Raw genomic sequence first — 54,340 nt, 5'->3', positions numbered from 1 at the left:
CTTCGGGACATCTAGCCAAGACTCGGTGAAGGGGGAATCTCCCGCTATACGAGAAGCGTTAGCGGGATGAGCGTCAAGGTTGTTTACACCAGAGTCATCATCATCACGCGGCTCTTGTCTCGGATCTTCTGGAACCCTTTCGGGCACCGATAGTTGATTCCCTCGTGCTTTGGTTAGTCAACCGAGGAATGGTTAGTCAATCGAGGAATTATCCAGCCCCGTGAGGACTTTTCGTTTGAAGCAGGGGGATGCTTTCTCAATGAAACAGGACGGCAGCGTTTTTTAGAAAGCTGGATTCATCGCATGGGTCAAGGACAGGAAACAGAACCTTTTTGGCGTTGCCTGACACAGCAAGTGCGTTCTTTTTGTGAGTGGTTGCGATCGCCCCAACATTTTTGCTGCTACCGCATTCAGTAATTTTATACTTTTTTACGTGATTGCTTACGATATTCCCGACGACAAGCGGCGCCGCAAAATTGCCGAATTACTAGAAGGTTATGGTCGGCGAGTGCAATTTAGTGTCTTTGAGGCATGCCTAGAAACCTCTCAGGTTGAGGAATTGTGCGATCGCCTGCAACGGCGCATTCAGCCTAGGGAAGATCACATTCGCATTTATCCCCTCAGTCGTCACACTCAAGCCACGGTTCTTGTCCTTGGCAGTGGTCAAATCCCGCTTGAGCCACCCTTAAGTACCGTTGTTTAATTGCGCACACCAAAGGGAACATGTACTGAGGGAATGGATCCTGCAGCTGACTCCAGATGGGTCAGTTGATCATCAAAGAAAATGTGGGGTTTGAGTTGCTTGAGCACCCGTACTTTCTCCATTCCACCAAGGAAAAAGGTTTCGTCAGGCATCACCCCCCAGCTATTTAAGGTGGTCACCACCCGTTCACTGACTAAGATATTGCGTGCCGTCACAATCGCAATCCGTAACAGCCGCTGATAGCCGGCATCCTGCTGCTCTTTTGCCATTTCCAACTGTTGAAAGGCGGCCAGTTTCTTAAACAGATCACTTAATGGCCCCGGATTGTGGGGGATGTTGGCCTTTTGCAGTTCATGGGCTTGAAATTGCTCCAGATCCCCTTGGTGAAAGACCGCTTCGGCCTCGTCATCCGCTAGCACGCCGTCAAAGTCAAAGGCAATCCGCAACTCGGCATCGTCTTCGTGATCGGTAATGGGCGAAGGAATCACCATGCCCGCCGGATAGCCGGCTTTTATGGCCTGCTGCACATCGGTGGCATTGGCCGAAAGAAATAGCGACACATTAAAGGCTGGAATGTAGGGATGGGGGGATTTGCCACCCAAAAATGCGGCGCGGGTAATGTTCAGCCCGTAGTGTTGAATCGAGTAAAAGACCCGCTGACCTGTATCGGGATCGTTTCTGGAAAGGAGCACTACCTCCACGGGTTCCTGTTCTGGATAGGCGCGATTGAGATTCAGGAAGCGGCGAATGAAGGGAAAGGCCACCCCCTTGGGCAAGATATCGTATTTTCTTTCCCGCTGAAACTGGCGGTACTTTTCGGTTCCCTCATGGCGAAAAATTTCATCTGCCTCCCCCAAGTCAAAAAGGGCACTGGAGGCCACCGCAATCACCAATTTATCTTGAATGGGATAGGCCATCGCTGATCCTTGGATAGTAGGCCTGAAGTGCGGTGCGCAGTTGGGCGATCGCCCCCTGCCAATCGCCGCGTCGCGGCTGACGAATTAACTGTGCCGAAGGATACCAAGGCGATCGCGCCCGTTGCCAATGCCACCGCCAATCCGCCACAAAGGGCAGAAGAATCCACAGGGGCTTGCCTAGGGCACCCGCCAAGTGGGCCACCGCCGTATCAATCGTAACGACCGCATCCAACTGCCGGATCAACAGCGCCGTATCCAGAAAATCCCCCATATAGGGTTGGCAGTCAATCACCCCCACCTCTTGGAGTTGTTCTGCCTCTTGGGGCGATCGCGCCTTTTGCAGGCTATACCATTGCACCTCAAATTCCCGCAACAACGGTAGGAGATACGCCAGCGGACAAGACCGCTGCGCCGTAGTGCGCGTTTGACTATGGCTGGCCCAAACCAGACCGATCCGCGGTTTAGAGACATCAAAGATGCGGTGCGGCGGGCGGGCGGGCAAGGGGAAATAGGGTTTAAACTTGGGAAAGCGGTCTTGATCAATGCCCAAATAGCGGGGCAGACTCAGCAGGGGCGTATGGTAATCAAAGGGGGGAGGGGGTTCCTCGCTGCTGATCACCTCAATCCCCGGCAGCGTTTGGCACAGACGCACCAAAGGCGGGTAGGCAGCAAAAATGACCCGTTGGGCATGCCGCGCCATCAAAGGCAGTAGGCGCACAAACTGAATGCAATCCCCTAGCCCCTGCTCGCTATAGACAAAGAGGGTTTTCCCCTCTAGAGATTGACCTTGCCAGCGGGGTTGCGGATAGGAGCGCAAGCCGCCTGTGGGTTGCTGCCAGCGCCATTCGTATTCTTGCCATCCCTCTTGGAAATGCCCCAGCAATAGCAGCACTAGGGCAAGGTTGAGGTGCCCGTCTGCATCTTGGGGATTGAGGGCAACCGCTTGGCGAAAGTGGTCGAGGGCAGCTTGGGGATCCCCTGTTTCCAGCAGCGCGGTGGCCAATCCGGCTTGGGCAGTGGCATTGAGAGGATCCAGACTAAGGCAGCGTTGGTAGTAGCCGATCGCGCCGCTAAAGTCGCCTTCAGTAAGGCAAATTTGACCCAGTTGCAGCAGCGCCTGTTGATGTTTATTGTCCCGCAGTAGGACTTCCTGATAGCGATCGCGCGCTGCCGCAAGGTTCCCCTGTAAATGCAAGGCGTACGCCAGATTGTAAAGAGCTGCCAACAGTTCGGGATTGGCATTCAAGGCCGCCTGAAACTGGCGAATCGCTGCCCCATAGTTTTTCAGCTCCAGATACACACTGCCCAGATTATTGTGGACATCGGCTTGAGCGGGGTCAAGGTACAGCGACTGTTCATAGCAGGCACCGGCTTCGGTGAGTTTGCCTTGGGTGTGGAAACACAGTCCTAGGTTATAGAGCGTGGTGGGCAGATCGGGATTTAAGGAGAGGGCTTTTTGGTAGCAGGCGATCGCCTGCTCTGGCTCCCCCAAATCCAAGTAGGCATTTCCTAGGTTGCTGTGGGCTTCCACCCACTTCGGCTTGACTGCAAGGGCGCGTTGGTAGTGGGGCAGAGCCGCCGCCGGTTGCCCCAGCAGATCGTGGAGCACAACGGCTAACCGATAGTGGGCAGGGGCATGCCACGGATCAAGGGCGATCGCCCGCTCGTAGGCGCTCTGTGCCTCAAGGGGGTGTCCCTGCTGTTCGGCAATCAACCCCAGCAGGTAGTAGGCCTCCGCCTGGGGGGTTTCCTGAACACTCTGGCGGGCCCACTGCTGTGCTCCATTCCAGTCCTGCTGCTGATAGAGTTGCCACGCCTTTTGCAGCGGCAGGGCGGTGCGCCGTCCAAAAAGACCCATGGTGATCCCTACCTGAAAAGTGCCGCAGTGCTGGTGAAGCGGCAGACGACCGGCGGGAGGAAGCTTAAGGATGATGACATTACAAGCGACTAAATGTTATCATATAATCATGATAACCAGTCCTGCGAAATAGATTTGAAAAGCGCTGTCGGGCGGCCAGTGCTGAAAACGCCCCTAGAGAGGTTCTGGCGGGGGTGTCCTTTGGGACATCTAGCCAAGACTCCGTGAAGGGGGAATCTCCCACTATACGCGAAGCGTTAGCGGGATGAGCGTCAAGAATGGTTATTCAAATAATAGGCAACGGCAGTGGCGATCGCAGAATTCCCGTTCCCATCCAAGGGGGTGGGGTCTTGGGGCGGTTGCGGTGGCGATCGCAAAAACTGCCAATTGCCGCCAAAAAATTCTTCATGACTCAGGATTTGATGGTAGTGGTGAGCCTGTAATCCCGCCACCAAGACGGGGCCTTCGGCAAAATCATCCCGCCGAATCGTCGCCACGGGTACCCCCAAGCGACAGGCCTCTGCGTAGGTGCCATAGCCGGGCTTCGACACCACCCGACCACAGAGGGGCATCACATCCACCGGGCGCAGTTGGCGGCCACAGAGCTTGATGAGGTTTGGCAGATCCGCCGGTGCCGTGCCATCAAAGGTGAGAAACTGCCAGTCGGGAAAGTCCCGGAGTGCTTCATAGGGAATCGCCTGCAGACTCAAGCCCCCAAAGGTCAACAGAACCGTGCGATCGCGGGGGGCAGTAAGGCCAAGGCACTGCCGCAGCTCCGTCGGGTCAAAACGCGGTTCGGCGCCCGTGAGTCCCACAGGTTCTTTGCAAGGAAAGGCCGCCAAAGGTTCAGCAAAGGGCAGTTGAAACAGGCGATCGCAGCCGCCGTAAAGACCACTCAGCCAATCGGCAATCTCGATAAAGTCCTCTCCAAAAGAGCGATAGATAAAATCCCAGCCAAAATTGCTGGCCATCCAGCAGGGCACATCGGCCGCATGGGCGATCGCCACCGCCAACGGCGGAACATCCGCCAAGACCAATTGCGCTTGGTGTTGCCGAATAAACTCGGCCTCGGCACGGATCAACTCCGGGGCTGCTGCCCGCAGTTCCAGCAGCTTGGCACGGGTTGCCGCCAAATCCATGTGCAGACTATCCGCCTGCACCACCCCCAGATCAAGGGCACGGGGACGATGGATAAACTCCCCCTCAAGGTTCGCTTGCAACAACCAGTAGGGAGCAGCCGTCACAATCAGGGGCAACAAATCCGGTACTTGGCGGCGAATCGCATTCACGAGCGCCGTTGTCCGCGCCACATGACCAAAGCCATGGTTTGTGATGGCCACGTAGAGAGTCGGTCGAGCCATGGCAGTGTGGTTGCTCAAACAGAAGCAATCTTAACATTTGTAACAACTGCCTCTTTGTGTTCTAGACACCTTTTTATTCGAGGGGCAGCGGAATCGCAAAGCCACTTTTTGCCTCTAGAAGAGTTGTCATAAGTATTTATTTCTATCTATTCTGGTGACTCATAAAATAGATTTATTGGCAGTATTTATAAAGTTGTGTTGTATTTTATGAAGTTATGTAACATAATGTTGACTAGGAGGCAGAGATAAGCGTAGTAACGCACCAACGATTTAACATCTCTGAAGCTGTATGACCTATACCACCGATACTCGTTTCATGCCCTCAACACTGGCCACAGCCGTTCAAGAGGTCACCACGCTTTTCAATTGCCTGAGCGTGGATGACAAGCTAGCGCTTCTGTGGTTCATCTACACCGAAACGGGTCGTTCGATTACAGCCGCCGCCCCCGGCACGGCTCGCCTACAACTGGCGGAGGGGCTGCTCAATCAGGTCAAAGCCCTCAGTTTTGATGATCAACTTCAATTCATGCGTGACTTGGTAGCCAATGTGGACACCCCTCTCACCCGTGCCTACGGTGTCTTTAGCCCCAACACCAAGCTGGCCTTCTGGTACCAACTGGCCGAACTGATGACACAGGGGTTTGTGGTGCCCGTGCCCCCTGGTTATACCCTCAGCCGCGATGCCGATCGCGTGTTTGAAGCCATTAAAGCCCTTGACTTTGGGCAGCAGATCACCGTCCTGCGGAACGCGGTAGTTGCCATGGGTGTGGATCCGCTGGCCGTCTAATTGAGATGCCATGGGTTACGCAAGGGGGCAAGGCGCTCCCTTTTTTTGTCTCGATGCAAACCCCTCAGGAAATCAAAACATGATCCATCTTGTGCAAGGGAATCCCATTCTCGGTATTGATGAGCCGACGCTCACCGCCTATTTTGCTGCCCTTAATGCTGAACGCTACGAGGAGGTGGCCGCCCTCTTTGCCGAGACGGGGATCCTCTATCCACCCTTTGAGGAGCCAGTGATTGGCCGAGCGGCGATCGCCCGCTATCTCCACCTTGAAGCTGTGGGTCTGCAGGCAGAACCCCTCAAGGGAGAACTGTTGGCACCGCCGGATGGGGAACGGCGCTACCGCATTGTCGGCAAAGCCAAACTGCCACTTTTTAGTGTGAACGTGGCTTGGCAATTTGGTCTCAATCCTGAGGATCAAATTACGTTTGTGAAGGTTGATTTACTGGCCACCTTGGAGGAACTCCTCAGCTATCAGCCTCTGCGTCAGCAGGGTTAGGGGAATGGGCAAAGACCTCGGCCTCTAAGGCCTCGACGCGATCGCGCAAATTGTGGAGAATGCCGGAATGGCTCAGGCGTACCGCTGCCAACTGTTCCCGCAGGCGATCATAGTCTTCGGGCAGTTGTTGACGCAGATGAATCACTTCACGGCTGAGGGCATTGACCCGTCGCTCTAGATCCGCCACTCGTTCAGGCAAATGATCCGTTTGAGCATAAAACTTACAAACAATGTCAACAATTGCCGCTTCAAGACTAGTAAATTGATGCTCCCGCTGATAGGCATACAGCCAACTGAGAACATTTAGCGGTAAATGCTCAGTAATCCCTGGCTCAGAATCCATCTTCCCGTCCTGTGGCAGTCTGTATCTCTATTTTGGCGTTTTGGGAGGTTCAGCATGAGAGGCGCAGAGAACTAGCATAGGCGGATAGAGTCAGGCAAGGCCACTGCTGTTGAGCAAAAACTTGGGAGGCGTCAGCCAAAAGAGTTGGCTATTACCAAGGGGGTCGGTTGCTGGCACCTTTAGGCCAATGATGCCCGCCTTCTTGAGTTGGATATGCCCCAAGGCTTTGCCACAGATCAGCAGTTCTGCCCAGTGACTTAGATTGGGTTCATGACCTACCGCAATAAGGGCACCCTCATGATCTTGGTACCATTCATTCAGCCAATGGAGCCATTCTTGCAGGCTACCACTCGGCGTCAGCAGGTCAGACATCATCAGGTCAGGGGCAACCCCCACTTCAAGGAGAATTTCCGCCGTTTGGCGGGCGCGCACCAGTGGTGAGGAGAGGATCAGTTCTGCCTCAATACCCAGATCGAGTAACCGCCGCGCAATCTGCTGGGTTTTCTTTTCCCCCTTAGCAGTGAGGGGGCGATCGCTATCCCTGCCTTCAAAGACCTCCGCTTCAACGGCAATCCCGTGGCGGAAAAAAAAGACTGTTAGCTCCCTCATAAAGACCTAAAACTTGATTACTGCGAACAGTGCCTTACTCCGTACCGTGGAGGACATTGTTTTTGGGATTGACCAGGTGGAGGAGCTTCTGCTTAATCTGCGTATCGTAAACGCTCCACTTGAGTTTAGCGTATTCTGGATTCTCATTCAGCCCCGACAAGAAGCCCACGGGAATCTCAAAGCCCCCCGCTTGGGAACGCCCGCCACCAAAGAATCGCCCCTGACTATCCTTGCCAAAGGCTTCCTTGATAAATTCATCGGGGTCGAGGGTAATTTTTGTCGTGCGCAGGGAGCCGATGATCAGTTCTACCTCTTCATCTTCGTCATGGACAAGGCCATAGACGACGGCAGTGTGGACGTTCTCTTCAGTAACGAGGAAATCTGCTGCTTGGGGAATGGCATCGCGGTCTTCGTAACGGATATAGCCGACCCCAGAAATAGAAAAGTTGTTGTGGATGGAGCGGTTTTTTAGCGATCGCTCAATCACATCCATGACCTGCTTTGAGCGGTGGGACTGCAAAATGGTATTCAGCAGTTGATAGTCAATATAGCGACTCAGGAAAGCGGCGGCCAGAAAGTCCTCTTCTTTGGCCTGTTTAAGGCAGTCTGTGTCGGAGCGCAGGCCATGCATAAGCGCCGTGGCACATTTGACATGAACGGGATTACTGCTGTCGAGGGTGAGCAGCCCCGCTTGCAGGTATTGGGTAAAGATGGTTGCCGTAGCGCGGGTCGTTGGCCGAATATCTGTAAACTCCGCTTGAATGGCCTCCTGCAGACTGTGATGATCAATGACGGCGATCGCTGGCAGGCCGGCTTCCTGCACCAGGGGCAGCAATTGGCTGGTGGTGCCTTGGTTGTCAATCAGGACATAGCCTTGGTAACAGGTACAATCCCGCTGATCTTTATTTTTCGTACCTTGCACCGCCCAGCGCACAAGGGGCATCCCCGTCAGCCGCACTAGGGTAATGTTTTCCTGATGACTCAGGGCACCGGCGTAGGCAATATCGCACTGAATCTCAAATTGCTCGGCAATGAGCTTATACGTCCATGCCGAAGAGAGAGCATCAGGGTCAGGAAAATCTTGGAGAATAATCAACTGGCGCGTACCGCGATGGCGTTCCAACATTTGCCGCAGCGCTTCGGCACGGGGGTCACTCAAGCGAACTTCCGCCTTCACCAAATCTGTCGTGGTCGCCTCCGATTTCACCAGTGAGTTACCATTCAGTTCAGGGTGAGTGGAACTCGGATCATTGGCGATAGGGTCAGTTAACTCTAGTGAATGGGGAGATTGCATAGTTGTTTCAGCGTTGGATTGCAGGGTTAAACCCAATGGGGAACGCGCAAAAGAGAGTGGTCGTCACCATACCGTCAACGACTCTATCTCGATCTTGGCAGATATTTTATCGTTTGGCATCCCCCCTTGGACAGCGGTTACATCAGTGGCGATCGCCCCATTCTTGGCAGCCCCTAGTTTTAACCCTTGCGATCGCCCTCTTGTTGACGGGAACCTACAGTGTGAAAGCGCAGCAGGTCTGGCGGGGCAGTGAATCGGTACCCTTGCAAAAAGCCTACGATCACTGGCAGCAAAAGCACATCCTCTATTTGGGCGAAACCCACGATAGTGTCGCCGATCATCAGGCACAACTGCTTATTTTGCAGGAGTTACAGCGGCGGGGGCGGCCTCTGGCGATCGCCCTCGAAATGATTCAGCAGCCGTTTCAAGCGGCTCTCGATGCCTATATTGGGGGTGAGATCACCGAAGCGGCCTTGCTAGAGCAAACTCAATATGCCCAGCGGTGGGAGTTCCCTTGGTCGCTGTATGCGCCGATTTTTCGCTTTGCCAAAGCGCAGCAAATTCCCCTCATTGCCCTGAATGCGCCCACGGAAGTCACTCGCCAAGTGGCCCGCCAAGGCCTAGAAAGCTTAAGGGAAGACGATTTTCGCTATATTCCCCCCCTGACAGAGATTGATTTGAGCAACACCGCCTATCGCGATCGCCTCAAAGAGATTTTTGTTGCTGCCCATCAAGGGGTGAGTCACAGTCTCAATTTTGACTTTTTTTACCAAGCCCAAGTTCTTTGGGATGAAACGATGGCCAAGGTCATTGCCAAGCATCATCAGCGGCATCCCGATCGCCTGATTGTGGTTTTAACGGGGCGGGGACATGTTTATTTTGGTGAGGGCATTCCCCAGCGAGTACAGCGACGGCTCTCCCCCAACCTCCGCCAAGCAATTATCCTCCTGAATCCCACAGCAACGGAAAAAGCCAAACCCCGCATTGCCGACTGGTTCTGGCAAAACGATCCGTCCTAACTTTTCCTAATCAGCCAAGCCGTGTTCAAGGGCAAAGCGCACCAGTTCGGTGCGACTGCTGGTGCCTGTTTTCACAAAGAGGCGACTCACGTACTTTTCAATGTTGCGGACACTGGTATTCAGTTGGCTGGCAATTTCCTTATTCATCAGACCCTTGACCACCAGTTGCAAAACGCTGGCTTCGCGGGGGGTGAGATCCAGTTGAATCGGGGCAGCCGTGGGCTTGCGTTTGCCCTGTTGCACCAGCATTGACCGCAGTTCGGCAATTTGTTGGGCTAGATTGGCCAGATTGGGTTCTGCCTCATCGCGAGCGGCCGCTTGGCGGCGCAGGAGGTTTTTAATAATTGCCACCAGTTCATCGGGGTCAAAGGGTTTGGCGAGGTAGGCATCACAGCCAGCATCATAGCCTTGGATGCGATCGCGCTTCATGCCGCGCGCCGTGAGGAAGATCACGGGAATATGGTTGAGATGGGGCTGTTGGCGGATCGTTTCCAAAAAGGCATAGCCATCCATTTGCGGCATCATGATGTCTGTGATAATTAGGTCGGGCACATTGGTTTCTAGGTACTCCAGAGCTGCTTGACCATTAGCGACTGCTGTCACTTCAAAGCCACTGTCCTCTAAATAGGCCGTTACCGCCTCGCGCACCCCCGGTTCATCGTCCACCAGCAGTAGTTTTGCGGTCATTGCCTTTCTCCTCCGTCCGTAAAACCCAATCTACCCATGGTTTACTAGTATTTGCAGTCTCTGTTTGGAATGTTTTAATGGCGATTATTGCCCTGCGGGCTTGGTACCTACCGCAGTATGAACCCCTTGAGCAGATCGAGCAGCGCCCCCACGATCTGCGACTAAACAAGAATAGCCTCCTGAAAACGGCACTGCGGGCAGATTTTCTCGATGACCTAGAAATAGTGCGGCGTTCGGAGTGGTTTCAGCGCTATCGCCTAGGGGAAACAGTGGAATTTTACATCGAGGGCAGTGGCAACTACACGATCGCCAACATTGATATCCTCAGTCACGAGATTTACTTCATCAAAAGCGATCGCCTCAGTTACTTGGAACCGACGCTCTTTTTTAGCGGCAGCGATCGCCCCAGCAGTGATGCGATTCGCCATGCCCTGAAAACCTTCATTGACACCACCCCAACCCGCTTGCCGCTGCAACTTGTGGAAAGCCCGCGATCGCCTGTCCCTCGCTTGCAAACCCCCGTCCTAACCCATTTGCGTCGGGCGTTGCTGTTTATTGCCGATGTCACGGCTTGTCCTCACCTAGACGGAGCCGTGGCCCTTGAACTCGGCTATGCCATTGCTAGTAAACGCTGCAACCAAATCCTGCTCATCGAACAACAGTCCCTCGACCGCTCCCCCCTGCCGGTGGCAATTCCTAGCCAGCAGCGCCTCATCTATGGGGAAGCTGCGGAGTTAGCCACCCTGCTTACCTCCCACCTTCAGACCCTGCTGGCGCCGTTTCAGCTGCTCGCCCATGAGCATCAGACCCATTCCCCAGATTAGACAGCAGGCTGGCCGGAACGCCGGCATCTAAAAGTAACTGCGGCAGCACCGGCAACACTTGGCAGCCTTGGCGGATAAAGCGCTCGATCCACCCTTGGAGGGTTTTTTGTTGTTCAGAGGTTAATCGTTGATCCTTGCTTTTAGGGGGGAGTTCAGAGCCGTAAAACTGTTCCACCGAAATTTGAGCCAGCCAACTTTGAGGCGGGCGGGTTGCCAGCCAGTAGTTCCTTACAATCATTTTGCCGAGATAGCAGGCGGCAACCGAGGTGATTTTTTGAAAAATTCGGTAATACTCTCCCAGTGTGGTTGCTTCCTGTGTTGTGGTGGGGCTAGCTGCTTGGCGAGGAGTGGCAAGTCCGTTGAAGAACGTCATCATCTGCGTTAGCGCCCCCTTCGAGAGCGGCAATTCAATGCCCAGTAACTCCAAAATTCGGGTTTCAATTTCCTGAAGTTGGGCGCTTTGTTCGGGTTCGACTTCCTTGAGCTTTTGATGTAACCTGACAAGAACCTCCAGTTCGTTGACCTGTTCAGTACGCAGGCGGCTGCGATTCAGGTAGCTCTCAAGACATTCGTATTCCTCTTGCTGTTCCCGGCATTTGGCCAGTTTAGATTGCAGGGCAGGTTGAGCCTTCAAAAGCTGACGCAGATAGTAACGAGTTAGGGGAGAAATTGAATTACTCATATCCACCTCATTTCTTAAGTCATTCGGGAAACACCAAAGTTCTTGTCTTGAACATCGCCAGTCTGCACTTCAGTTGCTAAGCCGAGTGAAGCCTCAATTTTCTTTTTACCTAGGTTTAATTACATTAAAAACATCGTGAGGATGGTCATTGCCAAAATTATAGGATTTATTTATGTTTTTAGGATTTCTTAAAACATAGAAAAGCAAGTTCACATCAGCTTGCCGCTGTATCAATCTCCTAGAAGCGATCGCCCCCTAAGCTGCGGCATGCCTAGCCCACCAAAGCCCAGAGCAATTGACAAGGGATATTGGCAGCAAGGAGAAGACGCGGCAGACTCGGCAGGATGCGACAACAGTGCTGAATGAAATCACAAATCCACTGTTGGAGGGTTGCCGCTTCCCGTTCGGCCAGAAGCTGATCTGGGGGTTTGAACGTGGGATTATAGAACTGTGCCACTTGAATTTTTGCCAGCCAGCTTTCACGCGGTCGCGTCAATAACCAATAGTTGGTGACAAGCATCTTGTCGAGGTGAGGCGTTGCTACTTCTGTAATTTTCCGAAAGTAGTGATAATACTCAGACAAGGTTGCGGCCTCATGTCTGGAGGGGTCATTTTGGGGTTTGATCAACCAATCACAGGAGGATGGCGAATTTTCGATGGTATTGTAGGAATGAGGGGCAATGGGAAGCTCAATACCGAGGAGGTCAAAAATTTTCTGCTCAAGGCGCTGAAGTTGATGGGTTTGGTGGGGTTCGTTAATTCTTATTTTTTGATGTAATTCAATAATAAATTCTAATTGATTCAGTTGCGGATATGTGAGGTGCTCTAAATGAATGTAGCGCTCTAGGTATTCCTCTTTCATGCCTAAGGGGTGCGTGTCGCGATTGATGTAGGAGCGAATGGCGGGATGCTCTACTAGTAAGCGCCGCACATAGTGGCGGGCAGCTGGAGAAATATCCATGGTGGGAACCCTCACTATCGGAACAATACAGAGCAGCAAAGGGCGGAGAGGCACGGGATAGATCCATGCTTTTGACGTAGTAACAACTTGACAAAGATCGTTAGTTTTTTAATGGGACTTAACTAAAGCTTTTTTCTTAGAAAAGATGGAATCAGTAATTGAATAAAACCTCTTGCCCCTGTTGTAAAATCTGAAATCGAGGATTGTCAAGTATTGGCCGATACCCACAGGGTTAAGTCATTGTTTTGTAACACCGTCACCCTGTGCCTTTCTTTACACTCGTTCATATTGAACCCAAATCAAGTATTCGGGACTACACTTGCCGTGAACAAAACGGCAAAATGATTTACTCTGATTTTATGTTCTGATTAAAAATTTTTATTTTTGATTGTCATTAAGATTTGTATAAATTTACGGCATCGCCATTTTCCTACAGCGGCCGAAAGGTGAGGGGCAGGGGGTGTTGATGAAATCCGCTTCAGAACACGGCGGGGGCGATCGCCGGCCAGGCGCTAATCTGAGGGGGCATGCGCTGTTCCTAAAAATCGGCGATGATGGTTTTACGCATTCCCTTGAGGCTGTGAACCTTTCACCTTCGTCATTGAGTCACCTATGCTTGCCGTCTATCCCGGAAGCTTTGATCCCATTACCCTAGGGCACTTAGACATTATTGAGCGGGGGGCGCGTCTGTTTAGTGAGGTAATTGTGGCGATCGCCCACAACCCCCAGAAAAAACCGCTCTTTAGCGTCAGCCAACGCATTAAACAAGTACAGGCGGCTACCGTCCACTTGAAGAATGTGCGAGTGGATGCTTTTGATGGCTTGACGGTGGAGTACGCGCGATCGCAACAGGCACGAGTACTTCTGCGCGGTCTGCGGGTTCTGTCAGACTTTGAGTACGAGTTGCAGATGTCTCACACCAATAAGAGCCTCTGGCCGGAGATTGAGACGGTCTTCCTCACCACATCCAATGAGTATAGTTTCTTAAGTAGTAGCTTAGTAAAAGAAATTGCACGATTTGGCGGTAATGTTCGTCATCTAGTACCAGCCGCTGTTGCCAAGGATTTAGAAGCATGCTTTACTCAAACACCGATCCCCTCTCAACCAACACTGGAGTAAACGAAGCAGTTGATGTCCCTTCAGTACCGCTGCAACTCCTGCAACAACTGCAAAAGCTGGAAGAACTTCTGATTCTCGAAGGGACAAAGATCCCGTTGACGGGACGCAAACTTATTGACGAGGAGCAGCTCCTTAACCAACTGACTCAAATTGAGCAGGCGATCCCCGAATCAGTGAGGACGGCGCAGCTGATTCTCAATCAGCGGGATGAGATCATTCAACAGGCTCAACGCCGCGCCCAAGAGATTATCCGTGCCGCAGAGCAACGTGCTGCCCAAATTGCCGATGAATTACGGATTCGCCAGCAGGCAGAACTAGAAGCCCAGAAAATTCGCCAGCAGGTACAACAAGAGGTGGAGTTTATGCGCCAGCGCGCCATCGAGGAAATCCATCTGCTGCGACAAAACACGGAAAAAGAACTCGCCCATCTGCGCCAAGTAACCCGCCATGAATGCCAAGAGCGGCAACAGGAAGCCGATGCCTATGCCGATCGCACCCTTGCGGAGATGGAACGCCAACTGAAGGAAATGTTGGCCGTCATCCAAAATGGTCGCCAATATTTGAGGCAACAGCAAGCTTCCCGTTAACCTTAGGAAACTCGCTGGTTCTGTTCAAGGGAGCCATTTAACAACACAACTTAACCTATACTGACAAGCATGCCCCTCTAACCCCTTGAGCAACCGTTGACGGCCTGAGGCTATGCAGCAAACCCGTCTCAATACCTTGCTTGATCGTTTAGGCGCCGGAATTCAGGAGCAGTTAAAAAATCCATGGCGACGGCTGGCAACGCTGAGTATTGCGGTTCTCTTTGGCATGTTTTTGGGGCTGGCAGTCTCCTCCAGTGCGGGTCAACTGGGTTACCTTGATATAGTTGCCTCGACAGTGGTAGCGATCGCTAGCGAAATCATCAGTGCCTTGTTCTATGGCGATCGCTGGAAACTACGGCAAACCCTCTTTGGCGAAATTCTCAATGCCCTGAAGTTTGGTCTCCTCTATAGCTTGTTCCTCATAGCCTTCATTTTGGGAAGTTAGGGGGTGGCCGAAGACAGAATTTTAACCCACCGCCACGGGCTACTGCTACCTCTTTTTGCGCCGCAGGAACCCCCTGCTTTCGTTACCCCATCAAAGGCAGTGGCCTATATTCCCTAGTTTCTCCCGTATTTTAGGAAAAAGGCTGTAATTTGAGTACAATAGTGTGATGCCAACGGCGGCTTGCCCGGTTGGTACGGCGTTTACCCTAGATTGATCACTACCTGCTATGGTTCAAGAGCGTAGTCTGCCCTCTTTGTCCATTCCCCAAACCACGATTACCCGTGCCCAGGGGCTAATGCTCTATGAAGATATGGTACTGGGGCGCACCTTTGAGGATAAGTGTGCCGAAATGTACTACCGAGGGCGGATGTTTGGCTTTGTGCACCTCTATAACGGTCAAGAAGCGGTTTCTACAGGCGTGATCAAGGCGATGCGTCCGGATGATTACGTGTGTAGCACCTATCGGGATCACGTCCATGCCCTCAGTGCCGGTGTTCCGGCGCGGGAAGTGATGGCCGAACTGTTTGGCAAAGCGACGGGGTGTAGCAAAGGGCGAGGCGGCTCAATGCACCTTTTTTCCGCCAAGCATAATCTCTTGGGGGGCTTTGCCTTTGTGGCTGAGGGGATTCCCGTGGCGACAGGAGCGGCATTTCAGACGATGTACCGCCGTCAAGTGCTGGGTGATGCCACAGCCGATCAGGTAACCGCTTGTTTCTTTGGGGATGGTGCCAGCAATAATGGCCAGTTCTTTGAGTGCTTAAATATGGCCGCACTCTGGAAATTACCCATTCTTTTCGTAGTGGAAAATAACAAGTGGGCGATCGGGATGGCCCATGAGCGTGCCAGCTCGGAAACCGAAATCTACAAGAAAGCCAAGGTCTTTGGCATGGTGGGTGAGGAAGTGGATGGCATGGATGTGCTGGCGGTGCGTACCGTAGCCGAGGCGGCGATCGCCCGAGCCCGGGCAGGGGAAGGGCCTACCCTGATTGAAGCCTTGACCTACCGTTTTCGCGGTCACTCTCTTGCCGATCCCGATGAACTCCGCTCTAAAGAAGAGAAAGAATTCTGGCTGAAGCGAGATCCGATCAAAAAGCTCGGTGCCTACCTCGTGGAGCAGGAATTGGCTACCACTGAAGACCTGCGTGCTATTGAACAAAAAGTGCAAGCTGTTGTCGAGGATGCCGTGGCCTTTGCCGAGGAAAGTCCTGAGCCTAAGCCGGAAGAACTCTACGACTATATCTTTGCGGACGAATAGGCTAAGTGCTCCTAACTGAAGTAAACAAGGAACGAACTAGGAGCGTTCTAAGTACTTGACCGTTACTGAGTACATAGTAGCCTGTCAATACATGACTTACCCAGCGGGCATCCAGAACTGCTCCCCATTAAAATCATGCGGGCGATCGCTAGGCCATAGAGTCATCCTTTCACAGTTGGCAGCTCCTTGGAGAGGAGATAGCTCCATAGGAAGTGCAGCAAAAGATTTCCTGCTGTATGCCCACTAGGAAAACTACGACCACTCAAGTGTAAAGCTAGTGGATTTTCAGTCTTCACATCCAAACCTGAGAATTGTGAGGAATATATTTTTGCCAATGAATAAACTATTGCTGGGTCTGTTGACTACGATAGTGACTAGAATGAAAGGAATCTTCCCTAGAACATTGGCATGCTATTGACTCCTCTTTTGTTTGCTTGGCTAGACGGTCTTTGGGATGGAGTATTCTCCACCCAAGGGATCATGATCCTGCTGCTGATGGGCTATGCAGGGGCAATGTGGCTCTTTTTGTCCAGTGCCCCCAAGGTCTACACGATCATGGTCTCAGACCTAGAGCACGCGCGGCAGTTCTACGAGCAGGAGTTACATTTGCCGATCGCCGATGTGCCGCTGCACTACTACTACAACTATGAGCAAACCCTCGGCGTTGCTTCGATGGATCCCCTCTATGTGCCCTCGGCCTTGAGCTACAGCAGTCCTAGGCGCCCCAGCCCCAGTGATGGTCTGTGGTACCAACTCAAGAAAAATACCCAACTGCATGTGATTAGCGGTGCCAGCAGGGGGGAACGCAACCGGCAGCGCCATGTCTGCTTTGATCGGGAGTGCCTAGAACTCCTGTTGCTACGGATTCAGCGACGGCAGTTGCGCTACAAGCTGCGCAGCGATCGCCCCCTCAATTTCTTGGTGAAGGACTACGGCGGCACGGTGATTGAAATGGCAGAAATTTCGGCGCGGCCATGATGGATCTTCCAGAACTCCCCAATCGTGGCCATCTTTTAACCGAGCAGATCAATCCCGCCAGCCAGCATCTGGATCAGCTTACCCCGCTAGAACTGGTTGATCTTTTTAATCGCGAGGATGCCCAGACGCTGCGGGCGATCGCCCAAGCCCGCGAGGCCTTAGCCCAAACGATTACGGCCACCGCCGCTCGCCTTCGCCAAGGGGGACGACTCTTTTATGTCGGTGCAGGCACCAGTGGCCGCTTAGGGGTTTTGGATGCGGCGGAATGTCCCCCCACGTTTTGTACGCCACCCCATTTGGTGCAAGGCATTCTCGCCGGCGGTGACGCTGCCTTGGTGCGCAGTTCCGAAGGCTTGGAGGATCGCTATGAAGATGGCCTTGCCGTGGTGGGCGATCGCCAGATCACGGCTCAAGATGTGGTGATCGGCATTACCGCAGGGGGCACGACTCCCTATGTCCACGGCGCCCTCGATGCCGCCCAAGCAGTAGGCGCACTGACGGTCTTTCTGGCCTGCGTCCCCTCAGATCAGGTGCAGCGGGCTGCCGACATTGACATTCGCCTGCCGGTAGGGCCGGAAGTCTTGGCCGGATCCACCCGTCTGAAGGCCGGTACTGCCACCAAGATGGCTCTGAATATCATCTCCACGGGGGTGATGGTGCAGTTGGGCAAAGTCTACGGCAACCGCATGGTGGATGTGGCCGTTACCAATCGCAAGCTCTTGGATCGTGCCCTGCGGATTCTCGTTGATCTGACGGGGATTGATCGCGCCGCGGCCGCCGATCTCCTTGAACGCAGTGGCTACCAAGTGAAACGCGCCCTGCTCATGCATTGGACAGGACTGGATGCCCTTGCTGCGCAAGCCCTCTTGGAGCAACACAACGGCCACCTGCGCACTGCCCAGCGGGCTGCCCTTGATCTTTAGAGGCCGACTTTGAAGCCAATGCCGCGGCGGCGGGGTTCCTCAAATTGCCGATATACCCGCGGATCCGGGCGAGCAGGTACAGGTGGACTTGTCAACCTCTTTTCAATTTCCCCCTTATCTCGCAACTGTTGTAGGATATTGATCGCTGTTGGAGGCTCTGCTGCCGATTGCAGTGCCGATCGCAAGTCAGGGCTAACCTGAATGGTGCCAATGGCCGTAGAATCTGCCAAGGCCGGCAAACCATTGAGGGTGCCGGCAATGAGCACCAACGTCAAGGGAATTGAGGAGGAGCGCATCGCTAAGAACCCCCAGGTAGGACTTAGGGACGGAGAACCTCCGGCAAGGGTGATTGAAGGGAGGTTTCACTCATTCTAGCGCAGTGACCTCCGCCCTTATCCAATAAACTTAGAACGGAGAGAGAGGGATTCGAACCCTCGGTGAGTTGCCCCACACAGCATTTCCAGTGCTGCGCCTTCGACCACTCGGCCATCTCTCCAAGTTTAGGCAGCTTTATTATCCTACCAGAAGTCCTGTGTCTCTGCTGCATCCGATTGCCCAAGCCAGTTTTGCCATCATCGATCGCGAGATCGGCCCACACCCTTTTGATCCCCCTGGCTATGCAATTTTGCGGCGGATTATCCACAGCACCGCCGACTTTGAGTTTAAGCATCTTCTGCAAATCTCGCCGGGGGCGATCGCCCACATGACCGAGGCGCTCCGCTCCAGAATTCCCATTGTGACCGATGTGGCCATGGTCAGTGTCGGGATTCAAACAATGGTCAGCCGTACCTTTCAAAACCCGATCATTACCGCCCTCGACGATGGCAGCCACACCGCCCCCGGTCAAACCCGCAGTGCCGCAGGGATGATCCGCGCTTGGCAAGCTTGCCCCCAAGCACTGTTTGTCATCGGCAATGCCCCCACAGCCCTCCTTGCCCTGTGCGATCGCCTGCAGGAAACCGCCGTGCCGCCGGCCGGTGTCATCGGTGTGCCGGTGGGCTTTGTGAATGTGCTGGAGTCCAAAGCGGCCCTTGCCCGCCTCCCTGTTCCCCAAATTCGCGTTGCCGGTCGCAAGGGGGGATCGCCGGTGGCAGCGGCAATTGTCAATGCCCTACTGGCGTTGGCCTATAGCGAGGAGCCGCTGTGACCCCGATTCATGTGGTGGGCATGGGTCTCGACGGCCTGGGCGGTTTACCCGCTAAGATGCAAGCCCTGATTCGGTCGGCCACGCTCCTTGTGGGAAGCGATCGCCACCTTCGGTTGATTCCCCAAGACAACACCCCCCGCCTTGTTTTACGGGACTTTCAGGCCACTTTCAAAGCCATTCAAACCCACTTGGAAAGTACCGCCGACCCCCAGGTGGTGATCCTCACCAGTGGGGATCCCCTGTTTTACGGGCTGGGGCGCTGGCTTTTGGAAGTCTTTACCCCCGATCAGTTGACGTTTCATCCCCACCTCAGTGCCGTGCAGTTGGCCTTTAGTCGGCTCAAGCTCCCCTGGCAGGACGCCGTGATCTACAGTGCCCATGGCCGTGATTTGGCGGGACTGGTGCCCCTGTGGCAGCGGGGGGTAGAGAAAATTGCCATTTATACCGACGGCGAGGCCACCATTGCCGCCATTAGCCGCCTCTACCAAGCCTTGCACCTGCCTGTGACCTATCGGGCGTGGGTCTGTCAGGCGCTGGGGAGTGAAGAGGAAGCCATTCTGCCGTGGGACTTAGCCCAACCGGTGAGGGAACTGCCGGCAATCCATCCCGTGAATCTGGTGGTGCTCCTGCGTCAACCCCAACGCCTATCCCCCAGGGAACAGCCCGTTCTTGGCCTAGGGGATGATCAGTTTTTTACGTTTGGCGATCGCCCCGGCTTGATGACGAAGCGGGAAGTGCGGGTGCTGGTCTTGGCGGAACTGACCCTCAGCGGCACGGTGGAAACCGTTTGGGATGTGGGTGCCGGCAGCGGCAGTGTGGCCGTGGAGATTGCCCGCCTTGCTCCCCAAGCCACCGTCTATGCAGTCGAGAAAACCGCCATCGGCTTTCAATTGATTGAGCGCAACCGCAAGGCTTTTGGCTTGGCAAACCTCATCCCGATCCAAGGGGCAGCCCCCCAGCGCCTCAGTGGCTTACCGCAACCGGATCGCGTGTTTATCGGCGGCAGCGGTGCCCAACTCTTGGCCAATCTGGAGTATTGCTGGTCCCACTTGAAACCCGCTGGCCGCCTCGTGCTGGCGATCGCCACCCTTGAACACCAAGGCCAAGTTCTTCACTGGTGTCAGACCCATCAAATTAGCCCGCAGGTGCTCCAGGTGCAACTAAGTCGCTCTGTTCCCCTAGGGCAAGGCCACCGCCTCCACCCCCTCAATCCGGTGACGCTGATTACCCTATCTCAGGGATAGAAATAGCCATCGGGATAGATGGTGGTGCGATCGCACACCGCCACCGAGAGATCAACGCCTGTAGCGCGAAAAAAATTACAGCGCTGTACCTGCGCTGCCGTCAAGTCTGCCCGCTCCAAATTGGCTTGTTGCAGGTTCGCTCCCCGCAGATTAGCCTCGCGCAAATTGGCAGAGCGCAAATCGGCTCCCTGAAGATTCGCCCCTTGCAGGTTTGCCCGTTCCAAATTGGCGGAGCGCAGGTTAGTGCGCACAAGGCTGGCGCCCTCGAGATCTGCTGCTGCAAGGTTGGCTTGATACAACTGAGCATCCCCTAATTCACTATGGCGGAGGTTGGCCGCCGTTGCTCGAATCCGATTGAGCTGGCAATAGGGCAAGTAAGCATTCTCCAAATGACTCTCGCTAAAATCAGCATCGCTGAGGTTGGTATCAAACAGACTCAGCCCCCTCAGATCGCTTCCTCGAAAATCCCGTTCCCCCGCTGCATAGGCTGCCAATAGTTCCTCATTGCTGAATTTGGCCATAATGGTATAGAGAGTGCTGTAGTGTGATTGAGTATTTCTACCTAAACCTTTTTGACTGTAGGGGGATTTATTGAAGAAGTTCATTTTATTTAATGGTTTCTTAACTTGGTGAGGCACCACGATGGGGTTTCAATCGCTTTCCTTAGCACAGCACTACCACGAACGCACCAAGTACGCCCCTGAGACCTTAGCCCAACAGGCTACACCGCTGGATTTTAGTCGTCAGCCCAGTCCCTTCAAAACCTATCCTTTGGGTCAAGTCTTTTCCCTGAAGCCCTTTTTAGAATCTAAGCAGGGGGCAGCTCACCCCCATTGGCAACGACTTTCGCGGCTGTTGTACTGTAGCTATGGCATTACAGGGGTGGTTCCCTATCCGGATCAGCCTTTTTATATGCGGGCAGCACCCTCTGCCGGGGGGCTATATCCAGCGGAGATCTATCTCCTCACTCGCAACGATACCGCCATTCCCGCCGGCATTTACCACTACCAAGTGAAAGACCATGCCCTTGTACAGGTGTGGCAAAGCTACTCTTGGTCGGCGCTCCAGGCTGCTTGTCTTTGGCATCCGGCTCTAGAAAGGACGCACCTTGCCCTGATTGTCACCGCCGTCTTTTATCGTTCCGCTTGGCGCTATGGCGATCGCGCCTATCGCCGCATTTGCCTCGACATTGGACACCTCTTGGGAAATGTGGCACTGGCCGCCAATATCAATGACTTTCGCGCTCACTTCATTGGTGGCTTTGTAGATGCACAAATGAATGAACTCCTCTACCTCGATCCAGAACAGGAGGGTGTGTTGGCGGTAGTTGCCCTCGCCAATTTGCTAGAAGTGGGCGAAAACTTATCCACCTTCCCCTCTGTCCTACCCTCTGCCACCTGCTATGACTATGGGGCGATCGCCAGTGGGGAGTTGCTCAAAGCTTATCATCGTGCCAGTGCTCTGGTAAGCAGTGAGATTATCTACAGCATGGCTAAAGCAGAAACAACCGTTTCCAAAAGCAGTACCGAACCGCCTGCTGAACCCACCTCCAGTAAATATAACTTCCCCTTTGGTCTGCGGGTGAGTCTGAGCAAAACCATCATTCATTGGCAAGATAATTTAGCTGCTCTCCAACAAACCATTCTCCAGCGGCGCTCCACCCGTCAGTACAATGGTCAAGGGATTGAGGTGGATCAACTGGCCGCCCTACTCACCTTTGCCTACCATCCGCAGGACTATCGCGATCAAGGACTAGATGAAACCCCCAGTTTCTTTGACCCAACATTAGTGGAAACCTTTATTGCCGCGACGCGGGTCAGGGATCTCGAGGAAGGCTGCTACTACTATGCCGTGGCCGAGCATGAGCTACGCCAGATTCGCTTCAAGAACTTTCAGGAACAGTTGCATTTTCTCTGCCTCAATCAAGACTTGGGTCGCGATGCCGCAGTGGTGATTTTCCATACCGCCAATCTGGAGCGGGCGATCGCTCGCTATGGGGAACGTGCCTATCGCTACCTGCACATGGATGCCGGTCACCTCGGACAGCGACTCAATTTAGCCGCTACCGCCTTAGGGCTAGGGGTCAGCGGCATCGGCGGTTTCTTTGACGATCAGGTCAACGATCTTTTGGGCATTCCCCCCGAAGAAGCCGTGTTGTACATTACGACGGTGGGCAAAGCAGCGTGACCCTCACGACCCGTGGCCACTACAGTATCAAGGCTCTGCTAGATTTAAGTTTGCTACCCAACTACGGGCCTGCGTCCGTGCGCGCCATTGCCGAGCGGCAAAAGATTCCTGCCCCCTATCTGGAAAAACTCCTGATTGAACTGCGGCGTGCCGGCTTGGTGCGATCGCTGCGGGGTGTTTATGGAGGTTATCAACTGGCGCGCCACCCGAGTGCCATTTCCCTGCGGGACATTCTGACCGCCGTCGGTGAATCGCCAAGTCCCCTGTTTTTACACCCCCCTCGACCGGCAGATGGCACCGCAGATTGGGTGACCTTGAGTCTCTGGCAACGACTGCACCAAAAACTTCTGGATGCCTTGGTCGATATCTCCCTTGAGGATCTCTACTTTGACGCCCGCAGCTGGCAAGCTGCCCAAGGGGATGGAGCAACATTTGTGATCTAGGCGATCTAGGCTGAAGGCATCCCATCCCTAGGGAGGCACCAATGTCAGCAGCAACCTACGCCAAAGCATGGCTGGTCATTCGCGAACGCAGCTTGCCCAAACGAGAGGTCATTCTCAGTCGCGATCGCCAATGGATCATTGGCCGCCAACTCGATTGCAGTATTCTCCTCAGGGATACCTACGTCTCGCGGGTGCATGCCGTCATCAACGCCTTTCTCTTTAGGGGGCAGCCCCTCTATTTCATCAGTGATTACCACAGTCGCAATGGCACGTTCCCCAATGGCTTCCCCATTCAGCACAGCACCCTCCTCCACCACAAAGATGTTATTGGTGTTGGCACCACCCTGATCGTTTTCTATTATCCCAACATGTTTAAGGAAATCTCCCTCGATGAATTCCCTGAACTGAGCAAACATTCGACGGGCAGCCTGCCTTGGGTCGGCTAGGGATTTGACATCCATAGAGTGCCAATTTTATGATGGGAAATTGTTGAGTTTGCGCGGAACAGGTTCTCAAGCGGGTCATTTCCCCACCTGCACGGTAAGGAGTTTTTTAGTTTCTATGGCATACGCAATTATTGAGACCGGTGGCAAACAATTGCGCGTTGAAGCCGGGCGCTTTTATGATGTGGAGCGTCTCCCCGTCGAGCCAGAGGGCACGATTGATCTAGAACAGGTGTTGTTGGTACAAACCGATAGTCAAGTTCATGTGGGTCAACCCTACGTTAGTGGTGCCGTTGTCTCGGGTACGGTGATGGAGCATCGTCGCGGCCCCAAAGTGATTGTCTATAAAATGCGCCCGAAAAAGAAAACCCGCAAGAAACAAGGCCATCGCCAAGAACTCACCCGCATCATGATCAACGAGATTCGTCTCAACGGTGAATCCCTAGGAGGTTAACATGGCACACAAGAAAGGAACAGGTAGTACCCGCAACGGTCGTGACTCCAATGCCCAGCGTCTCGGTGTCAAGCGCTTTGGCGGCGAAGTAGTGAAAGCCGGCCACATTCTGGTGCGGCAGCGAGGGACGAAGTTTCACCCCGGCGTCAATGTCGGTCGCGGCAGTGATGATACTCTTTTTGCGACGATCGCGGGGGTGGTTACCTTTGAACGCTATGGCAAAAATCGCAAGCGGGTGAGCGTCTATCCCCTAGCTGAGGGTTAAAGCCATACCCCGATAAATATTCAAAAATTCTTCAATGGGGTCAATCCACTGGGTTGACCCTTTTTATGTTTTCAGCCCATCACCTTCTGGGGAGACTTGTGCCCTGAGAATGTAAATTTTTGTGAACAGGCTGCTTTAAGGTCGAGAAATTGTTAAATTAGATACAGAAATAAATCGTTCATCTCTCGCAAGACATCAGTAAACGCTTTTCAGACCGAGTTGAGTTGTCAGCGTTGTTCCTTTGCGAGGGACGGAAGTAGGGAAAGAGATCCCGAAGGAACGCACCTCAATCAGTTCACCTTGTAGTCAAAATGGGGCGAAAACTATGACTACTCTCACTTATCGCGGCGTTCAATACAACTACGTTCCTCCAGCGATCAACACCCAAGCAACGGATGTCGTGGCTAAGTATCGCGGTAACACCTACCGTGTGGCTGCTGTGACAAATCCTCCGGAAGACTCCTTAAAAATCATGGCCTATCGCGGGGTCAAGTATCAAAAAGGTAAGCCGCCTGCCGGTGTTCCTGCGGCTCGCTTGGCTGATAGTGTGGCTTCTGTGCCCATGACGGCAACGGTGAACGACATGGCTCGCTCCTTGGCCGTGGCACATCATGTGATGATTAAAAGTCGTGAGCAAACCCTCCTTGCCCGAATGGCGGAAGCGATCGGGATGCCCGTGACGGCAGCCCACTACTGGAACCACATCCAAGGAAAAATTAACCCCCTCTTTGGTGCCACCTACGATCGCTCCTATGTGGCACTGAGCTAGGGCAGTGACAATAGTCCGATTGATTGAGTAGGAAAAGCGAGAGGGAGTCGGATCAGCCTTGGCTCCCTTTTTCTATTGCTCTTATACCAGCTCTCCGTAAGAATGCACCTAATAAGTTAGGTTCCAAAGGAGGATGGAAAGCTGAGTGTTCGATGCCCAACGGTTCCTAGCGTGCAATGAAAGCCACTAATCATTAACAGCAGACGGAAAAGGTCTTGAATTATTTCTTTTCAAGGCGATAACCTGTGTGATATCTTATAGCTCCTGAAAGAATCATGTTGCAGGATCAGAGCACAAGTTTGAGCAAGATAGACCGCATTGATCAAGAGCTATTTGAGCGATTCCAAGGCAAATTTTTTGTCCTGCCATCACTTTCTCGTCTTTTAGTTAGTTTTCAAGCGAACAAAACCAGACCCGTTTATCGTTGGTACAAGTTTAAGGAAGCATTTTCCGCTTCTTTAGTTGAACAATTGTTTCACAAGTACAGCATTACTACTGGCAGAATCTTAGATCCTTTCGCCGGCAGCGGAACGGCTTTATTTGCTGCAAGTGCAATGGGTATACATGCAGAGGGTATTGAACTATTACCCATCGGGCAAGAAATTATTGCCACTAAAAAAACTCTAGAGACGGAGTTCACACCTGAAGATTTCGATAGGTTGCGCCGGTGGTCGGAACAAAGAGTATGGGAGAAATCAGAAAAGCGTATTCCGCTGCCAGAACTCCGAATTACGCAAGGAGCTTATCCTCAAAAAACCAAGAAGGCTATTGAACAATATATGGGTGCTTGCCAAGAAGAAAACAGAAGAGTTAAAGCTGTCTTGCGCTTTGCTTTACTTTGTGTACTAGAGTCTATTAGCTTCACTCGAAAGGATGGTCAATACCTTCGCTGGGACTACCGCTCTGGACGCGCACAAAGTAAGAGAATTTTTAATAAGGGGGAAATTCTAGATTTACAGCAAGCTGTTTGCGGAAAGATAAATGAAATATTAATAGATACATGGATGGTTCATCAAACCAGTTTATCTTTTGTTGAAAAGCTTTATGGACAAATCCATCTGTATGAAGGTTCATGCTTTCAAATACTGCCTAAATTACCGGAGAAGGCCTACGACGCCATCATAACATCTCCACCCTACTGCAATCGCTATGACTACACACGTACATATGCGCTGGAACTCGCATTATTGGGAATAGGTGAGAAAGAACTGTTAAGACTTCGCCAAGAGATGCTAAGCTCCACCGTGGAGAACCGTTCAAAAGACCTATTAAATATCAATCCGCAATGGGCAACGGCACTGGCAGCTGCCGAGAAGCAGAAGCTATTGCAGACTATCCTGAAATACTTGGAAGACCAAAAAAAGCGAAAAGCCTTGAATAACAATGGTATCCCTAGGATGGTCAGGGGCTATTTTTATGAAATGACCTGTGTCATTGCAGAATGCGCACGTGTTCTCAAACCGAATGCCCTCTTGTTCATGGTTAATGATAATGTGCGTTATGCAGGAGTAAGCATTTCGGTAGATATGATCCTCTCTGATATTGCAGAAAAACTAGGTTTTCAAGTTGAGCATATTCTTGTTTTGCCGAACGGTAAAGGAAATAGTAGCCAGCAGATGGAGCAGCATGGACGCTATCCTCTGCGCAAATGTATTTATGTCTGGAGAAAACTGTGATGGGCTTATCTCCCTATCGAAACCATCTTCAGTCTAGTGATGATCTCGTTACAAGTTATGAAGCTACCCGTACAGGCTTTGTTGCTCTTGCGCTTGAAAAGAACCGTCGTTCTACACCTTATGTCGCCGAAGCAAGAGCATTGCAAGAAGCTGCATCAAACGCTAAAACACCTCATGATTTGCGGGGCATCAAAGGTATAGAAGGATATCTTCTCACGGCAGCAGGATTATCTGACAAAGTCTTGCGTCATTTACAGCCAGAAGACAAAGAAGAAGCCATCAATCATCTTATCAAGAACTTCCTTGAGCCGGCCGGAGAAAAATTCGTTGAAGAGCTGGTGTTTAGGTTCCTGCTGACGCGTGGCGAGGCACTCGGTGGGACAATGCGGAACATAGGTGGCATTTTAGCGCAGGGAAAACTTAACCAGGAAATCATTTCAACCCTAAGAGCCGATGGTATTTGTTACAGATGGCAAGGTTCAAACATGAAAGAGTGGGTGGATGACTCTGAAATCGAGTTATTTTTACGTGGGTTAACTTGGAAAAGAAACGGTGAGCCGCGCACTCTGATTTACAATTTGACCGTGCCTTTAGTGAAGAGTAATGTGGACATGTGTTTATTCAATCTCAGTCCTGACGAGTTGCGGGCTACAAGATATAAATTGGCCAAATCTTATATTGCACTCGGCGAACTCAAAGGGGGAATAGACCCTGCCGGCGCAGACGAGCACTGGAAAACTGCGCAAGCAGCTCTTGGCCGTATCCGTGAAGCATTTTCTAAAGCCCAGCATTCCCCGCTTATTTTCTTTCTTTATAGGTGCAGCCATTGAGAAAAAATGGCAGATGAAATATGGACTCAGTTGAACAAAAAGATGCTTGCTAACGCTGCTAATTTAAACGAACCAAATCAAATTGCATCAATATGCAGATGGCTCGTGTCGTTGTGAAAGCTTCCAAGTTGATTCCCCAGCCTTAGGGCGATCTTCAAATTCAAGGGGGATTAGTTCCGCCGATGCCACGGCCCCCAAATGGCAAAGGTCATCCCCGGATGATACAGATTGACAAACAGGGTCTGGCCGTCGGGGGAGAAGCACACCCCCGTGAGTTCTTGATTGTTGAGGGCATTGCGGGCAAAGGTGTACATCTGTCCGGCGGGGGTAATACCGACAAGGCGGTTGATGCCATCATTGCCATCTTCACAGCAAAGGAAATCTCCCCAAGGGGTCATTGTCAAGTTATCGGGATAATCAAGAACCTCCTTGCCCGGCGACTCAAGGAAGAGTTCAATCGTGCCACCCTCGCCCGAGGTGGAAGGGGGACGGTAACGCCAGATTTGCCCCAACCGTTTTTGCCCACCGCTGGTTGCCGTGAAGTAAAACTCGCCCTTGGCGTAGCAGAGGCCTTCACCCCGGACAAATTGAGCTGCGCCCTGCTCATATCCTTGGTAGCGGACGGTATCGGTGGCAGGGTCAGGATCGGGGATGGGCACCCACTCCACTTCAAAGGGTTTGCGCAGGGGAAAACCCTCGGCAGTGTTGAGTTTCGGGGCACCTTTGATCTTGAGGGCCTGTAACTCGCCGCCGGCAGCAAGGTTGCCCGGCTGTTTGGGAATAAAGCGGTAAAAGAGGCTGTCGCCGCGATCCTCCGTTTGGTAGAGGATATTTGTTTTTGGATCGATCGCGATCGCCTCATGTTGGAAGCGCCCCATTGCCTTCAGGGGAAGCGGCGTTACCGGTTCTTTGGCCTGAATAGGCACCTCAAAGTTGTAGCCGTGGCGTCTTTGCACGAGCCCTTGGTTGGCGGGATGTTCGGGCGTGGCAACGGTTTCCTCGCAGCTAATCCAACTCCCCCAGAGGGTTTTGCCGCCCCCACAGTTGCGAGAGGTGCCCGCCAAGGAAACGTAATGCCTGAGGAGCCGCCGATCTTTGCTGATAACCAGCGTGGTGGTGCCGCCGGGGGCAAGGGGGTCATACATCCTCTCCTGGGGAGCCACCACCCCCTGAAAGGCACGGGGAAGGCCGGGATACGTTTCATGGTTGCGGACAAGGATGGTTGTGCCATCGGGGCCGGGGAAGGCGGCCATGCCATCGTGACAGGTGGGCACCGGGGTACCATCACTCAGGCGATCGCCCAACTTTGAGAAGACGCGATACCGAAAACCCGCCGGTAAATCCAGCAGGCCATTGGGGTCTTTGACCAGAGGGCCAAATCCACGGGTGGTGAGCGGTTGACCTTGGGCTGCCCGTTGGTAGAGAAGCTGCAAGCCCTGGGGAAAGAGGGCTGCCCCCATACCGGCGGCGGCAAGGGTGAGGAAGCGACGACGTTGCAAACCCATAAAAAACCTCAGTGAACTGCACAACCAACGGCTAAACACTGCCCCCTATTGTCTTACTGCAAAGTTAGGAAACGATTCAAGGGAGGGGTGGGGTTGAGCGAGGAAAGTTTACTAAAATAAACTCATAACGAGTTTGGATAAGCCGATGCGAGTTTTAGACTTACCCCTCCATGCCATTCGTCGGCCGCTGGTTCGGCAAACGGATCCTGCAAAAGTGGCAGCGCTGATGGCCTCAATTGCGGAAATCGGCCAGCAGGAACCCATTGAGGTTCTTGAAGTGGAAGGCCAATACTACAGCTTTTCCGGGTGTCATCGCTATGAAGCCTGTCAGCGCCTTGGACTGCCCACAATTCGGGCACGAGTCCGCCGCGCGCCCCGTTCGGTCCTGAAGCTGCACCTTGCCTAGGCACCTTGTCAGATTAGCCGCCGTGTGGGACTCTAGGGAATTAGCTCCCTAGGACGACAATTGTGAGCGGTGTACGCCTTGAACAACTGACCAAGGTCTATCGCGATCCCCAGCGCGGGCAGGATGTCACGGTGCTCAAGGACATTAATCTGACGGTTGGGGCGGGGGAGTTTTTGGTGCTGGTGGGGCCTTCGGGGTGTGGCAAGAGTACGCTCCTGCGACTGATTGCCGGCTTGGATGAGCCAACCACAGGCACCATTTGGGTGGGCGATCGCCCGGTCAACGGTTTACCCCCCAAAGCACGGGATATTGCCATGGTCTTTCAAAGCTATGCCCTCTATCCCCATCTCACGGTCTATGACAACTTGGCCTTTGGGTTGCGCCGCACCTGCCAAATGAATGGCCTGTTACCCGCTCCCATTGAAGCCACGCTGACCCGCTGGACGCGATCGCTCCCCAAGGGAATGCAGCTCTCCTTTCCGCGGGAACGCGCCATTCAGCAGCGGGTGATGCAGGTTGCGCAGATGCTGCAAATCGATCACTTGCTCCACCGTTATCCCAAACAACTGTCCGGCGGCCAAAAACAACGGGTTGCCCTCGGACGCGCCATGGCGCGCAATCCCCAAGTCTTTCTCATGGATGAACCCCTTTCTAACCTCGATGCCAAGCTGCGCACCGCAACTCGCACTCAAATTGTCCAACTTCAGCAGCAATTGGGCATCACAACCCTTTATGTGACCCACGATCAAACGGAAGCAATGACGATGGGCGATCGCATTGTCGTTCTCCACCAAGGCCAAATTCAACAAATTGCCAAGCCCCTTGAGCTGTATCAACGCCCCGCCAATCGCTTTGTTGCCGAGTTTATTGGCTCACCGCCGATGAACTTTTTAGCCGTGACCCTCAGGGAAGGGAAGATGCAGTACCACGGCTGGCAGTTCCCCTTGGGTTCTCCTCTGCCCAACGCCTCAGAGGTGTGGTTAGGAATTCGTCCGGAGCATCTTGAGTTAGCCACGGCTGAGGCGGAGACCACACTGCCCGTTGAAGTGGATCTCGTAGAAGCCCTTGGCAATGAAACCGGGCTGATGGTTCACCTGAGTGCGACCGGCGAAACGTTGCGGGTGCGGCTACCGGGTCAGCATGCCATTCGTCGGGGCGATCGCCTCTATTTGCGTCCCGATCCGCAGCATCTCCACTTTTTTGACAAGAAGACAGGGCAGCGCCTAGAGCCATGAGCCAAGATCTGCAAGCTCGCCTTGCCCTGGTCGGCATTACCTGCAAAAGTCAGCTGCGCCGTAAAGGTTTCACGCGACAGCAAGCCAATGCCATTTGGGCCGGGGATGTGCGCCGGCTGCGCCTTGAAACCCTTGAACACCTTGCCCATGTGCTGGGGGTAACTCCCTGGGAATTCTGGCGGTGGTTCTACGGCGAACCCGTCTCTGAAGCGGCGCTCCAACACCAAGCCCTGCAAATTCTTGAACCGTTTCTGCGTTTCTGGCCCACTGCCGCCTATGCTGCTCGCCAAACCCCCACCGCCCCCGCCCAGCGGATTTTGACCCTTGTCAACCCTGTGTTTCAACTCCTAGAACAATGGGGGGTCAAAAAGATTGGTGAGGTGGGAGAATGTGTTCCCTTTGATCCACATCAGCACCAGAGCGATCGCGCCCCCTTAGCGGCAGGAACGCTGGTGCGCATTACCCATGTGGGCTATTGGTGGGGCGATCGCCTGCTGTTTCGGGCGCTGGTGACGCCAGTAGATACTCTCGGACAATCTGACCCGCCAGCACATGCTCCTGAATCACCCGCTCAATAACCGCCGGGGTTGCCGAGTGATACCACACGCCATCGGGATACACGACGAGAATCGGTCCCTGTTGGCATACCCGCAGACAATTGGCCTTGGTGCGAAAAATACAGCCCTCTGGGCGCGGTTGATCCAAGCCCAATTCCTTGAGGCGCTTTTTCAAATACTCCCATGCCTCTAGCCCCACGGCCTTGTCACAGCAGAGGGGTTTTGTTTGATCGGCACAGAGAAACAAGTGCCGCTGAATGCGGTCAATGCCAAGGGCTGCAACCTGCTGGGCCAAGGAAGGAGAGGTCATAGCCGGGTTTTTTACTCCGTAACCAAGGTTTGGGGACAGCACCATCGAGAAGGCAAGGGAGGGCAATTTGGCCACCGCCTCTACCGGCAGAGTCAAGCCCATCGGCCTGCCGTATTTTACCTCGGCAATGGTAGCGATAACCCTCATCCTCTACTTTTGCATGGGTGGGCAAGGCGGCCAGAGGGTGCCAAAATTCTTCCACTACTTTGCCAACAACCAAGGACTATACAGCATATGAGCTGCTAGGAATGCAGGGTACTGGCAATTGACCTGAATCATTCGATAGGGTAGGGGGCGGTGTCACGGTGAGGTTTGCACCCATGTCAGCCATGTTAGAAACCCTTGCCCTGATTCTGCTGCTAGGGTTCTTTGGTGGTCAGTTGGCACGGCGACTGGGGGCACCGCCCTTGATCGGCATGATTCTCGTGGGGATTGTCCTTGGGCCTGCGGGTCTAGACCTCTTGCACGCCGATGTTCTGGGAGCAGCCCCCACCTTCCGCGCCGTGGCAGTGATGGTGATTTTGATGAAGGCGGGCTTGGGCTTGGATCGCCAGAAGTTGGCTCAACAGGGCACGGTGGCTCTGCGCCTTGGGGTGTTGCCCGCGTTGTGCGAAATGGCTGTGGTAGCAGGGATGGCGATGCTCCTGCTGGGATTTAATCTGCGCCAAGGGCTATTGCTGGGGGCGATCGTGGCCCCGGAGTCCCCCGCAGTCATTGTGCCGGGGATGCTGCGGCTAAAAAGTTTGGGCTGGGGCGTGGACAAGGGCATCAGTGATGCCATTCTCTCCGGCAGTGCCATTTCCGATGTCGTGGTGCTGTTGCTGTTTAGTCTGCTGCTGGGGTCTGACCAGGAGGGAGGATTCCTAGGCGCTTTGCCGCCAGCCTTGGGGGTGAGTGTGCAGGCGCTTCTGGAGATTGGCGGTGGCCTGATCGTGGGGTACGGTCTGGCATGGGCGCTGGTCTTTCTGTTGGCTCGGCAAAACTGGAGTCAAAATCGGGTGCAGACAACCCTTGTGGCAGCCGCCGTGGCCTTGGGAGCGGTGGGCTTAGCCGATCGCCTGCCCTTGTTTTCCGGCTACCTTGCGGTTATGAGTGCGGGGTTTTTCTTGATTGAGATGGATGCGCCCTTGGCGCGGCAACTGCGGGGCGGCTTTGATGCGCTGTGGCAGGGGGCAGAGATTTTCCTCTTTGTGTTGTTGGGTGCCGCTGTCCAGTTGGGGGTATTGCAACGTTCCCTTGGGGTAGGCTTGGTGATTTTGGCGGTGGGCACATTGATTGGGCGGAGCCTCGGTTGGTGCCTTTCTACCCTTGGCAGTAATTGGACGCTTTCAGAACGTCTCTTTTTGCTGCCGGGGAATTCGGCCAAGGCCACCGTGCAGGCGGCGATCGGTGCTTTGCCCCTGTCCGCCGGAGTGGCCGGCGGGGATACCATGCTGGCGATCGCCCTCCTTTCCATCTTGATTACCGCTCCCCTTGGGGCATGGGCAATTCCCACATTTGCCCCCAAACTCCTGCAAAAAGGGGAGGTTGATCCCACCAAAGTCTTGCTACAGTCTCGGGTGGTGCTCTTGGCTGCCGTGGATGTCTCAAGGGTGACCCCCTATGTTCTGCAAAAAGCGGCGGAGTTAGCACGGCGAGCCGATGGGGAAGTGATTGTTCTCCATGTCCAAAACCTGCCGCAGCCCAAGGCGATCGCCACCCTCAACGGTCAAATCAAGCAGTACCTTGCCGATATTCGCCATCGTTTCATTGTGACCGCCGGTCCGATTCCTCAGGCGATTTTGGAGACTGCCACTCTCTACAACGTTACGGAGATTATCCTTGGCAAACATGGCCAAGGGGGATTGCAGCGGGTGCTCATGGGGTCGGTGTGTCAGAGTATTCTGGAGGCATCAACGCGACCGGTGCTGATTGTGGAGGAACCCCGCTCGTGATCTCGATTCATCCTCGTTTGCGCCCCGCCTTGGCCGTTAGTCTTGGAGCCATCCTTGGCGCCTTGAGTCGCTTCTTACTGGAGGCCTATTTGGAACCCCATCTTGCCGGCAATTTGCCCTTTGCCACGTTGATCGTGAATGTCAGCGGCTGCTTTTTGCTGGGGGGGATTGCCCCCCTTGCCTTTGCCCGCACGTTTGTCCTACACCCCGATTTGCGCTTGCTATTGACAACGGGGTTGATCGGTTCCTACACAACCTTTTCATCCTATGAGTTGGATAACGACAAGTTACTGGGGATCAGGGATGGGTCAATCGAGGGCTTTTACTGGCTAGGCAGTATGGGGCTGGGATTACTCGCCCTAGAGGTGGGAAGCCGCCTAGTCCTGTGGGGATTGGCCTATTGGGAGAAATGGGATGATCTGGCCTGAGGGACTGTTGGCGATCGCCATTGGCGCTGTGCCCGGCGCTTTGATACGCTACTACATCGGCCTGGGGAGCGATCGCCGGTTTGGCACTCCTGTGGTCGGTACCTTGGGTGTGAATCTCAGCGGTGCCTTTCTCATGGGCTTTTTGAGCCACGTTTTAGGCCGCTGGGGGGCACCGCTGTGGCTGACCTATGGGATTACCGTGGGTTTTTTAGGGTCTTTGACCACCTTTTCCACGTTTATCCTCGAAGTCTCGAACCTGCGCCGCCAAGGCTACTCGCGGCTAGCGTGGTTTTATTGGCTGGGCACACCTGTTGGGGGATTTCTGTGTCTTGAAGGGGGAATCTCCCTTGCTCACGCATTCTAGGCGAGTTGAGACCGCCGAGGCTCCCTTGCTTGAGGCTCAAGATATTATTCTTCGCTAATCCTTTGGAGCTGCTGGCGATCGCAAATCGTAATTTCCGCCCCATTGACAGTGATGATTCCCTGGAGGCTCAGCTCATAAAAGGCACGGGATAAGGTCGCAGGAATTGTGCCCAAGAGGGCAGCTAACTCAGTTTTTGTCAAGTTCAGCGTGACCGTGTCGGAGCGATCGCGAGGGACAAGTTGCAGCAAATAGGCCGCCAGCCGTTGGGGCACCTGTTTGAAGGAAAGAGTTTCTACTAAGCTGACCAGATGCCGCAGGCGCTTGGCAAAGCCAGCTAAAAGATGAACGGCAAGGGCAGGCTCTCGATGCAGTAGCCCTAAAAAAGCTGACCGCGGAAAAAATACCAATTCAACATCATCAAGCGCTTGGGCAAAGGCAGGATAGGGCTGGTGGTCAAAGGCGGTCACCTCAGCAAAGCTATCTCCGGCTTCACAGATGTGCAGGATTTGTTCTTTTCCTGCTGTCGAAAGATTGAAGACTTTGACCCGTCCGGTTTTGACAACAAAAAACCCCGGAGCCAGATCTCCTTTGCGGAAAATGATGTGCTGCCGTTGCCAAACCTGTAGCTCAGCAATTGCAGCCAATTGCGCTAACTGTGCTGTGGAAAGTTCGCCAAACATGAGCGACTGGCGCAGGCACGGCTCAATATCCCTTTCCTGACCCATAGGCAAAGTTAAGGATTTCTCAAGGTTTCTTTTGACTTAGGTCAAAGCCCTACGCTTCAGCCCCCCCGTAACTTAAGAGCTTAAGGATACTGCTTGGGGAATCCTACCATGGTGAATTTGTCCTTCAATCCTACCAAAGCGCTGCAAACGGCGGCGCGATCGCGGGGCTGGACACTGCCTGCTTGGTTAGTGTTTGTCTGTGTGGTCACCTTCTCCGTTCTCCTCACCGCCGGCGCAGTGATTTACAAGAATGCTCCCCCGCTGCCGGCTACGATCGTATCGCCACAACAGGAAGTTCTGCTAGATCGCGCAACGATTCAGCGGGGTCAGGAACTGTATTTGGCACGGGGAGGGCAGCACATTGGCAGTATTTGGGGGCATGGCAGTTATCTTGCTCCCGATTGGACGGCCGATGTATTGCACCGCTGGGGGCTTGCCACCGCCGGGGTCTTGCTCAATGGTCATCCTGAGTTTGAGGAAGCAGATTGGCAAGCGTTATCCGAGGCCGATCGCGCTCAACTGCAAGTCCAGGTTCAAGAGCAATTCAAACCGAACCGCTACAACCCGGAAACGGGAGTGCTTGTGCTCACCCATGCCCAAAGCCAAGGACTGCAAAAGGTCTTTCGGGACTACCAAAACCTGCTCTCCCAAGGCTCTGCGGCTCACTCTATTCCCCGCCATTGGTTTACGGATGCAGAAGAGATCCATGCTGTTACAGCTTTCTTTGTCTGGACAGCGTGGGCGGCGGTGGCCACCCGTCCTTTGTCGCCGTTTTCCTATACGGCCAACTTTCCCTATGATCCCTTGGTGGGCAACCAACCACCGGGGCAGTTTGTCATCTGGTCAATTGTTTCCGTGGTGGTCTTAATTGCGGCGATCGCCCTCTTTCTTTTTGTCTATCTCACTCAAGAGGAAGATGCGGTTCAACCTGTAACCGAGCGCCCGGCAATTCGTCTGGCAACCCCCAGCCAAAAAGTGGCCACCCTCTTCTTTGGGGTAGCCATGGCTCTGTTCTTGGTGCAGATTTTGATGGGGATGGTGACTGCCCACTACGCCGTTGAGGGGGATGGATTTTATGGAATTCCGATTCAGCAGTATCTTCCCTATGCTGCCTCACGAACATGGCACTTGCAACTGGCCGTCTTTTGGATTGCCACCTGTTGGTTGGCTGCCGGTCTTTATTTTGGCCCGCGCTTTGCCCACCACGAACCCAAGTTTCAGGTTTGGGGCAACGGTAGTCTGCTGCTGGCTCTGACCATTGTGGTGATCGGCTCCTTGGTAGGCACATGGGCAGGGATTCAGGGATATCTTGGCTCCCAGAGTTTTTGGTTTGGACATCAAGGTTATGAGTATGTGGAGCTAGGGCGACTATGGCAACTTTTGCTCATCGCGGGTATGGTCCTGTGGCTTTGGTTAATGTTCCGCGCTCTGCGACCGGCTCTTAAAGCCGAGGGAAGGAAAACCGGTCTCAATCATTTTTTCCTTTACAGCGCCATCACTATTCCCCTGTTCTACGGGGCAGGGCTGATGTACACGAATCAGACTCCCTTGAGTGTGGCCGAGTACTGGCGCTGGTGGGTTGTCCATCTCTGGGTGGAGGGCTTCTTTGAGGTCTTTGCCACCGTCGCGATCGCTTACCTGTGCAGTGAACTGGGTTTTCTCAAGCGCTCCGCTGCGCTGCGCGCCAGCTATCTCACGACCATTCTCTATCTTGGCAGTGGCGTCATCGGTACCCTGCATCACCTTTACTTTGCCGGTACACCGGTCTTTATCACCGCCTTGGGGGCTGTGGCCTCTGCCTTGGAGGTGGTTCCCTTGACACTCATCGGCTTTGAGGTGGTGAAGTCACTTAAGCTTTCCCAAGAAGCCCAAGGGTTTTATCGGCTGCCCCTGCGTTTTTTCATTGCTACCTGTTTTTGGAATTTGGTGGGGGCAGGGGTCTTTGGGTTTTTGATCAATCCGCCGATTGTTCTCTACTATTCTCAAGGCTTAAATACAACCCCCATTCATGCCCACGCGGCGCTGTATGGGGTATATGGCTCCCTGGCGATCGCCCTAATGCTGTTTGTTTTGCGGGAAATCACACCGGAAACCGCCTGGGACGAAACAACCCTCAACCGCGCCTTTTGGTGGCTAAACGGGGGGTTGGTAGCCATGTTGGGGCTGGGTCTGATTCCCAACGGATTTTATCAGCTTGTGCAGTCCATTAACCACGGTACTTGGTATGCCCGCAGTGCCGCCGTCATTCACTCCCCTTGGATGCAGTGGACGGTTTGGCTGCGGATTCCCGGTGATGTGATCTTTGCGGTTGGGGCAGGGTTGCTCATTTACGCAGTGGCACGGGCACTCTTTGGGATTTGGCGAGAACCCACGGCAACTGTATCCCCCGCTGCCCAACCCCTTGAAAATTGACGTTGACCTTGCCGTTGGAGGTTACCCCTATGACGACTCAGTTACGTCTGACGGAGACCGTGGGCACCTTGGTGCGAGACCACCCTGCTTTGGCGACATTGTTTGAACGGGCACGCATTGACTACTGCTGTGGGGGGCGCCAAACCCTTGCTGAAGCCTGTGCGCAGCAGGGCATTGATCCGCAAGGGTTTCTACAGGAGTTAGAAGCTGCCTTAGAAACCGCCCCTGTAGCGTCAATGGAGGTTGCCTATGACTCCCTGACGGCGCTGATTGACCACATTGAGACGGTGCACCATGCCTATTTGCATCAGGAGCTTCCCCATCTCGAAGCGCGGGTTGCCCAAGTGGTGGCTGCCCACGGTCACAAGGATGCTCGTTTGGGGCAACTGCAATCCTGTGTAGCCGCCTTAGCCGCAGAGCTGCAAGCCCATTTGCAAAAGGAGGAACAGATTTTGTTTCCCCTGCTGCGCCAACTAGAGGCCGACCCCAACAGCACCCTGAGGTCTTTCATCCAAGCCCCGATCGCCTGTATGGAACAGGAACACCAAAAGACCGGGGCTGCCCTAGCCCAACTGCGGCGGCTGACCGATGACTTTACCCCTCCTGCGTGGGCGTGCAATACCTACCGCGCACTGTTGGCCGGCCTTTTGAGGCTGGAGCAAGACTTGCATCAGCATATCCACAAAGAAAATAATCTCCTCTTTCCGAGGGCGATCGCCGAACTCTGAGGGCAGCCATGCTGTTCAAACTTCTTGTGATTTTCCATACCCTCGGGGCAACGGTTTGGGTGGGAGGGCACCTGATTCTTGCCCTGACCATTCTGCCCCCTGCCCTCAAAGAGCAAAGGGCGGAACCTATCCGACGGTTTGAGGAGCCTTTTGAAAAATTGGGTTTGGCAGCGCTGCTGGTGCAGGTGGTGACCGGTGTGGGGCTGACCCTCATTTATTTTCCCCAACTGGAGGGTCTGTGGCCACCGCGCTCTGTAGTGGCGCAGTATGTTGTAATCAAGCTGGGAGGTTTGCTGGCAACCCTTGCCCTGGCGGTGCAGGCGCGGCTGCTAATTCTCCCAAAACTGACCGCCACAACCCTGCCTTGGCTGGGGCTGCACATTGTGGGTGTCACGGTTCTTGCTGTCCTGCTTGCCGTCGTAGGGACAGGAATTCGCTTAGGAGGGTTGATTTAGACCATGAACCTTGGAGAATCGCAACCGTTGTCTAAACCGGCACCCCCGCCAAGGAGCGGCAAACCGTGGTATCTGCCAACCTTCTCGCCGGAGCATGGGGTCTATGTCATGCTGCTGGTGGCGTTTCTGACGGGAGTGGCAGCCGCCCAACGGTGGACTTGGACAACAACGCTGGCATTGGTGTGCGCTTTCAGTGCCTTTCAGGCGGAGCACCCCTTGACGCTCCAAATGAAGCAACGGCGGCGTTGGCAACCGCGCCTTCTGGTGTGGGGAAGTTTCTATAGCGCCCTCGCCCTTGGCATTGCTTTTTATCTTTACTGGCAAGTGCCTCTATTACTTTGGATTTACTTGGGGGCGATCGCCATCTTTGCCATTGATAGTATTGCCGTCTTTTATCGGCAGCGCAAAGCCATCTGGAATGAGTTACTCACCTTTGCCGGCGTGTGTCTGGTTGCTCCCCTAACGGCGATCGCGACAACCGCAACAGCCGATGTTTCCCTCCTTGGGCTGTGGCTGCTGAATACCCTTTTCTTTGGCAGTGCCATTTTTACGGTCAAGCTGCGTAAGCTGCAAGACACCTCTTGGCCGGCCGCAGTGGTTTATCATGCCTTGGCCGGTCTCCTCATTGCTGGCCTTTGCTGGCTGGGTTGGTTAGGCGGTTGGGTGGCGATCGCCTTTTCTGGGGCAATCCTGAAATTCGGCCTGATTGCCTGGCAACGGGATTGGTACAAGACCACCGCCATACAAAACGTGGCCCTGCTGGAGACAGGCGCGGCATTTTTGTTCTTGGGTTTAAGCGCGATCGCGCTGCTGCCTCCCCACCCGGCCGGCGGTTAGCCACCGATACTGGCCCATAGCTTGGCCTCCTCCTCTTTGGAGATGAGACGGCCTTGATTTTCGTAGTCGGGGATTTGATCAAAGTAGAGGTAGCGATAGAGATCCGCTGCCAAGGGATCAATTTTCCGCGTCACAATCTCTAGGTACTCCTCGCGGGTGGGAATGCGCCCCAAGAGGGCACAGACGGCTGCCAACTCTGCGGATCCAAGATAGACCCGTGCTCCTTTGCCCATCCGGTTATTGAAGTTGCGGGTGGAGGTGGAGAAAACCGTCGTGTTATCGGCAACACGAGCTTGGTTACCCATGCACAAAGAGCAGCCCGGCATCTCCATGCGGGCGCCGGCAGCGGCAAAAATACTGTAGTAGCCCTCTTCGCGCAACTGCTGCTCATCCATACGGGTGGGAGGGGCAATCCAGAGGCGAACCTTCACCGCCCCTTCCCCCTCTAGCACCTTGGCTGCGGCACGGTAGTGGCCGATATTGGTCATGCAGGAACCGATAAAAACCTCCTGGACCGGCTCGCCCGCACATTCGGAAAGGGGTTTGATGTTGTCAGGGTCATTGGGGGCAGCCAGCAGCGGTTCCTTGATCTGATCGAGATCCACCTCAATCACATCGGCATACTCGGCATCCGCATCCGCACAGAGGAGACTGGGATTGGCCAACCAGGCCTCCATTTTTTTCACCCGCCGCAGGAGGGTACGGGCATCGCCGTATCCCCGCGCCACCATGTTTTTAAGGAGTGCCACATTGGATCGCAGGTAGGTGGCCACGGTTTCTACGCTGAGCTGAATGGTGCACCCTGCCGCCGATCGCTCCGCCGTAGCATCGGTGAGTTCAAAGGCCTGCTCCAGTTGCAAGTCCGGCAGTCCTTCCATCTCGATGATCCGCCCAGAGAAAACATTCTTTTTATTTTCCTTGGCAAGGGTGAGCTTGCCCTGCTGAAGAGCCACGTAGGGAATGGCATTGACCACATCCCGCAGGGTTATCCCCGGTTGCAGCGACCCCTTGAAGCGCACCAACACCGACTCCGGCATATCCAAGGGCATCACCCCCAAAGCTGCCGCAAAGGCCACCAAGCCAGACCCTGCCGGAAACGAGATGCCCAACGGAAAACGGGTGTGGGAATCACCGCCGGTGCCAACGGTATCCGGCAAAAGCATGCGGTTGAGCCAAGAGTGGATAATGCCATCCCCCGGCCGCAGCGAGACGCCCCCCCGCGAGGTGATAAAGTCCGGCAGTTCCTTGTGGGTTTTAATGTCAACGGGCTTGGGATAGGCGGCTGTGTGGCAGAAACTTTGCAACACCAAATCGGCGCCAAAGCCTAGGCAGGCCAGCTCCTTGAGTTCGTCGCGGGTCATGGGGCCTGTGGTATCCTGGGAGCCAACGGTGGTGATGACCGGCTCGCAGTAGGTACCGGGACGCACACCGGGAAGACCACAGGCTTTGCCCACAATCTTTTGGGCCAGGGTATAGCCTTTGTTGCTCGCAACGGGCGGCTGGGGACGGGCAAAGAGGGGACTAGGGTCTAAGCCCAAGGCAGCGCGGGCTTTGTCGGTGAGGGTACGACCGATGAGCAGGGAAATCCGGCCACCGGCGCGCACCTCATCCAAAAGGGTATCGGGCTTGAGGCTAAAGCGGCTGATGACCTCTCCTGCTGCGTTGGTGATTTCGCCGCGGTAGGGGTAAATGGTGATGACCTCCCCCATCTTCAGTGGGGTAACATCACACTCGATGGGTAGGGCGCCAGAGTCCTCCAGGGTGTTAAAGAAAATGGGCGCGATTTTGCCCCCTAGACAGATGCCCCCTGTGCGCTTGTTGGGAACAGAGGGAATGTCACGACCAATGTGCCAGATCAAAGAGTTGGTGGCGGACTTGCGGGAGGAACCGGTGCCCACCACATCCCCCACATAGGCAAGGGGGTAACCTTTTTGCCTCAGCTCGGCCATAATTTGCAGTGCCCCCGGCAGGCGGCTTTCCAGCATGCTGAGAGCATGGAGGGGAATATCGGGGCGGGTGGTGGCATGGGGCGCCGGCGAAAGATCATCAGTGGTGGTTTCCCCTTCCACCTTAAAAACGGTGACCGTCAGCGCCTCAGGCAGGGGATCGCGGCGGGTAAACCAGTTGCCGTTGGCCCAAGATTCCATCACTTGGCGGGCATAGGGGTTCCCTTGCTGCATCAGGTCTTGAACATCGTGAAAGGCGTCATAGACCAAGAGGGTATGGCCGAGGGCCGTGGCCGCTGCCTGGGCCAGTTCCGGGTTCTCGTAGCGCAGCAGATCGATCAGGGATTGGACGTTGTAGCCCCCCAGCATGGTGCCGAGGAGTTCCACGGCTGCCCCAGGGGAAAGGAGGGGGCTGGTGAGTTCCCCTCTGGCGATCGCCGTCAAAAAGCCCGCTTTGATATAGGCTGCTTCATCCACACCGGGGGGCACGCGATCGCGAATCAGGTGCAGCAGATAGTCTTCCTCTCCCGCTGGAGGGTGTTGCAGTAGATCACAGACCGCCGAGGTTTCTGCCGCCGTCAGGGGCAAGGGGGGAATGCCCAAGGCAGCACGTTCTTGGGTTTGCTGACGGTATTGGCTGAGTACGGTTGTGTCCACGCTCTGCTGACCTCAATTCAGAAATAAAAAGGAAAACAAAATCGTTTAGTTGCGGATCTAAATTTTAGAGTACAGATTTCTGTTTGATTCTTTGGTTACTTTCGATATGGATATCCTTGGGGCGATCGCCCCTATCGCCAGTCGCGCTGTAACTCTTCGGCCACCCGCCGGTAATCCGCTTGCGCCTCCTTGGCCTGCTTGCCCTTCCATCGGGTGATGGGCACTCCCTCTAGCGCTGCCCGTTCATGGGCTTTGTAGGCACGAATAAAAGAGTGACAGGCCGCCACCCCCAACTGCAAGAGCGTATTTTGAGCGTCGAGGGCTTCATTGACACAACGGGGATCCACGCGGGTGAGCAGAACGCGGTGAGGAACTTTAGACGGTTGCACCACTTGCTTCACAGTTTCAATGAGGGCGGCAAGGTCAATGGGGGCAGGTGGCGTGGGCAGCACGAGATAGTCGGCGATCGGTACCACCGCTGCTAGGGCACTGGAGGCCAAAGCTGGAGGGGTATCCACCACAATCAGGTCATAGCCAGAGAGCTTGCGCACGTTGCTGAGGAGTTTTGGGTTGACCTCCTGCGCGAGATCGAAACCCATGGACTGGCCACTGCGCTGAAACCACCACGTCGCCGAAGCTTGGGGATCCGTATCCACCAACAACACTTTGTACTGCTCGGCATAGGTGGCTGCCAGATTAATCGCCGTGGTGGTTTTGCCCACGCCCCCCTTCCCATTGAGGATGGCCAATAGACGGGGTTCCGCCAAGGTGCTGCCCTCCTAAAACTGCCGCAGAAAGCGCAGATCGCTGGTGTAGAAGCGGCGAATATCATCAATTTGATGCAGCACCATGGCAAACCGCTCCACGCCAAAACCGGCGGCAAAGCCGGTATAGACCTCCGGATCGTAGCCGACATTCTTGAGAACAGCGGGATCCACCATGCCACAACCCATCACCTCTAACCAGCGTCCCTGCCACTGCACATCCACCTCCGCCGAGGGTTCGGTAAAGGGGAAATAGCTTGCACGGAAGCGAATGGGAACATCACCAAAGAGTTCAGCCAGAAATGTTGTGACGGTGCCTTTGAGGTCGGTAAAGGTCAGTCCCTCATCCACTGCCAAAATCTCAACTTGGTGAAACACGGCCGCGTGGGTAGCATCCTCTGTATCCCGACGGTAACAGCGACCGGGAGCCACAATCCGAATGGGAGGGTCGTTGAGTTCCATGTAGCGAATCTGTACCGAGGAGGTGTGGGTGCGCAGGAGATTGCCGTCGGGCAGGTAAAAGGTGTCCTGCATATCGCGGGCCGGGTGATCTGCCGGCGTATTGAGCGCCTCAAAGTTGTAGTAGTCGGTTTCCATCTCTGGGCCGTTGGCCACGGTATAGCCGAGACCCACAAAAATATCGAGAATGCGGTCAATGGTGCTATTGAGGGGATGAATGTGCCCTTGGGGACGAAAGACCCCCGGCATTGTTACATCCAAGCTTTCGGCTGCTAACTGGGCGGCAATTTTTTCTGCTTGTAGGGTTTGGCGCCGTGTCTCTAGCTCTTGCAGGAGGCGCTCTTTAAGAGTGTTAGCAAGGCTACCAATGGTAGGGCGATCGCCGGCGGGCAACTTGCCCATCAGCCCCAGCACCTGCGACAGTTCCCCTTTTTTACCAAGGTAGGCCACACGCAGTTGCTCAAGGGTTTCAAGGTTGGGGGCTTGGGCGATCGCCTGCAGGGCTTTGGCTTCCAAAGCTTTGAGTTTTTGAATGAGCTGATCGCGATCAAGGGGGGGAGTGGTCATGGCAAAATGCGGTTGCGGGATACGCAAAGATCAACGGCACCAGTCTAGGGGAAGACAGGACATTCTAGAGCTTGGGAGTAAGCCTTGATTATAACGCTCTGTCCGCAGTTGCGATCGCCATGGTTTTAGAATGCCCATGCCTAACCTTACAAGCCAGCTTAAACTCACTATTGGTCAATGGTTGGCCAAAGCTCCCCAAGCCTTTTTGCGCTCACCGCAATTTTCCGCCAGACATGAGCAACAGATGGCGATCGCTGCCGGTGGACTGTGGTTTTTGGCGCAAGTGCTCTATCTCCACTATTTGTCGTCAACCCCTTGGCCGTGGTTAGAAAGTGTTGTGGAGGCTGCCGCCGTCGTCCTCATTGGCGGTTTTCCCGTGCTGTGGTGGGCAAGTGGGCGGCGCGATTTTGAGACCATTGCTCAACGCTGGCCAAGGCGGCTACTTCTGGGTTTGACCCTGTACCTCACGATTGGCCTGCTGCTGCCGGGGGGAACTCACTTTCGTTGGCGGCAAACCCTCGCCAATTTAATCTTTGCCGATCAACCGTGGCTAAATCTGCCAATCTTTCTTGGGGGCGTCTGGGCAATGGTGCGCGTGCCCTTTCTCCTGCGGCAGCAGACGACGCCGCGGCCGGTGTTGTGGACTTGGAGTAGCGGAGCAGCCCTCTATTTGTGGGTCAGCCACAGTGGGGGGATTTCGCCGGCACTCCCCAAAGAGCACAGCGAAGGCTTCCTCATTGCGCCGATTTATCTGCTGCTGTGTGCCTGGGGGGATTGGCAGCGGCACCATTGCCTCCAACAGAGACCGACGGGATTGGGATGGCAACACCTGCCCTTAATTGCGGTCTCGCTCTTTAGTCTCTATTGGTTTTCGACCCCCTACTTTCGCTTTGGCCCTTTGGTGGCGCTGCAATTATTTATCCTACTCATTATTTTTGGCAGCGGGCTGGGGCGATCGCACTTTGGCTATAGCTTTGAACCGCGCTGGCGCGATGCCCGTTTACTGACGGGACTGTTCTTGGCGGCCTTGATAACCATGGTGCCCTTGGGGAGTCTCTTGGGGTTTTTGCCCTTGGCGCAATTTAACTTGACTCCCTCGCCGCTTCAGCTCTTTGTCTATACCACCCTTTTTGCCCTGCGGGTGGGCATTTTTGAGGAGGTGCTTTTTCGCAGTGGTTTGATGATTCTCGTGCGGGATCTCTGGCAGCGCTATGGGGGCGATCGCCGGCCGCCGGCCGTCATTGCTTGGGGGGCCATTCTCATTTGTTCGCTCCTCTTTGGCATTGTCCATATCGGGAATGAACCGAACGCCCATATTCAACTGCCCCCCATGGTCTATCGAGGGGTTTATGTCCTGATGGCTACATTGGCCTCGTTGTTCTATTGCTTTGTCTTTGCCTGTACCCAGCGTCTCTGGGCGGGTGTTGTGCTTCATGGTCTTGTGGACGCGATCGCCGTCGTATTTTTCGGCGCTGCCTTGGTTGCCCCCTTCTAGCGCACCACAATCACCGGCGTCCCCGGTTGCACTTTCTCAAACAGCTCCTCAATGTCGCGGTTGTACATGCGCACGCAGCCGTGGGAAACAGCCTGCCCCACAGACTCTGGATGGGGCGTACCGTGCAACCCAACCCAATTGGTGCCATCGCTCCAAAAGCCAATCCACCGCCGCCCCAAAGGATTTTGAGGATGCCCGCCGGCAATCACCGCCCCTGTAAAGGGATTTTTCCAAGCAGGATTGCGAATCATCTGCCGCACCTGAAACTGACCTATGGGGGTTTCCCACCCCGGCCGTCCCACAGCCACCGGATAGCGGCGCAGGGGAGTTTGTCCCTGATAGAGGGTCAATTGTCGCCGCGAGAGGCTGATTTCTAGGCGCAGGGGGGTAACCCTAGGATTCGAGATAACGGCTGGCGGTGCACTGGCAAGGGCAAAGGGGAGAGGGGATAAAAGGCTGAAGCTCAGCAGTCCCAAAAGAGCGATCGCCCCTGGGCTAACGTCTGAGAACCCTCGTCTTGGCATGGTGCAATTTACTCCTCCCACAGCAAGGTTAGACTAACAAAGAATAGATACAGTAACTGTTGGGCAATTTTTCGGGATTGTGGATGAACAATCAATTCCTGCGCTATTTGCCCCTCGCAACGGGGGTGCTGGGGGGAACCCTGCTGCTTATCAACCGCCTGTTGACCCCCCTGCTGACCCCTTCCCAAGCGCGGGCGGATGTGGTGGGGGTGATCCTGGCAGCGGTGTTGGTTTTGACGACGTTGATTTGGCAGCAGGTGCAGCCCCGGCCGCCGCAAGCGGTGCTCCTTGAAGGGGAAGAGGGCTTTGAACTGGCGGATGATCTCGACCCTGCCCTGCAAACCGAGCTGGCGTGGTTATCCTATACGTTGCTGACCAATACCCCCACAAAGTCAATTGTTCTCTGGCGGGGCGATCGCCCCCTCTTGCGGCGCGGCATTCTCGGCCCGCAACCGATGACGACTCCAGGCCCTATTGTCCGGCGTGTCCTGCAAACCCAACGCCCCATCTATTTGGTGAATTTGGCGCTTTACCCTGGGCGTATTGAATTTGACTATTTACCCCCCAATACCCAAGGGGTCATCTGCCAACCCGTGGACGAGCAAACCGTGATGATTCTGGGCACCAACGCCCCGCGCAGCTATACCAAGCAGGATGAACGGTGGGTGGCTGCCCTTGCCGCAAAGCTCGCCCAGGTGCTGGCAGGACAGTACAATAAAGCCTAGACTCGCCTGAAGGCGACTTTTGACACTGACGATCGTTTATTAGGATTGCGATATTGACTATGACTGTTGCCACTTCTGCTACCCCGGCTGTGCCCAGTGATGCCCGGCAACGGGTGGCCACCTTTCTCAAGGCATTACAGGATCAGATTTGCCAAGCCCTAGAGGCTGCCGATGGCGATGCCCAGTTTCAGGAAGACACTTGGGAACGGCCCGAAGGGGGCGGCGGGCGATCGCGGGTGATGAAGAATGGCCGGCTCTTGGAGCAGGGGGGCGTTAATTTCTCGGAAGTGTGGGGAGAGCAGTTGCCCCCCTCAATTTTGGCGCAGCGGCCGGAGGCGGCAGGGTATGGCTTCTATGCCACGGGGACTTCCATGGTGCTCCATCCCCGCAATCCCTATGTGCCGACGGTGCACCTGAATTACCGTTACTTTGAGGCAGGGCCGGTGTGGTGGTTTGGCGGTGGCGCCGATTTGACCCCCTACTACCCCTTTGTCGAGGATGCCAAACACTTCCATCAGGTGCACAAGGCGGCCTGCGATCGCCACCACAGCGAGTACTATCCGGTGTTCAAACGCTGGTGTGATGAATACTTTTACCTGAAGCATCGGGGGGAAACCCGAGGGGTGGGCGGCATTTTCTTTGATTATCAAGACGGGAGCGATCGCGAGCTATACCGCGGCCCTGATCCCAACGGTGAGGCGGCTCGCTATAGCCGAGAGGTTGGTTCGATTGGCCCTCGTTCGTGGGAAGACCTCTTTGCTTTTGTGCAAAGCTGTGGCCAAGCCTTTCTGGAAGCCTACCTACCGATTGTGGAACGGCGGCGCCACCTAGAGTATGGCGATCGCGAGCGGCAATTCCAGCTCTATCGTCGCGGGCGCTATGTGGAATTTAACCTTGTCTATGACCGAGGGACGATTTTTGGCTTGCAAACCAACGGCCGCACCGAGTCTATTTTGATGTCTTTGCCGCCCCTTGTCCGCTGGGAATACGGCTATACCCCGGAACCCAACAGCCGCGAAGCCGAACTGTACACCACCTTTTTGAAGCCCCAAGACTGGGTAAATTGGCCACTCTAAAGAGGGATACCCCTGTGTTTCGCCGCCTGCTTGCTCTTTTGGGCGATCTACGCTTGGCCATTCTTCTGCTGCTGGTGATTGCGATCGCCAGTATGAGCGGCACGGTGATCGAACAGGGGCAACCCCTCAGCTTCTATCAAACCCACTATCCCGAAGACCCCGCCCTCTTTGGCTTTCTCAGTTGGCGGGTACTCTTGGCTCTGGGGTTAGATCATGTCTATCGCACCCCGTGGTATCTCACTCTGTTGGTGCTCTTTGGAGCCAGTTTGATTGCCTGTACCTTGAGTCGGCAGGTGCCTGCTCTCCTCGGTGCCCACCGCTGGCAGTACTACACAGAACCGCGACAGTTCACCAAGCTTGCCCTGAGCACCACGATTTCCCAAGGTTCCCTCAACACCTTAGCCACCACCTTAAGGGCGAAGGGCTACCGCGTCTGGCAAGCCGACAACCAACTCTATGCCCGCAAAGGCATTATTGGGCGTATTGGCCCGATTGTGGTTCATGGCAGTATGATCCTGATTTTGCTGGGGGGAATTTTGGGGGCGCTCACAGGCTTTATGGCCCAGGAACTCGTGCCCAGTGGGGAGACCTTTCATCTTCAGCACCTTGTGCAAGCAGGCCCCTTGGCACGCCTCCCCCAAGATTGGTCGGTAAAGGTCAACCGCTTTTGGATTGACTACACCGATGCCGGCGACATTGATCAGTTTTACTCGGATCTTTCCGTCCTAGATGCTCAGGGGCAGGAGGTAAAGCGGGCAACCATTCACGTGAACCGACCCTTGAAGTACGGTGGCGTAACCCTCTATCAGGCCGACTGGAGCATTGCTGCCCTGCGCTTTCGCCTCAACAACAGTCCCGTGCTGCAACTGCCCATGGCTCCACTCGACACCGGCGGCAAAGGGCGCCTCTGGGGCACTTGGCTTCCCACCAAGCCCGATCTCTCGGAAGGGATTTCCCTGATTGCGCGGGATCTGCAGGGCACGGTTCTCATCTATAGCCCCAAGGGGGAGTTTCTCACCAGCCTGCGCACAGGCATGAGTACAGAAATCAACGGGGTGAAGCTGACCTTGGTTGAACTGGTGGGCAGTACGGGGCTGCAAATTAAAGCGGATCCGGGCATTCCCCTCTTTTATGCGGGCTTTGCCTTTTTGATGGCCGGCGTGATCATGAGCTATGTCTCCCATTCCCAGGTGTGGGGGCTGCTGCAGAACGATGTTCTCTATCTGGGGGGGCGCACGAATCGGGCGCAGCTGGCCTTTGAGCAGGAATTGGAGGCGATCGCCCGCGAATTGGAATGCCAAAGCCAACCCACAGAAGTAGAAGCCTAGCCCCTTGACTCTCTAGTTGACTGGAGACCTGAGAATCCGAGGCAGTGCGTTAGGGGAAGGTTATGAAGACCCACCTCACCTTCAAGGTGCAGGGGATGCGCTGTGCTGCCTGCGCCAATGTGGTGGACTCTGCCCTGCGATCGCTAGAGGGGGTGGTGGATTGTGAAGTGCATTTTGCCGCTGCCCAAGCCCGCGTCACCTATGATCCACAGCGAGTCAGTTGGTCGGATCTCCAGGGGGCGATCGCCAAAGCCGGCTACCAACAGAGGGACTGATTACCGACACCGCCGCCGAAGAATTTGCCTATCGCGCCTCTTGGCCGGGGGTGCCACCCTTCGGATTACCACTTGGTTTGTGCCGACGGTGCTGGCGATCGCCCTCCTGACGGGGCTGCTGTGGCTCACCGTTGGCCGCAATCCCACCCTTACCATCGGCGTCCTGATCCTTGCCTGTCCCTGTGCCCTTGGCCTAGCCACTCCCACCGCCATCATGGTCGGCACCGGCAAAGCAGCGGAGTATAAGCAGTCTAGAACTGGCGCAGCGTCTTCAAACCCTTGTCCTCGACAAAACGGGAAGGCTCACCCAAGGCCGTCCCGGCGTCACGGATATTTACACCCAGGAGGATCCCACAGCCCTTTTGCGTCTTGCTGCCAGTGTGGAATGGCATTCGGAACATCCCCTTGCGGCGGCGGTGGTCGAGTACGCCCAAAGGCAGGGGTTGACGCTCATCCCGCTAACGCTTCTCGTATAGCGCGAGATTCCCCCTTCACCGAGTCTTGGCTAGATGTCCCGAAGGACACCCCCGCCAGAACCTCTCCAAGAGCCTTTTCAGCACTGGCCACCCGACAGCGCTTTTCAAATCTATTTCGCAGGACTGGTTATTATGGCTATATAGATCGCCCAGCAGGCGAGAATTGATCATTACATTGCCGCTGTCCGCCCCGATCAAAAGGCGGCAATCATCGCCGCCCTGCAACGGCAAGGAAAATGTGTGGCCATGGTGGGAGATGGTATTAACGATGCCCCGGCTCTGGCCCAAGCGGATGTGGGAATTGCTCTGGGCAGCGGTACCGATGTAGCGATCGCCAGCAGTGATATCACCCTCATTGCCGGCCACCTTCAGAGTCTTGTGACTGCCCTCCAACTCAGCCGTGCCACAATTCAAAATGTTCGCCAAAATCTCTTTTTTGCCTTTATCTACAATATGGCCGGCATTCCCATTGCCGCCGGCATCCTCTGGAACGCTTGGCTCCTCAACCCGATGCTGGCCGAAGCAGCCATGGCCTTTAGTTCTCTTTCGGTGGTGCTGAATGCCCTGCGCCTGCGCCATTTTCGACCAAGGCTCCCTGCCCTTGGCTAAAACGCGGGATATAAGATTGTGCCTAAAGCCGCCATCATTCAGCGCGATCGCTCCTATACGTTTGCCGATTGATCAATGGACTGAGGCTGACTTGGAGAACCTGCTGCGAATTCTCGTGAAAATTTTGACCCCCTAAAATTATTCCGTTGTCTGAATAGGGTAGAACTTCACTGGGTCACCGTTGCTTTGGGGCATCTCTTTCCAGCAATCGCCGGGTGGGCTAGGGCCTATTCCTTCTTTCACAGAAGCCACCGTAACCCCCCATTCTCTGGCATGGACACAGCCGGAGACCCCTGTTCCTGCCGGATCAATCGCCTGAGTATGTACCGAGACATACCAAGGGTTGCCCCCCCCATAGAGAACTCGATCAGTCTTTTCTTCCCTGATTTCATCGTAGGTCATGGTGAGGGGATAGTATCCCTCTATGCGGTAGCCGCCGCCGCGAGTGTCATAGATATTCAATAGATAAAGCTTGGTTGCAAAAATTTTGTGACGCACGCGGTAGGCCTCTTGGGCGCGATTGACGGCTCCCACCGTGCTCTTTGCCGCTGCCAGCTGTGCCTTGTGTTTCTGGTTTAGCAACGAAGGTAGGGCAATGAGGGCAATAATTCCCAAAATCACCATGACCACCAGCACTTCTGGCAGTGTTAGCCCCTTGGTTCGGCGCCGAAGGCGCTGCTCGTCGAGAAAGAGTAAAAACTTGAACCCCAACGGTGTAGGCAGCATGTCTTGCATCCTCAATAGATTAACTAATCACCGTACTTGCCACATCGCTCTATGCCACTTTCAACCCGCACAGCACCAACGAGGGTGGCCAAGCGTACACAGTGCAAAAACTCCCTCTCGTAGGCCGAGATACTAAAGGAAATCCGCCGTGGCGTGATGGGGGTAATGACTTTTCCTTGATAGTTGAAACTCACCCGACACTCCTCTGAGGGGCGAGCAGCCTCTTGCCAGCACTCTAGCGTCTGCTGGTTCTTATCCCGCACCGGCGAATAAAAATCGGTTCCCCACATTACCATCATCACTTGATCGTTGTCATCCTCTAGGAGGGGCTGCCAAGGGGGGGCGCTGGCGGCGGACATTTGGTTGCGATCGTCACGATAAATGCGATACTCTACCCCTTGCGGCCCATTGCGAAATGCTGCCGTCCAGATGCGCCGCTCTTTCATGGCTTTGGTTTGGGCAAGGCGAATGACATTGCGGGCTACACTGGCTGCTGCCCTTACCCGCTGCCGCTGCAGTAGGGGAAAGAGGCTCATCGTACCCACGGCAATAACGATGCCGATCAGCACAATCACCACCAGCATTTCTGTAAGCGTATAGCCTTGGGAATTGCGCACTCTCATGGAAAACATGGAAAACTCCTAGAACTCCTAGAAGGATCCTAATGTACCACAGCTAGAACTCACTACTAGAACTCCTAGAAGGATACTAATGTACCACAGAACGACTGAGAACCGTCGTTGCCATTTCTAAGCGCTTGCCGCTATCAAAGCCGGGCAGCGAATCCAAGGGCTTCAGACGCAGATAGACGTAGGTGGCAACATTGGTATTCGTAGAAGGACGCTGGACACAGGCATAGAAACTGTCGAAGCCTAGATTGGCAGGCGCAGTACGTTTGTAGGGGGCTACTTTTGTTGGCACTTCCGGACAGCCCAAAGGCCCCATTCCCACATCTACGCCATCAATGAGAACTTGAGCCATGTCTTTGTCATCTTGGTAGCGTTCGTACTCTTTGTCTTCTTCCGCTTTGAAATCTCCCTTAGGACGTTGACTTTGCAGGGATTGTTTGGTGTGGATGTCATAAGGCCACATAGCAAAGGAGGAGACAGAGTTGGGGTTGCCCAGCTGGGCATAGGAAGTAGGCTGCACATAGCCCTCGTTCCACCACAGATTTTCATCGGTCAGACCGCCGTCTTGTTGCTTGTACTTGCGCAAGGTATAGCGGCGCAAAATTGCCGGCCCGCGCCAAAATTGAAGGTTGGGTGCCGTGTCTAGGTAATAGACCACCAGTGTATAGGCATGGCGACTTTTTTGAAGGCGGCGACAGTCTTCTTGTGCCCAGTTAGGCAATTTGTTGCAGTTTCCGGGAATTTTGGCATCTTTGCGCCAATAGTACCCCAACTCATTGTTGTCGTAGGGCAACGGCTCTAGAATCCACATGGCCAAGATGGGGTGCATGGTTTCGGGGTACGCGGGGAGAAAATTTTTCACCGGGAGAAAATTTTTGTTGTCTCTCTCAGGGCAATTGGGTCCGTGGAGACATTTTTCATCATAGATATAGACCGCCTCGGCCAAATCTTTGCTGATGACATCCATTGCCATCTTTAGCTCTTGGCTGAGGGCATTGAGGTCAGCTTCTTCCCGCTCGGTCTTGAGCATGTCAATCAAAAGGGAGCCTAAGGAAACCATGATCACCCCGGCGATCACAAGGGAGACTAAAATCTCGACGATTGTGAAACCCTTTTGGCGCCGCTGCTTGGGGGAGTGCACTTTTTTTCTTGGCCACATGGATGAAAGCTCCTTAAAGGGTAGAGTCAGAATCTATCTCCTAAAACTTACTTAAAAGGAGGAGTTGGAGGAGTAAGAGAACCAAGGCTGCCTCCCGTCTTCGTCTGCATCTTCGTAGACGGCGGCGACTAAGTCCTACGCCTAGGCGCACAGATGGACTCAGGATCTAGCGTTTCCGGACTACGGGCGCGCAGAATACAGGTTGACAAGACAACGAGGGGATCTTCTTGATTGGGTGCCTCAATCTGATCGCTTGCTGCGGTAAAAAGCACCGGTTGCTCTTGAATTGGACCTGTGGGTGTGCTGCTTGCCCCGCTTTTGATGGCTCGTTTTTCATAAACCCGCACCTGCACCAGATAGCTGTTTACTTGGCTGTTTACTTGCAAAGGACCGCGAACGATTTGCAAAGGACCGCGAACGATTTGCACGCCAAATTCATGGCTGCCAACCCGACGTAGGCAAGCCTTGCGCGGATCATCGGTAAACCACGGATTGGGGGGGGCACAGTTCACCACACTGGTGGGGTGGGGTTCTCGGCTCAGATCGTTGGGCACTGTAGCCTCAGGGGGCAGCAAGGAGGTGTCACTTGTGCGAACATCTATCCCCTGCTCCATCATGGCCTGCAGCCGATCCAAGGATTCTCGCGCCAGTTCCCCTGCTTTGTTGATGCGATCATTGCGCAGCCGCGTAGCCGCCACAATGGCCAAGGGCATCGTCAGCATGGCAATGCCAAGGTTGACCACCAGAATTGCCACTAGGCATTCAAAGAGGGTTAGCCCCTTTTGCCGTGACCGAAGCTGTAACCAAGTGTTTATGCTGTTCATCGCCCTTCTCTCCTAGGGTTAGCGTGTTGATTGGGCCGAGGAAGCAGGACAGTTTGTGACCGTCGGATCAATCGGACCACTTCCTAGATTGGCCGGCCGTTGGGCACAGCGTAACTGCTTAATGTAAGGATCCTCAGCCGGCATTTCCTTGTAGTATTCATTGCGTTCTTCTTTGCTTGGGGTAAACATCCGCCTCGCGACCGGCCCTAGCGGTGCCAGTTGCAGCCCCACGTCATAACCCCAGCGGCGGGTGGGAGGAACGTAGTATTGAATCAGCTCGCCGGATGTTGCTGAGCAATTGAACGCTTCGTCGACATTACGGCAGTGATTATCCGAAGGAGTCGTTGGCGAGATTTCCCACTGGTCTTGGTCAAAGGGACCCGTGGCTTGGGTCGAGAAATTGGGTTGAATAAATGCCCCTTGAATCCAGAGGTTGCCCCACCCTTCAATAAATCGTGGGAAGTTGTGCATGCCGCCGTAGGATTGCATAGGCCGCGAGGGCACAATGCCACTCACAATCACAGCATTCACACGGGTATCGGCAGCACCATTAAGGGCGCGAGAGTCGTTGAAGGTGTAGTAGGCTTCTGGGTAGTCGTAGCGTCGCGTTTTACCGGTTAGGTAATTAATTGCCCAAGGATCGCCATTCTTATCCACATAAATCGGTGAGCTGGGATCAAAGGGATCTTCTCGCAACCAAACGTAGTCACCTTCTAAGTCTTCCTTAGGACGGTTGGCATTCAAGAAGGATGGACGGAGTTCTTCTGTGTTGGCACAACCCAAGTAGATTTGGCCAGTATTGGTGCTATTGTCCACCTTTGCATTCGAGCCTGTGTCTTGCACATAGTTCGATGCCAAGTTCTCGGGTGAATCGTTGCGTAGTCCCTGAACACTATTAT

At 54.4% G+C, this 54,340-nt stretch carries 57 protein-coding genes, 1 tRNA gene, 4 pseudogenes and 1 riboswitch; of the genes and pseudogenes, 38 read left to right on the top strand and 24 right to left on the bottom strand.

What is annotated here, in order from left to right; genetic code table 11:
* Positions 1 to 77: 77 nt before the first annotated feature.
* A pseudogene (locus ACK4IR_RS08415) lies at positions 78 to 224 on the top strand (CRISPR-associated endonuclease Cas1); the annotation flags it as partial.
* Between the two features lie 197 nt (positions 225 to 421).
* Positions 422 to 703: a CRISPR-associated endonuclease Cas2 gene (gene cas2 / locus ACK4IR_RS08410; protein WP_409873927.1), complete on the top strand. Its 282-nt coding sequence runs from the start codon at positions 422 to 424 to the stop codon at positions 701 to 703.
* Here the strand turns inward: cas2 and ACK4IR_RS08405 are convergent.
* From ACK4IR_RS08405 to ACK4IR_RS08395, 3 genes are all read right to left on the bottom strand, one after another.
* The gene (locus ACK4IR_RS08405; protein WP_409873924.1) at positions 700 to 1,620 is read right to left on the bottom strand and encodes a 5'-nucleotidase; all 921 of its coding nucleotides are present in this window, start codon (positions 1,618 to 1,620) and stop codon (positions 700 to 702) included. The genes cas2 and ACK4IR_RS08405 overlap by 4 nt on opposite strands.
* A complete protein-coding gene (locus ACK4IR_RS08400; protein WP_409873923.1) occupies positions 1,598 to 3,478 on the bottom strand; it encodes a tetratricopeptide repeat protein in 1,881 nt (626 codons plus the stop codon). Before ACK4IR_RS08400 ends, ACK4IR_RS08405 begins: the two co-directional genes overlap by 23 nt.
* Positions 3,479 to 3,750: 272 nt before the next feature.
* A complete protein-coding gene (locus ACK4IR_RS08395) occupies positions 3,751 to 4,839 on the bottom strand; it encodes a glycosyl transferase (protein ID WP_409873922.1) in 1,089 nt (362 codons plus the stop codon).
* A 289-nt stretch (positions 4,840 to 5,128) separates the two neighbouring features.
* On the opposite strand from ACK4IR_RS08395, the gene ACK4IR_RS08390 reads away from it, so the two are divergent.
* Together ACK4IR_RS08390 and ACK4IR_RS08385 are read left to right on the top strand one after the other, a co-directional pair.
* Entirely contained in the window at positions 5,129 to 5,626 is a 498-nt protein-coding gene (locus ACK4IR_RS08390; RefSeq protein ID WP_409873921.1) for an orange carotenoid protein N-terminal domain-containing protein, read from the top strand.
* Positions 5,627 to 5,705: 79 nt separating this feature from the next.
* Positions 5,706 to 6,122 (top strand): nuclear transport factor 2 family protein, encoded by a 417-nt coding sequence (locus ACK4IR_RS08385; RefSeq protein WP_409873920.1) that lies wholly within the window; start codon positions 5,706 to 5,708, stop codon positions 6,120 to 6,122.
* Here the strand turns inward: ACK4IR_RS08385 and ACK4IR_RS08380 are convergent.
* The 3 genes from ACK4IR_RS08380 to ACK4IR_RS08370 all read right to left on the bottom strand — a co-directional run bounded on the left by ACK4IR_RS08380 (position 6,091) and on the right by ACK4IR_RS08370 (position 8,368).
* Positions 6,091 to 6,465, bottom strand: a complete 375-nt coding sequence (locus ACK4IR_RS08380; protein ID WP_409873919.1) for a hypothetical protein — start codon at positions 6,463 to 6,465, stop codon at positions 6,091 to 6,093. The genes ACK4IR_RS08385 and ACK4IR_RS08380 overlap by 32 nt on opposite strands.
* Before the next feature lie 90 nt (positions 6,466 to 6,555).
* Positions 6,556 to 7,074: a phosphohistidine phosphatase SixA gene (gene sixA / locus ACK4IR_RS08375; RefSeq protein ID WP_409873918.1), complete on the bottom strand. Its 519-nt coding sequence runs from the start codon at positions 7,072 to 7,074 to the stop codon at positions 6,556 to 6,558.
* A 34-nt stretch (positions 7,075 to 7,108) separates the two neighbouring features.
* A complete protein-coding gene (locus ACK4IR_RS08370; protein ID WP_409873917.1) occupies positions 7,109 to 8,368 on the bottom strand; it encodes a DHH family phosphoesterase in 1,260 nt (419 codons plus the stop codon).
* Between the two features lie 113 nt (positions 8,369 to 8,481).
* On the opposite strand from ACK4IR_RS08370, the gene ACK4IR_RS08365 reads away from it, so the two are divergent.
* Entirely contained in the window at positions 8,482 to 9,387 is a 906-nt protein-coding gene (locus ACK4IR_RS08365) for a ChaN family lipoprotein (RefSeq protein ID WP_409873916.1), read from the top strand.
* Positions 9,388 to 9,393: 6 nt separating this feature from the next.
* Here ACK4IR_RS08365 and ACK4IR_RS08360 read toward each other — a convergent pair whose 3' ends face one another.
* On the bottom strand, positions 9,394 to 10,074 hold the full coding sequence (locus ACK4IR_RS08360; RefSeq protein ID WP_409873915.1) for a response regulator transcription factor: 681 nt from the start codon (positions 10,072 to 10,074) through the stop codon (positions 9,394 to 9,396).
* A gap of 77 nt (positions 10,075 to 10,151) precedes the next feature.
* Between ACK4IR_RS08360 and ACK4IR_RS08355 the strand changes: the two genes are divergently transcribed.
* Positions 10,152 to 10,898 carry a hypothetical protein gene (locus ACK4IR_RS08355; protein WP_409873914.1) on the top strand — a complete coding sequence of 249 codons (747 nt, stop codon included), beginning with the start codon at positions 10,152 to 10,154 and terminating at the stop codon, positions 10,896 to 10,898.
* Here ACK4IR_RS08355 and ACK4IR_RS08350 read toward each other — a convergent pair.
* Together ACK4IR_RS08350 and ACK4IR_RS08345 are read right to left on the bottom strand one after the other, a co-directional pair.
* Positions 10,822 to 11,580 carry a hypothetical protein gene (locus tag ACK4IR_RS08350; RefSeq protein WP_409873913.1) on the bottom strand — a complete coding sequence of 253 codons (759 nt, stop codon included), beginning with the start codon at positions 11,578 to 11,580 and terminating at the stop codon, positions 10,822 to 10,824. The two genes, ACK4IR_RS08355 and ACK4IR_RS08350, sit on opposite strands and share 77 nt — an antisense overlap.
* A 271-nt stretch (positions 11,581 to 11,851) precedes the next feature.
* Complete coding sequence (locus ACK4IR_RS08345) at positions 11,852 to 12,541, bottom strand: hypothetical protein (protein WP_409873912.1); 690 nt, start codon at positions 12,539 to 12,541, stop codon at positions 11,852 to 11,854.
* Positions 12,542 to 13,153: 612 nt separating this feature from the next.
* Between ACK4IR_RS08345 and coaD the strand changes: the two genes are divergently transcribed.
* The 6 genes from coaD (at position 13,154) to murQ (ending at position 17,848) form a co-directional block, all read left to right on the top strand.
* Entirely contained in the window at positions 13,154 to 13,660 is a 507-nt protein-coding gene (gene coaD / locus ACK4IR_RS08340; protein ID WP_409873911.1) for a pantetheine-phosphate adenylyltransferase, read from the top strand.
* Positions 13,615 to 14,247, top strand: a complete 633-nt coding sequence (locus ACK4IR_RS08335; RefSeq protein ID WP_409873910.1) for a hypothetical protein — start codon at positions 13,615 to 13,617, stop codon at positions 14,245 to 14,247. The genes coaD and ACK4IR_RS08335 overlap by 46 nt, the downstream gene beginning before the upstream one ends.
* Positions 14,248 to 14,359: 112 nt before the next feature.
* On the top strand, positions 14,360 to 14,692 hold the full coding sequence (locus ACK4IR_RS08330; protein ID WP_409873909.1) for a DUF565 domain-containing protein: 333 nt from the start codon (positions 14,360 to 14,362) through the stop codon (positions 14,690 to 14,692).
* Positions 14,693 to 14,918: 226 nt separating this feature from the next.
* The gene (gene pdhA, locus ACK4IR_RS08325; protein WP_409873908.1) at positions 14,919 to 15,947 is read left to right on the top strand and encodes a pyruvate dehydrogenase (acetyl-transferring) E1 component subunit alpha; all 1,029 of its coding nucleotides are present in this window, start codon (positions 14,919 to 14,921) and stop codon (positions 15,945 to 15,947) included.
* Positions 15,948 to 16,355: 408 nt separating this feature from the next.
* Entirely contained in the window at positions 16,356 to 16,925 is a 570-nt protein-coding gene (locus tag ACK4IR_RS08320; protein ID WP_409873907.1) for a glyoxalase-like domain protein, read from the top strand.
* On the top strand, positions 16,922 to 17,848 hold the full coding sequence (gene murQ / locus ACK4IR_RS08315; protein WP_409873906.1) for an N-acetylmuramic acid 6-phosphate etherase: 927 nt from the start codon (positions 16,922 to 16,924) through the stop codon (positions 17,846 to 17,848). Before ACK4IR_RS08320 ends, murQ begins: the two co-directional genes overlap by 4 nt.
* Here murQ and ACK4IR_RS08310 read toward each other — a convergent pair.
* Positions 17,845 to 18,144, bottom strand: coding sequence for a hypothetical protein (locus ACK4IR_RS08310; RefSeq protein WP_409873905.1), 300 nt, complete (start codon positions 18,142 to 18,144; stop codon positions 17,845 to 17,847). The two genes, murQ and ACK4IR_RS08310, sit on opposite strands and share 4 nt — an antisense overlap.
* A gap of 115 nt (positions 18,145 to 18,259) precedes the next feature.
* Positions 18,260 to 18,344, bottom strand: a tRNA-Ser gene (locus ACK4IR_RS08305).
* A 36-nt stretch (positions 18,345 to 18,380) separates the two neighbouring features.
* Between ACK4IR_RS08305 and ACK4IR_RS08300 the strand changes: the two genes are divergently transcribed.
* Entirely contained in the window at positions 18,381 to 18,995 is a 615-nt protein-coding gene (locus ACK4IR_RS08300; protein ID WP_409873904.1) for a cobalt-precorrin-8X methylmutase, read from the top strand.
* Positions 18,992 to 20,239, top strand: a complete 1,248-nt coding sequence (cbiE, locus tag ACK4IR_RS08295) for a precorrin-6y C5,15-methyltransferase (decarboxylating) subunit CbiE (protein WP_409873903.1) — start codon at positions 18,992 to 18,994, stop codon at positions 20,237 to 20,239. The genes ACK4IR_RS08300 and cbiE overlap by 4 nt, the downstream gene beginning before the upstream one ends.
* Here the strand turns inward: cbiE and ACK4IR_RS08290 are convergent.
* Positions 20,230 to 20,760 carry a pentapeptide repeat-containing protein gene (locus ACK4IR_RS08290; protein ID WP_409873902.1) on the bottom strand — a complete coding sequence of 177 codons (531 nt, stop codon included), beginning with the start codon at positions 20,758 to 20,760 and terminating at the stop codon, positions 20,230 to 20,232. The two genes, cbiE and ACK4IR_RS08290, sit on opposite strands and share 10 nt — an antisense overlap.
* 121 nt (positions 20,761 to 20,881) lie before the next feature.
* Here ACK4IR_RS08290 and ACK4IR_RS08285 point away from each other — a divergent pair, with 121 nt between their 5' ends.
* The 8 genes and pseudogenes from ACK4IR_RS08285 (at position 20,882) to ACK4IR_RS08250 (ending at position 27,423) form a co-directional block, all read left to right on the top strand.
* The gene (locus ACK4IR_RS08285) at positions 20,882 to 22,426 is read left to right on the top strand and encodes a SagB/ThcOx family dehydrogenase (RefSeq protein ID WP_409873901.1); all 1,545 of its coding nucleotides are present in this window, start codon (positions 20,882 to 20,884) and stop codon (positions 22,424 to 22,426) included.
* A complete protein-coding gene (locus ACK4IR_RS08280; protein ID WP_409873900.1) occupies positions 22,423 to 22,869 on the top strand; it encodes an Rrf2 family transcriptional regulator in 447 nt (148 codons plus the stop codon). Before ACK4IR_RS08285 ends, ACK4IR_RS08280 begins: the two co-directional genes overlap by 4 nt.
* Positions 22,870 to 22,910: 41 nt before the next feature.
* Positions 22,911 to 23,315: an FHA domain-containing protein gene (locus tag ACK4IR_RS08275; RefSeq protein WP_409873899.1), complete on the top strand. Its 405-nt coding sequence runs from the start codon at positions 22,911 to 22,913 to the stop codon at positions 23,313 to 23,315.
* 115 nt (positions 23,316 to 23,430) lie between these two features.
* Entirely contained in the window at positions 23,431 to 23,766 is a 336-nt protein-coding gene (gene rplU / locus ACK4IR_RS08270; RefSeq protein WP_409873898.1) for a 50S ribosomal protein L21, read from the top strand.
* Between the two features lies 1 nt (position 23,767).
* Positions 23,768 to 24,031: a 50S ribosomal protein L27 gene (gene rpmA / locus ACK4IR_RS08265; RefSeq protein ID WP_297051500.1), complete on the top strand. Its 264-nt coding sequence runs from the start codon at positions 23,768 to 23,770 to the stop codon at positions 24,029 to 24,031.
* Between the two features lie 173 nt (positions 24,032 to 24,204).
* Positions 24,205 to 24,317: riboswitch (Glutamine riboswitch) on the top strand.
* Positions 24,318 to 24,356: 39 nt separating this feature from the next.
* Entirely contained in the window at positions 24,357 to 24,800 is a 444-nt protein-coding gene (locus ACK4IR_RS08260) for a DUF4278 domain-containing protein (RefSeq protein WP_409873897.1), read from the top strand.
* 275 nt (positions 24,801 to 25,075) lie between these two features.
* Positions 25,076 to 26,476 (top strand): site-specific DNA-methyltransferase, encoded by a 1,401-nt coding sequence (locus ACK4IR_RS08255; RefSeq protein ID WP_409873896.1) that lies wholly within the window; start codon positions 25,076 to 25,078, stop codon positions 26,474 to 26,476.
* Positions 26,449 to 27,423, top strand: a pseudogene (locus ACK4IR_RS08250) (AvaI/BsoBI family type II restriction endonuclease). The gene ACK4IR_RS08255 and the pseudogene ACK4IR_RS08250 overlap by 28 nt, the downstream one beginning before the upstream one ends.
* A 53-nt stretch (positions 27,424 to 27,476) precedes the next feature.
* Here ACK4IR_RS08250 and ACK4IR_RS08245 read toward each other — a convergent pair.
* Entirely contained in the window at positions 27,477 to 28,811 is a 1,335-nt protein-coding gene (locus ACK4IR_RS08245; RefSeq protein WP_409873895.1) for an alkaline phosphatase PhoX, read from the bottom strand.
* A gap of 145 nt (positions 28,812 to 28,956) precedes the next feature.
* On the opposite strand from ACK4IR_RS08245, the gene ACK4IR_RS08240 reads away from it, so the two are divergent.
* The 3 genes from ACK4IR_RS08240 to ACK4IR_RS08230 all read left to right on the top strand — a co-directional run bounded on the left by ACK4IR_RS08240 (position 28,957) and on the right by ACK4IR_RS08230 (position 31,030).
* Complete coding sequence (locus ACK4IR_RS08240) at positions 28,957 to 29,217, top strand: sulfiredoxin (protein WP_409873894.1); 261 nt, start codon at positions 28,957 to 28,959, stop codon at positions 29,215 to 29,217.
* Positions 29,218 to 29,279: 62 nt separating this feature from the next.
* Entirely contained in the window at positions 29,280 to 30,452 is a 1,173-nt protein-coding gene (locus tag ACK4IR_RS08235; RefSeq protein WP_409873893.1) for an ABC transporter ATP-binding protein, read from the top strand.
* On the top strand, positions 30,449 to 31,030 hold the full coding sequence (locus tag ACK4IR_RS08230) for a helix-turn-helix domain-containing protein (protein WP_409873892.1): 582 nt from the start codon (positions 30,449 to 30,451) through the stop codon (positions 31,028 to 31,030). Before ACK4IR_RS08235 ends, ACK4IR_RS08230 begins: the two co-directional genes overlap by 4 nt.
* On the opposite strand, the gene ACK4IR_RS08225 is transcribed toward ACK4IR_RS08230, so the two are convergent.
* Positions 30,912 to 31,319 (bottom strand): (2Fe-2S) ferredoxin domain-containing protein, encoded by a 408-nt coding sequence (locus ACK4IR_RS08225; protein WP_409873926.1) that lies wholly within the window; start codon positions 31,317 to 31,319, stop codon positions 30,912 to 30,914. The genes ACK4IR_RS08230 and ACK4IR_RS08225 overlap by 119 nt on opposite strands.
* A gap of 329 nt (positions 31,320 to 31,648) precedes the next feature.
* Between ACK4IR_RS08225 and ACK4IR_RS08220 the strand changes: the two genes are divergently transcribed.
* From ACK4IR_RS08220 to ACK4IR_RS08210, 3 genes are read left to right on the top strand one after another with little or no spacing between them, the layout of a single operon-like run.
* Positions 31,649 to 33,253, top strand: coding sequence for a cation:proton antiporter (locus tag ACK4IR_RS08220; protein ID WP_409873925.1), 1,605 nt, complete (start codon positions 31,649 to 31,651; stop codon positions 33,251 to 33,253).
* A complete protein-coding gene (gene crcB, locus ACK4IR_RS08215) occupies positions 33,250 to 33,681 on the top strand; it encodes a fluoride efflux transporter CrcB (RefSeq protein ID WP_409873891.1) in 432 nt (143 codons plus the stop codon). Before ACK4IR_RS08220 ends, crcB begins: the two co-directional genes overlap by 4 nt.
* On the top strand, positions 33,668 to 34,045 hold the full coding sequence (locus tag ACK4IR_RS08210) for a FluC/FEX family fluoride channel (protein WP_409873890.1): 378 nt from the start codon (positions 33,668 to 33,670) through the stop codon (positions 34,043 to 34,045). Before crcB ends, ACK4IR_RS08210 begins: the two co-directional genes overlap by 14 nt.
* Before the next feature lie 44 nt (positions 34,046 to 34,089).
* On the opposite strand, the gene ACK4IR_RS08205 is transcribed toward ACK4IR_RS08210, so the two are convergent.
* Positions 34,090 to 34,770, bottom strand: coding sequence for a Crp/Fnr family transcriptional regulator (locus ACK4IR_RS08205; RefSeq protein WP_409873889.1), 681 nt, complete (start codon positions 34,768 to 34,770; stop codon positions 34,090 to 34,092).
* A gap of 108 nt (positions 34,771 to 34,878) precedes the next feature.
* Between ACK4IR_RS08205 and ACK4IR_RS08200 the strand changes: the two genes are divergently transcribed.
* Genes ACK4IR_RS08200 through ACK4IR_RS08185 form a run of 4 tightly spaced genes read left to right on the top strand, consistent with a single transcriptional unit; the run spans position 34,879 to position 39,202 of the window.
* A complete protein-coding gene (locus tag ACK4IR_RS08200) occupies positions 34,879 to 37,182 on the top strand; it encodes a nitric-oxide reductase large subunit (RefSeq protein WP_409873888.1) in 2,304 nt (767 codons plus the stop codon).
* A 29-nt stretch (positions 37,183 to 37,211) separates the two neighbouring features.
* A complete protein-coding gene (gene ric / locus ACK4IR_RS08195) occupies positions 37,212 to 37,910 on the top strand; it encodes an iron-sulfur cluster repair di-iron protein (RefSeq protein ID WP_409873887.1) in 699 nt (232 codons plus the stop codon).
* An 8-nt stretch (positions 37,911 to 37,918) separates the two neighbouring features.
* Positions 37,919 to 38,365: a CopD family protein gene (locus ACK4IR_RS08190; protein WP_409873886.1), complete on the top strand. Its 447-nt coding sequence runs from the start codon at positions 37,919 to 37,921 to the stop codon at positions 38,363 to 38,365.
* 27 nt (positions 38,366 to 38,392) lie between these two features.
* Positions 38,393 to 39,202, top strand: a complete 810-nt coding sequence (locus ACK4IR_RS08185) for a YwiC-like family protein (protein ID WP_409873885.1) — start codon at positions 38,393 to 38,395, stop codon at positions 39,200 to 39,202.
* Here the strand turns inward: ACK4IR_RS08185 and acnB are convergent.
* The 3 genes from acnB to pheS all read right to left on the bottom strand — a co-directional run bounded on the left by acnB (position 39,199) and on the right by pheS (position 43,595).
* Entirely contained in the window at positions 39,199 to 41,805 is a 2,607-nt protein-coding gene (gene acnB / locus ACK4IR_RS08180) for a bifunctional aconitate hydratase 2/2-methylisocitrate dehydratase (protein ID WP_409873884.1), read from the bottom strand. The genes ACK4IR_RS08185 and acnB overlap by 4 nt on opposite strands.
* A 131-nt stretch (positions 41,806 to 41,936) precedes the next feature.
* The gene (locus ACK4IR_RS08175) at positions 41,937 to 42,572 is read right to left on the bottom strand and encodes a ParA family protein (protein ID WP_409873883.1); all 636 of its coding nucleotides are present in this window, start codon (positions 42,570 to 42,572) and stop codon (positions 41,937 to 41,939) included.
* A gap of 12 nt (positions 42,573 to 42,584) precedes the next feature.
* On the bottom strand, positions 42,585 to 43,595 hold the full coding sequence (pheS, locus tag ACK4IR_RS08170; RefSeq protein WP_409873882.1) for a phenylalanine--tRNA ligase subunit alpha: 1,011 nt from the start codon (positions 43,593 to 43,595) through the stop codon (positions 42,585 to 42,587).
* 136 nt (positions 43,596 to 43,731) lie between these two features.
* Between pheS and ACK4IR_RS08165 the strand changes: the two genes are divergently transcribed.
* Positions 43,732 to 45,090, top strand: a complete 1,359-nt coding sequence (locus tag ACK4IR_RS08165; RefSeq protein ID WP_409873881.1) for a CPBP family intramembrane glutamic endopeptidase — start codon at positions 43,732 to 43,734, stop codon at positions 45,088 to 45,090.
* Here the strand turns inward: ACK4IR_RS08165 and ACK4IR_RS08160 are convergent.
* The gene (locus ACK4IR_RS08160; protein WP_409873880.1) at positions 45,087 to 45,614 is read right to left on the bottom strand and encodes a L,D-transpeptidase; all 528 of its coding nucleotides are present in this window, start codon (positions 45,612 to 45,614) and stop codon (positions 45,087 to 45,089) included. The two genes, ACK4IR_RS08165 and ACK4IR_RS08160, sit on opposite strands and share 4 nt — an antisense overlap.
* An 83-nt stretch (positions 45,615 to 45,697) precedes the next feature.
* Here ACK4IR_RS08160 and ACK4IR_RS08155 point away from each other — a divergent pair, with 83 nt between their 5' ends.
* From ACK4IR_RS08155 to ACK4IR_RS08135, 5 genes and pseudogenes are all read left to right on the top strand, one after another.
* Positions 45,698 to 46,339 carry a cofactor assembly of complex C subunit B gene (locus ACK4IR_RS08155; RefSeq protein ID WP_409873879.1) on the top strand — a complete coding sequence of 214 codons (642 nt, stop codon included), beginning with the start codon at positions 45,698 to 45,700 and terminating at the stop codon, positions 46,337 to 46,339.
* A gap of 59 nt (positions 46,340 to 46,398) precedes the next feature.
* Complete coding sequence (gene hemF, locus ACK4IR_RS08150) at positions 46,399 to 47,415, top strand: oxygen-dependent coproporphyrinogen oxidase (protein ID WP_409873878.1); 1,017 nt, start codon at positions 46,399 to 46,401, stop codon at positions 47,413 to 47,415.
* A 14-nt stretch (positions 47,416 to 47,429) separates the two neighbouring features.
* Entirely contained in the window at positions 47,430 to 48,743 is a 1,314-nt protein-coding gene (locus tag ACK4IR_RS08145) for a cytochrome c biogenesis protein (RefSeq protein ID WP_409873877.1), read from the top strand.
* A gap of 62 nt (positions 48,744 to 48,805) precedes the next feature.
* A complete protein-coding gene (locus ACK4IR_RS08140; RefSeq protein ID WP_409873876.1) occupies positions 48,806 to 49,018 on the top strand; it encodes a heavy-metal-associated domain-containing protein in 213 nt (70 codons plus the stop codon).
* Between the two features lie 61 nt (positions 49,019 to 49,079).
* A pseudogene (locus ACK4IR_RS08135) lies at positions 49,080 to 50,103 on the top strand (HAD-IC family P-type ATPase); the annotation flags it as partial.
* Between the two features lie 138 nt (positions 50,104 to 50,241).
* Here the strand turns inward: ACK4IR_RS08135 and ACK4IR_RS08130 are convergent.
* The 5 genes and pseudogenes from ACK4IR_RS08130 to ACK4IR_RS08110 form a co-directional block, all read right to left on the bottom strand.
* Complete coding sequence (locus ACK4IR_RS08130; RefSeq protein WP_409873875.1) at positions 50,242 to 50,829, bottom strand: type IV pilin protein; 588 nt, start codon at positions 50,827 to 50,829, stop codon at positions 50,242 to 50,244.
* Positions 50,830 to 50,852: 23 nt separating this feature from the next.
* Positions 50,853 to 51,461: a Tfp pilus assembly protein FimT/FimU gene (locus tag ACK4IR_RS08125; RefSeq protein WP_409873874.1), complete on the bottom strand. Its 609-nt coding sequence runs from the start codon at positions 51,459 to 51,461 to the stop codon at positions 50,853 to 50,855.
* 76 nt (positions 51,462 to 51,537) lie between these two features.
* Positions 51,538 to 52,617: a prepilin-type N-terminal cleavage/methylation domain-containing protein gene (locus ACK4IR_RS08120; protein ID WP_409873873.1), complete on the bottom strand. Its 1,080-nt coding sequence runs from the start codon at positions 52,615 to 52,617 to the stop codon at positions 51,538 to 51,540.
* A gap of 128 nt (positions 52,618 to 52,745) precedes the next feature.
* A complete protein-coding gene (locus tag ACK4IR_RS08115; RefSeq protein ID WP_409873872.1) occupies positions 52,746 to 53,441 on the bottom strand; it encodes a hypothetical protein in 696 nt (231 codons plus the stop codon).
* Between the two features lie 18 nt (positions 53,442 to 53,459).
* Positions 53,460 to 54,340, bottom strand: a pseudogene (locus ACK4IR_RS08110) (hypothetical protein); the annotation flags it as partial.

The organism is Thermosynechococcus sp. (assembly GCF_046299635.1).
In the GTDB taxonomy this organism is placed as follows: domain Bacteria; phylum Cyanobacteriota; class Cyanobacteriia; order Thermosynechococcales; family Thermosynechococcaceae; genus Thermosynechococcus.
This window is presented reverse-complemented; position numbering and strand designations above follow the sequence as displayed.

Excerpts from the sequence above, each read along its gene's own strand:
- ACK4IR_RS08405 (WP_409873924.1), bottom strand. The coding sequence starts at position 1,620 with ATGGCCTATCCCATTCAAGATAAATTGGTGATTGCGGTGGCCTCCAGT.
- ACK4IR_RS08400 (WP_409873923.1), bottom strand. The coding sequence starts at position 3,478 with ATGGGTCTTTTTGGACGGCGCACCGCCCTGCCGCTGCAAAAGGCGTGG.
- ACK4IR_RS08395 (WP_409873922.1), bottom strand. The coding sequence starts at position 4,839 with ATGGCTCGACCGACTCTCTACGTGGCCATCACAAACCATGGCTTTGGT.
- ACK4IR_RS08390 (WP_409873921.1), top strand. The coding sequence starts at position 5,129 with ATGACCTATACCACCGATACTCGTTTCATGCCCTCAACACTGGCCACA.
- ACK4IR_RS08385 (WP_409873920.1), top strand. The coding sequence starts at position 5,706 with ATGATCCATCTTGTGCAAGGGAATCCCATTCTCGGTATTGATGAGCCG.
- ACK4IR_RS08380 (WP_409873919.1), bottom strand. The coding sequence starts at position 6,465 with ATGGATTCTGAGCCAGGGATTACTGAGCATTTACCGCTAAATGTTCTC.
- sixA (WP_409873918.1), bottom strand. The coding sequence starts at position 7,074 with ATGAGGGAGCTAACAGTCTTTTTTTTCCGCCACGGGATTGCCGTTGAA.
- ACK4IR_RS08370 (WP_409873917.1), bottom strand. The coding sequence starts at position 8,368 with ATGCAATCTCCCCATTCACTAGAGTTAACTGACCCTATCGCCAATGAT.
- ACK4IR_RS08360 (WP_409873915.1), bottom strand. The coding sequence starts at position 10,074 with ATGACCGCAAAACTACTGCTGGTGGACGATGAACCGGGGGTGCGCGAG.
- ACK4IR_RS08355 (WP_409873914.1), top strand. The coding sequence starts at position 10,152 with ATGGCGATTATTGCCCTGCGGGCTTGGTACCTACCGCAGTATGAACCC.
- ACK4IR_RS08350 (WP_409873913.1), bottom strand. The coding sequence starts at position 11,580 with ATGAGTAATTCAATTTCTCCCCTAACTCGTTACTATCTGCGTCAGCTT.
- ACK4IR_RS08345 (WP_409873912.1), bottom strand. The coding sequence starts at position 12,541 with ATGGATATTTCTCCAGCTGCCCGCCACTATGTGCGGCGCTTACTAGTA.
- coaD (WP_409873911.1), top strand. The coding sequence starts at position 13,154 with ATGCTTGCCGTCTATCCCGGAAGCTTTGATCCCATTACCCTAGGGCAC.
- ACK4IR_RS08335 (WP_409873910.1), top strand. The coding sequence starts at position 13,615 with ATGCTTTACTCAAACACCGATCCCCTCTCAACCAACACTGGAGTAAAC.
- ACK4IR_RS08330 (WP_409873909.1), top strand. The coding sequence starts at position 14,360 with ATGCAGCAAACCCGTCTCAATACCTTGCTTGATCGTTTAGGCGCCGGA.
- pdhA (WP_409873908.1), top strand. The coding sequence starts at position 14,919 with ATGGTTCAAGAGCGTAGTCTGCCCTCTTTGTCCATTCCCCAAACCACG.
- ACK4IR_RS08320 (WP_409873907.1), top strand. The coding sequence starts at position 16,356 with ATGCTATTGACTCCTCTTTTGTTTGCTTGGCTAGACGGTCTTTGGGAT.
- murQ (WP_409873906.1), top strand. The coding sequence starts at position 16,922 with ATGATGGATCTTCCAGAACTCCCCAATCGTGGCCATCTTTTAACCGAG.
- ACK4IR_RS08310 (WP_409873905.1), bottom strand. The coding sequence starts at position 18,144 with ATGCGCTCCTCCTCAATTCCCTTGACGTTGGTGCTCATTGCCGGCACC.
- ACK4IR_RS08290 (WP_409873902.1), bottom strand. The coding sequence starts at position 20,760 with ATGGCCAAATTCAGCAATGAGGAACTATTGGCAGCCTATGCAGCGGGG.
- ACK4IR_RS08285 (WP_409873901.1), top strand. The coding sequence starts at position 20,882 with ATGGGGTTTCAATCGCTTTCCTTAGCACAGCACTACCACGAACGCACC.
- ACK4IR_RS08275 (WP_409873899.1), top strand. The coding sequence starts at position 22,911 with ATGTCAGCAGCAACCTACGCCAAAGCATGGCTGGTCATTCGCGAACGC.
- rplU (WP_409873898.1), top strand. The coding sequence starts at position 23,431 with ATGGCATACGCAATTATTGAGACCGGTGGCAAACAATTGCGCGTTGAA.
- rpmA (WP_297051500.1), top strand. The coding sequence starts at position 23,768 with ATGGCACACAAGAAAGGAACAGGTAGTACCCGCAACGGTCGTGACTCC.
- ACK4IR_RS08260 (WP_409873897.1), top strand. The coding sequence starts at position 24,357 with ATGACTACTCTCACTTATCGCGGCGTTCAATACAACTACGTTCCTCCA.
- ACK4IR_RS08255 (WP_409873896.1), top strand. The coding sequence starts at position 25,076 with ATGTTGCAGGATCAGAGCACAAGTTTGAGCAAGATAGACCGCATTGAT.
- ACK4IR_RS08245 (WP_409873895.1), bottom strand. The coding sequence starts at position 28,811 with ATGGGTTTGCAACGTCGTCGCTTCCTCACCCTTGCCGCCGCCGGTATG.
- ACK4IR_RS08240 (WP_409873894.1), top strand. The coding sequence starts at position 28,957 with ATGCGAGTTTTAGACTTACCCCTCCATGCCATTCGTCGGCCGCTGGTT.
- ACK4IR_RS08230 (WP_409873892.1), top strand. The coding sequence starts at position 30,449 with ATGAGCCAAGATCTGCAAGCTCGCCTTGCCCTGGTCGGCATTACCTGC.
- ACK4IR_RS08225 (WP_409873926.1), bottom strand. The coding sequence starts at position 31,319 with ATGACCTCTCCTTCCTTGGCCCAGCAGGTTGCAGCCCTTGGCATTGAC.
- ACK4IR_RS08220 (WP_409873925.1), top strand. The coding sequence starts at position 31,649 with ATGTTAGAAACCCTTGCCCTGATTCTGCTGCTAGGGTTCTTTGGTGGT.
- ACK4IR_RS08210 (WP_409873890.1), top strand. The coding sequence starts at position 33,668 with ATGATCTGGCCTGAGGGACTGTTGGCGATCGCCATTGGCGCTGTGCCC.
- ACK4IR_RS08205 (WP_409873889.1), bottom strand. The coding sequence starts at position 34,770 with ATGGGTCAGGAAAGGGATATTGAGCCGTGCCTGCGCCAGTCGCTCATG.
- ACK4IR_RS08200 (WP_409873888.1), top strand. The coding sequence starts at position 34,879 with ATGGTGAATTTGTCCTTCAATCCTACCAAAGCGCTGCAAACGGCGGCG.
- ric (WP_409873887.1), top strand. The coding sequence starts at position 37,212 with ATGACGACTCAGTTACGTCTGACGGAGACCGTGGGCACCTTGGTGCGA.
- ACK4IR_RS08190 (WP_409873886.1), top strand. The coding sequence starts at position 37,919 with ATGCTGTTCAAACTTCTTGTGATTTTCCATACCCTCGGGGCAACGGTT.
- pheS (WP_409873882.1), bottom strand. The coding sequence starts at position 43,595 with ATGACCACTCCCCCCCTTGATCGCGATCAGCTCATTCAAAAACTCAAA.
- ACK4IR_RS08165 (WP_409873881.1), top strand. The coding sequence starts at position 43,732 with ATGCCTAACCTTACAAGCCAGCTTAAACTCACTATTGGTCAATGGTTG.
- ACK4IR_RS08160 (WP_409873880.1), bottom strand. The coding sequence starts at position 45,614 with ATGCCAAGACGAGGGTTCTCAGACGTTAGCCCAGGGGCGATCGCTCTT.
- ACK4IR_RS08155 (WP_409873879.1), top strand. The coding sequence starts at position 45,698 with ATGAACAATCAATTCCTGCGCTATTTGCCCCTCGCAACGGGGGTGCTG.
- hemF (WP_409873878.1), top strand. The coding sequence starts at position 46,399 with ATGACTGTTGCCACTTCTGCTACCCCGGCTGTGCCCAGTGATGCCCGG.
- ACK4IR_RS08140 (WP_409873876.1), top strand. The coding sequence starts at position 48,806 with ATGAAGACCCACCTCACCTTCAAGGTGCAGGGGATGCGCTGTGCTGCC.
- ACK4IR_RS08130 (WP_409873875.1), bottom strand. The coding sequence starts at position 50,829 with ATGCTGCCTACACCGTTGGGGTTCAAGTTTTTACTCTTTCTCGACGAG.
- ACK4IR_RS08125 (WP_409873874.1), bottom strand. The coding sequence starts at position 51,461 with ATGTTTTCCATGAGAGTGCGCAATTCCCAAGGCTATACGCTTACAGAA.
- ACK4IR_RS08120 (WP_409873873.1), bottom strand. The coding sequence starts at position 52,617 with ATGTGGCCAAGAAAAAAAGTGCACTCCCCCAAGCAGCGGCGCCAAAAG.
- ACK4IR_RS08115 (WP_409873872.1), bottom strand. The coding sequence starts at position 53,441 with ATGAACAGCATAAACACTTGGTTACAGCTTCGGTCACGGCAAAAGGGG.